Genomic DNA, 57,671 nt, shown 5'->3' with positions numbered 1-57,671 from the left:
ACCACCGCCGGCTCACCGTCCACGACGGCGCGCAGCTCGTCCGGCAGGGTCACCTGCTCGGGTTCCAGGTCGGCCAGCTGCCCATAGACGGCGTGCAGCTGGGCGGGGGTCACCTCGCGGTCCGGGTCGGCGAGGCGGGCCAGCAGCTCGGCGGCGCCTCCCGGCTCGTCCAGCAGCGCGACGACGGAGGTCCGTACCCCCAGCGCCCGCAGCACCTGCTCGTCCTCGAACCCGGCCGCGTCCACCGACTCGTACAGCCCGGCCAGCAGCGGATCGCCCCCGGCCGCGCGCAGCCCGGCGGGGCGGCGGCCGTCAAGCACCGGATGGCCGCGCAGCCACCACGCGGTGTACGAGCGCACGATCTCCGTCGTGCCGTCCGGCAGCAGCACCCGCACCGGCGCGGTCAGCGCGTCGCGCAGCGGCGGCTGGGCGAGCATGGCCAGCGCCCGCGGCCAGGCGTCGTCGTCCACCAGGTCCAGGTCCCGTACGGCCACGATCTCGGTGGCCACCGGCGGTACCGGCGTCTGTGGCAGCCGGTCCAGCACGTCCTCGCACCACACGTCGACGGCGTCCAGCACACCGACGTCGTCCGGTTCGGCGAAGTCGCCGTCGCGCGGCTCCAGTTCATCCGGGTCCAGCACCACATCGGTGGCCCTGACCAGCGTGAAGCCCGCCAGCACACCGACCGCGGCCAGCGGCTGCTCACCCCAGCGCTCGGCCAGCTCGGCGTCACACGCGGCGAGTTCGCCCTCCCGCATCACCTGCTCGAAGGCGCTGCCGGGGAGGACCAGTTCACCGGCCGGGGCGAGCTCTCCGTCCTCGTCCGGCAGCGCGAGCGCGGCCAGCCACGGCTCGTCGCCGGGCGCCAGCCGGGCCTGCTGGACCAGGCCGAGGACGGTGTCGGCCAGCGTGTCCGCGTCCAGCGCCGCGCCCAGGGCCTCGCCCTCCTCCGCGAACGGGTCGTACTCGTCCTCCGCCTCCAGCGAATGCGCGACGGCGGCCCGCACCTGCGGGGTGGTCAGCACGGCGCGGGGAGTGGCGGGGGTCGCGCCGAGCTTCTCCAGCAGCGGATGGGCGGCGTCCGGATGTGCAACTTTCAGGCCGAGGCGGGCGAGGGTGCGATGCGTCTCGCCGACCGTACCGCCGCGCTCGGGGGTCTCCGCCGCCCCACCGGTCTCGGTGGTCTCGGCGGTCCCGGCGGTCCCAGCCGTCTCGACTGTCCGCGCGATCTCCACGGCTTCCAGGTCGCCCAGATCGCCGTCGGCCTCGCCCGGCAGCGGCAGCAGCACCTGCCGGGGCCCGATCGTCGTCCGGCCGTCCGCCAGCGGCACCGGCAGCCCGCTCAGCCGGTCCGGGTCGATTCCGCCCAGCGAGTCGTACAGCCGCCGCCACCAGACCGGGGTGCGCTCCACGCCCGCGAGCCGGTCGATCAGCTCGCCCAGCGGCACCCGCGCCACGCCCAGCACCCGCAGCTCCGAGCGGCGTTCGAGACCCGCGGGCAGCAGCGTCGGGAACAGTTCGGCCAGTACCTCCACCGTCTCCGCGCCCGCGCCCTCGACGACCTCGGCGTCCCGGGGCCGCAGCGCGTACGGCTCGCCCTCGGCGCCGCCGCGCGCCAGCACATCGTCGTCCCAGTCGGCGAGAGCGGGCGGCGCCGACGGGGCGGCGGCCGGCTCCCCCGCCGCGGGGCCGCCCTGGGCGGCGTCCGGGCCGAGCGCGTCCGGCGAGCCCAGCCAGCCCTCCACGGCCTCCGCGCCCGCGCCCACCGCCGGTGCGGCTGCGCTGGGCAGGAACGGCACCCTCGGCAGCCGGTCCAGCACCCGCCGGCGCAGCTCCCCGTCCAGCTCGCCCCGGCCCAGCTGGCCCGGGACCAGGTCGATCGTGCCGACCGAGACCGGATGCCAGTCGCGCAGCAACGTCGTGTACGCCTCGGCCGCGCGATCCAGCAGGAAGTCCGTGAGCGGCCCGGGGGCGGTGTGGCGGCGGGTGGGCTCCAGCGGGAAGGAGGCGATCAGCAGGGCGGGCATGCCCAGCGGCTCATCGGTCGGCGTCGGGCAGTGGACGACCGGGGAGGTCGCGGGCCGCGTCGGCGCGCCCTCCGCGTCCACCGGAACCGCCCAGGTCACCGACCACACCGGGCGCAGCCGCTCCTCCACCGGGCGGTCGGCGAGCAGCTCCAGGTCCAGCCGCCCACCGGCGCTCTCGGTGCGCCAGCGCGTCGTACCGCGCGGGCCGCTGTCCTCGACGACGGTGTACGCGCCCTCCTCGCGGCGGCGCAGCGTCCGGGTGCCCTCGACCGTCTCCACCACGACCTCGGCCAGGCCGGGGAGGGTGAGCAGCAGCGCATCGTCGACCCCGGCCAGCAGCCGCTCCGCCACGTCCAGCGCGGCGCCGTCGCGCAGCGGCAGCACCACGACGGTGTCATAGCCGTCCGGGGCGATCCCCTCGGCGGGCAGCGGCAGCCGCAGCAGCGGTACGTGGCCGTCGCGGCGGCGCAGCTCCTCGGCGAGGCCGGGGGCGGCGGCGGTGGCGCGCTGGGTCAGCTCCCGCGCCTCGGCCAGCGACCAGCGCACCCCGCCGGTGCGGCCCACGACCGCGGGCTCGTCGCTCACCGCGAGCACCGCCGCGAAGCCGACGCCGAACCGCCCGACCGCGCTCTCCGGCTCGTCCCGCTTGGCCGACGCGCGCAGGGTGGACAGCGACTCGACCCCGGCCGCGTCCAGCGGTGCCCCCGTGTTGGCGGCGGCCAGCACGGCGGGCTCGCCGTCGGTGGCCGGGCGCAGGGTCAGCCGCAGCCGTCCGGGCACCCCCGCGCGGGCGGCGGCGTCCGCCGCGTTCTGGGCCAGCTCCACGACCAGCCGGTCGCGGTGGCCGCCCAGCGCCAGGTCCTCCTCGGCGTTGGCGTCCTCCCGGAACCGGGCGGGCGACGCGGCCCAGGCGTCCAGCACGCCGCGCCGCAGCCGCGCGGTCCCGAACGGGTCCACGTCCTCGGTCGCGCCTCGCACCATCGCCGTGCTGCTCACGTCTTGCCTCCGGAGTTCCTGGTCGGGGTCCGTCCCGCGCCGCGGCGCCACACCGCCGAGTCCCCCGCGGTGCGGATCACCCCACCGCGCTCGCCGTTCCCTCGCGTGTCGCCCTTGCTAGCCGCGAACGTACCGCTATCCGAGCCCGAACGACGCCTCGGGCCCCACACAACCGGATTCCCCACCTCCCCCGCGAGAACCGGCCTGACCCGCGCTGCGGGGTCCCCGCCACCTCGGGCCACCACCAAGCCTCACACCACCGCCATGGACGCCGCCGCGCCCCCGCCCCGGGGCGGCGCTGCCGCCCCGGCCCTTCCAGCCGCCAGCCGAAAGCGCACGGACCGACCCGCCAGCCCCTCCCCACCGGGAGGCCACCCGCAGGCCGCAGGGGCGGAACGGACGCCGCATGGGCGGAACAGATACGGCCGGGCTCGCCGTTGAGGCCCGACGGGGAAGCGGCAAGCGGACCGTAGGCACGCACCGGGGGAACGCGGACACGCCGCACCACCCGCCGGGCGCAGGCCCCCGCCCGAAGCGGCGGCAGCGGCCAACGGCCACCCCTGCGAGTCAGCAGCGGCGCCGGTTCACACAGCCGCAGGTCGAAGGCGTACCGCGCCAGGCGCGGCCCGGCCGCGTCGTGCGAGGCCGCCCGGCCCGCAGGACCCCAGCCCGCCCCACGGCGGGCAACAAGCCAACACCCCCACAGGCCAGCGCGGCACGGGGCCACGCAGCCCCACACCGAAGACGCAGCCCGGCCGCATCGCGAAACCATCGCCGGGACCGCAACGGGCAACAACCATCACCGGCCGGGTCAGCAACGACGGAGACTCGCGGCAGCCGCAAACCAAAGGCGCACCGGGCCCGGCGCAGCCAGGCCACACCACACAAGACCACCCACCGGGGCCCGCAGAACCCCAGCCCGCCCACGGCGGGCAACAGCCAACACCCCCACAGGCCAGCGCGGCACGGGGCCACACAGCCCCAGACCAAAGGCGCACCGGCCAGGCGCGCCCCGGCCGCGTCGCGAAGCCACCACCGCGGCGCGTGGGACCCCGAGGGGCGGGGACCAGCCGCCATCACCGGCCCGGCCCGCATCAGCCACAGCGGAGACTCGCGGCAGCCGCCAACCGAAAGCGCACCGCGTCGTGCGAGGCCGTCCGCCGAGGGGCGCGGGCCGCGGGCGCGGGGGCCCGCGCGGTGGATCGGCGACCGCGCGGGCTCGCGGCCGCCGCCTCCGTGACGGCGGCGCGTCCGGCGAGGGGCGCCGGGGCGGCGGCCCAGGGGGGCCGCCTCAGCTGTGGCCCAGTTCCTCCGGTGGGGTGTCCGGCTCGACGGAGCCGCCCGTGCGGTCCGGGTGGAGGGGGAGCGGCTCGACGACGGTTTCGTCGACGACGGGCGGGGCCGGGCGGGGAGGCTTGGGCATCACGGCCGCCTCCGAGTGGGCGCCGCAGCCGTACGAGAGGGAGACGACGCGGCCGTCCGCCGGGCTGAACTCATTCGCGCACACCCCGAACGCCTGCCCGAGCGAGCCGCCGAGGGACACCAGGAAGCCGCAGGACGCGCAGGTGCCGGGGGCCGCCTGGGCCATGGGGGTCTTGGGACCGTACGCCTCGTCCCAGCGGTCGGCCGCGACGTGGAGGCCGTAGCGGGACAGCACCCGGGCGCGGCGCATGCCCAGCTCCTCCGCGACGGCCGCGATCGAGCCGGTGCTGGGCGCGGCGGTCTGCGCTGCGGGGGCGCCGGCCGTGACGTCGGCATCCTCCACCGCCGCGAGTTGCTGCATCTCCTCCGAGACGACCGAGTTGGGCGGTGGGATGTCCTCGCCCGAGTAGCCCGGCTCCAGGCGCAGGTCCTCGGCCTCGGTGGGGAGCAGATCGCCCGGCCCCATGTCGCCGGGGCGCAGCCGCTCGCTCCAGGGCACCCACTCCGGCGCGAGCAGCGCGTCGGGGCCGGGGAGCAGCACCGTCTCGTCCAGGGTGACGGCCTTCGCGCGGGAGGCGCGGGTCACCGTGACCGCCCAGCGCCAGCCGCGATAGCCCGGTTCGGCGCTCTCGAAGAGATGCGTGACGACGCGGTCACCCTCGGCGACGGCGCCCAGATACTCGGCGATCTTCCCCGGATGGGCGGCTTCCATGGCCGCCTCGCGGGCGAGTTCGACCGCCTCGGCGCACAGGCGGTCGGGGGTACGGCTTCGCATCGCACTCACAGGATCGATTCTCTCTTCCACGCCGTCGCAGCCGTCTGACCTGGTGCGCCAGCCGTACGGCCGGAACGCGGGACCGCGGACGGAGCGGACCATGGGGCCGCGTCGACGTCCACCCCCATCCGGGCCTTGGGGCGCACCTTGTACGTCCCATTCTGCGGGATGGCTACTCGGCACACGGCCAGGAACGGCCCTCGGTGGCGCGGTTACGCACGCTACCTTGTCCGGCCGCGCCGCCCCTACCCCCGTCTCATGCCCGCCTCCGGCCCCGGCGCCGCGCGGCCCCCGTCCGCCCACCCCGGGGAAACCGCATCTCCGCTGGACAGCAGGGTGTTGCCGGTCCTCTTCGGCGACGCCGCCATCCGGAAAGCCGTCGAAGGTCTGACGCTCGGGCCGTGTTGGCTGCACCATGGTCAGGTGGCAGAAAAGCGATGGTACGGCGGCGGCCCGACCCAACGGTCGGGCCGCTGGGTCGTCCACGCGCTCCGTCTTCCCTTCGCGCTCCGCCTCCCCTTCACCGCGGCCGGGCGGGGTATCCGCCGGGCCACCCACGCCCATGGAGCCGGGGAGTCGGGGCTCGGCAAGCTGATCGAACTGCACGCGGTGAACTCCGCGGGCGACATGCTGATCACCGTCGCGCTCGCCTCCACGATCTTCTTCTCGGTCCCGACCGACGAGGCCCGCGGCCGGGTCGCGCTCTACCTGGTCATCACCATGGCGCCGTTCGCGCTGCTCGCCCCCGTCATCGGCCCGCTCCTGGACCGTCTGCCGCACGGCCGCCGCGCGGCGATGGCGGGCGCGATGCTGACCCGTACGGTGCTCGCGCTCACGATGGCGGGCGCGGTGGTGGGCGGTGGTCTGGAGCTGTATCCGGCGGCGCTGGGCGTGCTGGTGGCGTCCAAGGCGTACGGAGTCGTCCGTTCCGCCGTAGTGCCACGACTGCTCCCACCCCACTTCTCCCTGGTCAAGGCCAACTCACGGGTGACCCTGGCCGGGCTGCTGGCCACCGGTGTGGCGGCCCCGCTGGGGGCCGGGCTGCATCAGATCGGTCCGGGCTGGCCGCTGTACGGGGCGTCCGTGATCTTCCTGCTGGGCGGATTCCTGTCGTTCACCCTGCCGCACAAGGTGGACTCCGCGAAGGGTGAGGCCAAGGCGCAGTTGACCTCGGGACAGCACCATCTGCATCTGCCGGTGACGGTGCGCAAGCCCAAGGCCAGGGTCGGCGGGGCCAGGACCGCCCTGGGCAGGGCCGCCTTCTGGCGGAACCGGTCGGGCCGGCCCGGCCTCCGTACGGTCGGCCCCTCCGTCCTGCACGCCCTTCAGGCGTGTGCCGCGCTGAAGACCTTGTCCGGATTCCTCACCCTCTTCCTCGCCTTCCTCCTCCGCGACCAGCCGCTGGGCGGGCTCGGCCCGGAGATCTCGCTCGGCCTGGCCGCGGTCTGTGCGGGCGGCGGCAACGCGCTGGGCACCGCGATCGGCGCCTGGCTGCGGACGCGCGGCCCGGAGCTGATCATCGCGGTGGTGCTGAGCTCGGCCCTGGCCGTGATCGTCGTATCGGCGGCCTTCTACAGCGCGGTGACGGTGGCCGCCGTTGCCGCCACCGCCGGTATCTCCCAGGCGCTGGGCAAGCTGTCGCTCGACGCGCTGATCCAGCGTGACGTCCCGGAGGAGGTCCGCACCTCCGCGTTCTCCCGCTCCGAGACAACGCTCCAGATGGCATGGGTCGTCGGCGGCGCCATCGGCATCGCGCTGCCGCTCCACGGGGTGCTGGGGATGGCGGTCGCCGCGGCGGTGATCGCGCTGGGCGCGGCGCTGAGCGTCCGTGGGCTGCTGAGCGCCTCCCGGCAGGGGGCGCCGTATCCACGGGTCGCCTGACCGGCGCGGGAACACGAGCGGACCGCCCTGCACCCGAGCCTGTGACCCGCCCCGCGCGCGAGCCTGTCACCCGCCCTGCACGCGAGCCTGTCACCCGCCCCGTGCGCGAGCCTGTGACCTGACGCTTACCCCGGACCGTGGCCCGACCCGCGCGCGAGGCGATCGGGGCGGCCAGATAGCCTGCCCGCATGACCGCTGCGCTGTTTTCCAGGGGCAAGGGCCGCCGCGCCGTCACCGCCGCCTGTGCCGTGTCCCTCGGGCTCGTCGCCCTCTCCGCCTGCGACAAGCCGACCCCGCTGGCAACGGTGACGGTCGGTTCGGACACCGTGACGGCCGAGGCGAGCAACGGCTGCTACGGCGACGGCAAGGACCTGAGCTCACAGAAGTTCAAGGACTGTCTGTCGGCCAAGCCCGAGAAGACGATCAAGGTGACCCCCGGGGACAAGGTACGGATCGGGGTGGACCCCGAGATCGCCAAGTCCAGCTGGGGCCTGATCGCCAACAACCCGGTCATGGCCGAGGCGAGCAAGGAGACGTACCGCAGCTTCGACAGCGACACGCTCTTCGCCCGGCAGAACCCGCAGACGGGCCAGACCACGCTCGAGAAGAAGGTCACGATCACCATCGCCGAACTCGGCAAGAGCAGCCAGGGCGTCAAGGGCATCTGGCGGTTCACACTGGAACGGGATTCCTGACGAACGGCCCTCCGGGCGAAGCCCTGGGCGGAGCCCCGGGCGGAACTCCGGGCGGGACGTCCGACGAGGCGACGTCTGACGAAACCCTGTCGTATGGGGCACCGTCGTACGAGACCCCGTCGTACGGGGCCCGGGCCCGCCAGGAGAACCCAGGACACCGCGAGAACCGGACACACCGGGAAGGCCAGGAGGACCGGACACGCCGGGGCACCGGCCGAGCCGTGACAAGGGGGAGCCGCTGATGCGCGTACTGATCGTCACGGCCGTACCCGCCGAGCGGGACGCCGTCGTACGGGGCATCGCCGCCACGGCCCCCGAGGTGGCCGAACTCCCCGTCCCCGGCGGCGTGATCCACCGGCTGAGCCCGGTGCCGCCCACCGGGCGGCCACTCACCGTGGACGTCCTGGCCGCCGGAGTCGGCCCGGCGGCCGCGGCGGCCGGCACCGCCGCCGCGCTGACCGCGGCCGCGGTCGCCCGCACCCCCTACGACCTCGCCGTATCGGCCGGTATCGGCGGCGGCTTCACCGCCATGCCGCCCGCCACGGCAGCGCCCGCCACCACGCCGCCCACGACCGCAGCGCCTACCTCCCCGGCACCCACCACCCCGCGCCGCGGCTCCGCCGCCGCGCGCCTCGGCTCCGTCGTCGTCGCCGACGCGATCGTCGCCGCCGACCTGGGCGCCGAGACCCCCGACGGCTTCGCCGCCGTCACCGACCTGGGCTTCGGAACCGTCGAACATCTTCCGCCCGCCCCGCTCGTCGCCGCCGTCGCCGAGGCGACGGACGCCGTGCGCGGCACCGTGCTCACCGTGTCGACCGTGACCGGGAGCGCCGAACGGGCCGCCGCGCTGCTGCGCCGCCATCCGCACGCCGTCGCCGAGGCCATGGAGGGCTTCGGCGTGGCGGAGGCCGCCGCGGCGCAGGCCGTGCCCGCTCTGGAAGTACGAACGGTCTCCAACGCCGTCGGGCCGCGCGACCGCGCCGCCTGGCGGATCGGGGAGGCGATGGCGGCGCTCACGAGCGCCTTCGCGACCATCGCCCCCCTCCTCGGCACCTGGACCTTTGACCCGGAAGGAACCCGGCAGTGACTGAGCCCCTGACCGAGCCTCTGAAGATCGCCTACTCGCCGTGCCCCAACGACACCTTCGTCTTCCACGCCTGGGCCCACGGCAGCGTCCCCGGCGCGCCCGCGCTCGATGTCACCTTCGCCGACATCGACATCACCAACGGGATGGCGGAGCGCGGTGAGTTCGATGTGCTGAAGGTGTCCTACGCCGTACTGCCATGGGTGCTGGACGACTATGCGCTGCTGCCCTGCGGCGGGGCGCTCGGACGCGGCTGCGGTCCGCTGGTGCTCACTCGGCGGCCCGGCGAGGGGCCGGAACCCACCGGCAAGGACCTGGCGGGGAAGACGGTCGCGGTGCCGAGCGAGCGTTCGACCGCGTATCTGCTCTTCCGGCTGTGGGCCGCCGCCGAGGTGCCGGGCGGAATCGGCGAGATCAAGGTGCTGCCGTTCCACGAGATCATGCCCGCGGTGCGGGACGGCGAGGTCGACGCCGGGCTCGTCATCCACGAAGCCCGGTTCACCTATCAGAATTACGGGCTGCACTGCCTGGCTGACATGGGCGAGCACTGGGAGCGGACCACCGGTCTGCCGATCCCGCTCGGCGCGATCATCGCCAAGCGCTCACTGGGCGCCGAGCGGCTGCGGGAGCTCGCCGACGCCGCCCGGACATCGGTGCGAATGGCCTGGGACGACCCGGAGGCGTCGCGGGTGTATGTCCTTGAACACGCCCAGGAGATGGACCCGGCCGTCGCGGACCAGCACATCGGGCTGTATGTGAACGAGTTCACCGCCGACCTCGGCGAGAGCGGCTACGCCGCGGTGCGCGGGCTGCTGACCCGCGCGGCGGCCGAGGGACTGGTGCCGCCCCTCGGCCCCGGGGCGCTGGAGGCCGTCTGACATTCCGGCGTTCCGGCGAATTCCCGTTGGTGGATACCCGTTGCTGGATACCCGTCAGGTTCCCGCTGATGGATACCTGTCAGGCTCGGCCTGGCGGGTATCCATCCGGGAACGTCATACATGCCGGGAGGAATACGTGCCGCCGGGCCGTTCAGGTCATACGTCTGCGCCTCATACGTCAGTGCGTCAGGCGTCTACGCGTCATACGTCAGGCGTCATACGCCAGCGCTTCATACCGTCGGCGCGTCATACGTCCACGCGCCGGATCAGGTCATACGTCGAGCTGGTCGGCCACCGCGCGCAGCATGCCAGCGATCTTGTGGCCATGGGCCTTGTCGGGATAGCGGCCGCGCTCCAACTGCTGCGTCACGTTCTCCAGAAGGGTGGTCAGGTCCTGGACGATGGACGCCAGCTCGTCCGGCTTGCGCCGCTGAGCGGCCGCCACGGAAGGGGTCGGCTCGAGAATGGTGACGGACAGTGCCTGATCTCCGCGATTTCCGGCCACCACGCCGAATTCCACGCGCTGTCCCGGCTTTAGTGAGTCGACGCCTTCTGGGAGCACCGACGAGTGAACGAAGACGTCGCCGCCGTCATCGCGGGAGAGAAAGCCGAAGCCCTTCTCACTGTTGAACCACTTGACCTTGCCGGTAGGCACGTCTGTCTCGTCCTCGTCGCTCGTCGGAAAACACGGAAAAACAGCTCTCGATAGCACTACAGCGGGTCGTAAGACCCGCCACCACCAAGGCTAATGGTCCCGAGCCTGGTGACAAGACGTACCCGGGTGGTTCCTATGCGCGCTCTGGCACGGATCTACCCTGGTCCGGTGAGTAATGAAACCCCGCACAACGGTGGCGCCCCCAGCCGCCCCCGGGAGGCGCCCCTTCCCGGCGACCGGCTCATCCGGTTCGGCGTCATTGTCTTCGCCATTGGAGCGGTGGCCACCCTCGTCACCGTCGCACCGCTCTTTCTGGGCGCGGATCCGTTGCCGTCGGTGGCGTACTTCGTATGCATGCTGATGGGCGTCGGCTTCGCGCTCGCCGCCGTCGGGCTGCTGCGCTCCATCGCGGCACAGCGGCGGGAAGCCTCGGCGCCCGCCCAGGTGTCACCGCCGTCCGTACCGCCGTCCGGGTGAATCAGCCCGGGGTCTGAAACACCCCGAGGGGCTGAAACACCCTGGGCAGCCAGGAACCATCAGCCCGCCGTCGCCGTACGACCGCCCATGTCCGTACGGCCGTCCACGTCCGTACGACCGCCCATGTCCGTACGGCCGTCCATATGGCCCGTCAGCCAGGCCGGAAACGCCGTCAGATCGTCCAGGACGACATCGGCGCCGGCCGTAAGGAGCTCATCCGCCGCGCAGGGCCCGGTGGCGACCGCCACGGAGAGCGCACCGGCCGTACGGGCGCCCCGTACGTCACCCGTGTGGTCACCGACGTACACCGTCGCCCCGTACTCCCGCAGCGCCTCCGCCTTGGCCTCGGCCCACAGCCAGCCGATGACCGCGTCCGCCTCGATGCCCAGGTGGCTCAGGTGCAGCTTGGCGTTGGGCTCGTGCTTCGCGGTGACGACGATGGCCCGGCCCCCGGCCCGCCGCACGGCCTCGATCGCCTCACGGGCCCCGGTCATGGCCGGGGTGGGCCCGATCGCGTACTCCGGGTAGAGCTCGCGGTAGAGCTCGCCCATCTCCTCGATGCGCTCATCGGGGAACCAGTGCACCAACTCCTGCTCCAGCGGCGGCCCGAGCCGGGTGATGGCGAGGTCGACGTCGATATAGGCGCCGGTCCGGGCCGAGAGCGCCTCGTACGTCGCCTTGATGCCCGGTCGGGAGTCGATGAGGGTCATGTCGAGGTCGAAGCCGACGGTCACCGTGTGTGACCCGGCGTCCGCGGCGAGACCCGGTTCGGTGGTGGCGGCGGGGGACGGAGCGGATTGCGAAGACATGCCCGCCATTGTGCCTTGGTCCACCCCATACACTTAGCCTCGCCTAACTTCGTAGCCGACGAGCGAGCCGAACGAACGGAAGCGATGACCGCCGACCGGGCCAGCAGCCGCCCTCCCAGAGCCTCCCTGGTCCGCCGTCGTCTCGGCTGGACGGCCGTGGCCGTCGCCGCCCTGCTGCTCGCCGTCCTGCTGAGCCTCGCCGTGGGCAGCCGCCAGATCGCGCCGAGCGCGGTCCTGGACGCGCTGCTGCACGGCGGTTCGAGCGACGCCGCCGACATCGTGCGGTCCCTGCGGCTGCCGCGCACCCTCATCGGGCTGATGGTCGGCGCGGCGCTCGCCATGGCGGGCACCGTGATGCAGGGTGTCACCCGCAACCCGATCGCCGACCCGGGCATCCTCGGCATCAGCCAGGGGGCCTCGGTGGGTGTGGTGCTCGCGATCGCCTTCGCGGGGGTGCACACGCTCACCGGCTATGTCTGGTACGCCTTCGCGGGCGCCGGGCTGGCGTCGGTCGCCGTCTACGCCATCGCCACCAGCGGGCGGGGCGGCGCGACCCCGGTCAAACTCGCGCTCTCCGGCGCCGCGATCAACGCGCTGCTGGTGTCCGTGACAACGGGCGTGCTGACGACGAAGGCGGCGGCCCTGGATGAGTTCCGCTTCTGGCAGATCGGCTCGCTCGCCGGCCGGGACACCGCGCTCGTCGGCCAGATCTGGCCGTTCCTGCTGGTCGGTACGGTGCTGGTGATCGCGGTGGCACGCGGTCTCGACGCACTGGCACTCGGCGAGGACGTCGCGAAGGGGCTCGGCCAGAACGTGGCCGCCGTACGGATCGTCGCGGCCCTCGGCGCCACGATCCTCACCGGTGTCGGGGTCGCCGCCGCCGGTCCGCTCGCCTTCATCGGCCTCGCGGTCCCCCATATCGCCCGCGCGATCGTCGGCACCGACCACCGCTGGGTCCTGCCGATGGCCGCGCTGATCGGCCCGGTGATGCTGCTGGTCTCGGATGTGGTGGGCCGGATACTCTTCCCGCCGAGCGAGGTCCCGGCGGGTGTGATGACCGCGCTGATCGGGGTGCCCTTCCTGGTCACGCTGGTCCGCCGGAAGGCGGTGGCCGCATGACCAGCACCGAGAGCCGCACCGACGACGATGCCGAAGGCCGTGCCGTCCGTACGGGGCGTACGGGGCGTACGGGTGCCCGGCCGGGTGGCCGTACGGGCGTCCGCCCCGCCGGGTACGGCCTGATCCGCGTCAAGGGCGGCGGGCGCGGCGTGAGCGCCGGGCACGGTGGAGGCGGTGCGCGCGGTGGGTACGGCGCACGTGGCGGATCGTTCCTGCTGCATCGCCGCTCGGCCCTCGTCGCGATCGGGCTGACCCTGGCCACCGCCGCCGTCTGTGTGGCGTATCTGTGCGTCGGCGAGAGCTTCGTCGCGCCCGCCGACGCCGTGAAGGCCGTCCTGCACACCCAGTGGGGCCTCGGCCCGGCCACCCCGAACGACCTCGTCGTCGGCACGCTGCGGCTCCCCCGGATGACGCTCGGCCTGTTGGTCGGCGCCGCCTTCGGGATCGCGGGCGCGCTGATCCAGACGGTGGCCCGCAACCCCCTCGCGAGCCCCGACATCATCGGCGTCAGCCAGGGCGCGAGCGCGGTGACCGTGGGCGCGATGACCTACGGGATCGGCTCCTTCACGGTCCTGCCCTATCTCTCCGTCGCGGGCGGTCTCGCCGCCGCCGCGCTGGTGTACGTCTTCGCCTGGCGCGGCGGGCTGCACGCCGCCCGCTTCGTGCTCATCGGCATCGGCTTCGCCGTCGCGCTGCGCTCGATCACCCATCTCTTCCTGACCAAGGGCGACTATCTGGTGGCCCAGCAGGCGAAGGTGTGGATGACCGGTTCGCTCAACGGACGCGGCTGGGGCGAGGCCGCTCCGCTCGGCTGGGCGCTGCTGGTGCTGCTGCCCGGTGTGCTGTGGGCGGCACGGGCGCAGCGCACGGTGTCGCTGGACGACGACACGGCGACCGCGCTCGGCGTACGGCTCGGGCGGGTGCGGCTGGGTCTGGCGTCCCTCGGCATCGTGCTCGCGTCGATGGCGACGGGCGCGGCCGGCCCGGTGGACTTCGTGGCGCTGCTCGCCCCGCAGATCGCCCGCCGGATGACCCGGACCGCCCAGATCCCGCTGCTGTGCTCGGCCCTGACCGGAGCGTTCATCGTCGTCACCGCCGATCTGCTGGCCCGCAAGCTGTTCGCGCCGACCGAACTGCCGGTGGGTGTGCTGACGGCCGCGGTCGGCGCCCCGTATCTGATCCACCTGCTGCTGTCTTCCGGGGGACGCGGCCGTAAGGGAGGCACCGCCGCATGACCGCTTCGGCGTCCACGACGGGAACGAGCCAGGAGGCGGGTCCTCCCGCGGGCCCCGCCACCGCGAACCGGCTCACCGCACATCAGCTGACCCTCGCCTACGAGGACCGGACCGTCGTGGACGGGCTGGACCTGGAGATACCCGACGGCGAGGTCACGGTCATCGTCGGCCCCAACGCCTGCGGCAAATCCACCCTGCTGCGCGCCCTCGGGCGGCTGCTGCGGCCGCGCGGCGGCGCCGTGCTGCTCGACGGCACGGATCTCGCGCGTATCCCCACGAAGAAGATCGCCCGGTCGGTGGGGCTGCTGCCGCAGACCCCGGTCGCGCCCGAGGCGATCACTGTCGCCGATCTCGTCTCCCGCGGCCGCCAGCCGCACCAGCACTGGTGGCAGCAGTGGTCGGAGGAGGACGAACGGGCCGTCACGGACGCCATGGAGCGCACGGACGTGACGGCGCTCGCCGACCGCCCGGTGGACGAGTTGTCCGGCGGGCAGCGGCAGCGCGTCTGGATCGCGATGGCGCTCGCACAGGAGACCGATCTGCTGCTGCTGGACGAGCCGACGACGTATCTGGACATCTCCCACCAGGTGGAGGTGCTGGACCTGGTGCGCCAGCTCAACCATGAACGCGGCCGTACGGTCGTCGCCGTCCTGCACGACCTCAACCAGGCCGCCCGCTACGCCGACCACCTGATCGCGATGAAGACGGGCCGAATCGTCGCCCGCGGCCGCCCGGAGGACATCGTCACGGCGGAGTTGGTGCACGAGGTCTTCGGCCTGGAGTCGGTGGTCGTCCCGGACCCGGTCACAGGCAGCCCCCTCGTCGTCCCGGGCACGCCTTGGCGAGCCGAGAAGGGCTGAGCGGGGCGGGGCCTGCGGGGCGGTTGCCTGCGGCGCGTTGCCGAAGCGGGGCGTTGCCGAAGGCGGGGCGCGGCCGAAGCGGCGCGGGACCGAAGCAGGGCGTGGGCCGAAGCAGCGCGGGACCGAAGCGGCACGCGGCCGAAGCAGGGCGTGGCCGAAGGCGGGGCGCGGCCGAAGCGGCGCGTTGCCGAAACGGGCGCGGCCGAAGCGGCGCGTTGCCGAAACGGCGCGTGGGCCGAAACGGCGCGTTGCTAAGCCGCGCCGGGGCACGGGGGCTCAGCCACGCGGGGCACATGGCTGAACCACGCGGGGCACGCGGCTCCGCCGCGCGAGGCACGGGGCTCATGGGCGACGGGGCGCCCGTCGTCAGCCCTTGCGACGGGCGCGCCACAGCAGGAACAGCACGGAGGCGATGGCCGCGCCGCGGACGACGTAGGGCCAGGTCTCCGTCAGGACGTCCTGCCAGCCGTCCTTGGGGATCGGCTCGCCCCACTTGCCGTCGGACCGTCCCCACAGCCAGACCACGGCCCCGGCCGCGACCAGGCCCGGCACACCCAGCGCGGCCCACTTCGCCTCGGCCGGGGAACGGCGGTAGGTGCCGTAGTACGCGATCACCCAGCCGAAGGCGATCAGGATGAAGTTGCCTAGGCCGGCGCCCGCCACGAGGAGTCCGACCGCCACCAGCAGCACCGGGCCGAGCCCGGCCAGCCATTTGACGACGCCGCCCCCGGCCGCGGGCTCACCGCCCGCCTTACCGGGCCCGAGCAGCACACGGCGCAGCGCACCGCGCTTCTTGGCTCCGGCCTCGGCCTTCGCCTGGTCCTTCGCCTTCGCCTCCTCGGCGGCCTTGGCCTCGGTGGCGGCCTTCTCCGCCGCCGCCTTCTCCTCGGCCTCCCGCCGCTCCTGGCGCTGCTGCTCGGGCGACTTGCCCTTGCCGAGCAGTTCGGGGATCTCGATCCCGCCGGTGAACCCCTCCACCGCGCCGTACTGCGCGTCGGACCGTTCGGGCTGGGCGAACGGACCCGGCTCCACATGCCACCAGTCCATGTTGGACTCGCGCGGGCCCAGTTCGTCCTCGCCCGCGAGATGCGGTGGCGAGGCGGCGCCCGGCGGGGGCGTGGCGGGGGTGGCGGGCCTCGGCTTGATCAGGGAGGTGGCCCCGTCGCCCGGGGCGCCCCCGGACGGGCCGCTCCCGTTCCGCCCGCCGTTCCGGCCGGCGCCGGGCACTCCCGGGGCGTCCTCCTCGCGCGGGGAGGGCACCTTACCGGTGAGACCGCTGCTCTTGGCGAGCCCGGCCAGCTTGTCGCGGGCCGCCCGCGCCGCCCCGGCCGCTCCCCGCGGCGCCGCGCCACCGCCGACCCCGGCGGCCGTGCCACCGCTCTCGGCGCCGCCCGGCTCACCGCCCGTTCCCGAGCCCGGGTCGGGGCGCCCGCCCGCGGCGGCCACCACGTCGGCCGGTGAGCCCAGCTTGGACAGGATCCGCTTCACCCCGGCCGGGCTGTCCGCCCCTCCGGTGGCCCGGCGATGGTCGATATCGGCACGGAGTCCGGAGACCAGCCGCATACGTTCACCGGACGACAGACCTTGCTGCTGAGCCAGGTCACCGACACGGCTCAGATAGTCATAGACGAGCTTCTCGCTCTCGATCCCCACCAAGACCCCTGAGAATGCGCACCGTCGGCGTATCAGTCCGCTCCGACGTTACCGCGCGGAAGCGGAATCCCGCCGCATCCCCTGCGTCCCGCACCCCGCGGGTACTGTGGATCGAATGAGCAGCTCATGGAATCGGGAGGGCTGAAATGCCCGAAGAGACCAGCTCGCGCAACCGGGAGGCATGACTTGCCCGCAGACACCGGCCACGGGGACGGCGGCCCACAGGGCCGCGGCCCAGGCACCGTCGGCCCACGGAACGGCGGCCACAGCGACCGCGGCCGCGGGGTGCCGCGCACCCTCGCCGAGGAGCTGCGCACCCGGCCCGACGACGCCCTCGCCGCCCTGCTGAGCGCCCGCCCCGATCTGCTCTCCCCGGTGCCGAACGACCTCACCCAGCTCGCCACCCGGGCCGGCACCCGCGCCTCGGTGGTACGAGCCGTGGAGCGGCTCGACCGATTCGCCCAACAGACCGCCGAGGCCCTCGCGATCGCACCCGACCCATGCCCGTACGAAACCCTGCGCGATCTGCTGACGGGCGACGCCAGCACGGAAGACGCGCGGGGCGCGCGGGCCTCGGGGGGTTCGGGGGACGTGCGGGGTCCGGACGATGCCCGGGGGCCGGGGGGCGCCCGGGGGCCAGACGACGCCCAGGATCCCGGGGGCGCGCGGGGGTCGGCAGACGCTCACGGTCCGCAGGACGCCCGAGGCCGGGCGAATACCCGGGGCCGGGAGGGCGCCCGGGGGCCGCAGGACGCCCAGGGTCCAGGGGGCGCCCAGGGTCCAGGGGACACCCAGGACCCCAAGTACGGCCGGGGCACAGCCGAAGCCCCGGGCCCCGAGGACGCCCGGCGTCCCGGGGAGACCCAGGGCCCGGAAGGCACCCCGAGCACCGGGAACGCCCAAGGCCCGAGTGACGCCTCGGCCGCAGGGGCCCCCTCGGACGCAGGGGCCCCCTCGGTCGCCGGGCCCACGTCCGACACCGGAACCACGTCAGGCACCGGAACCACGCCAAACACCGGGGCCCCCTCGGCCGCCGGGCCCCCCTCGGCCGTCAGGCCCACGTCCGACACCGGAACCCCCTCGGCCACCGGGCCTACGCCAAACACCGGAACCCCCTCTCCCACCGGAACCACGCCAAGCACCGGGCCCGCGCCAGGCGCCAGAACCACCGCGGCCACCGGGCCCGCATCCGGCCCCACCCCCACCCCCACCCCGGCCGCCGAAACCGCCGCAGGCGTCGGCGCCGCATCGCGCATCGCCACCCCCCTCAGCCCCGACGAACGCGCCACGATCGCGGCAGAGCTGCCGCGTGCCGTGGCCACGTTGCGCGAGCAGGCCCTGGTCTGGGGTGGTGACGATCGGCTCCGGCTCGTCCGTACCGCCCGCGAACTGCTCGCCCCCTCCCCCACCTCTCCCTCCCCGACCGGTCTCGGCCCGACCATGCAGGAGGCCGCGTCCGGGATGTCGCCGGGCCGGTTGCAGGAGTTGCTGGCGGGGGACGGGCTGGCGCCCACGCACGATCCGGTCACGGCGGTGGCGGCTCTGGCCGAGCTGTTCCAGGACCGCGCCCGGATGGCGGCGCTGCTCGACGGTGCGCCGGCGGGCGCGCTGGCCGTGCTGGCCAAGCTGACCTGGGGGCCGCCGTACGGTGAGGCGTCCGTGGCCTCGCCCACGCCGCCCGTCGGCTGGCTGCTGGACCACGGGCTGCTGCTGCCGTCCGGGCCGCGCAATGTCGTACTGCCCCGCGAGGTCGCCCTGCATCTGCGCCACGGCCGCGCGCACCGCGCCCCCGAGCCGCTGGCCCCGCCGCTCTCGCCCATCACCGAACACAATCCACAGGCTGTGGACAACACCGCCGCGGGCCAGACCTTCACCGCTCTGGCCACCGTCGAGGAGTTGCTCGGGCAGTGGGAGAGCGCCGGGCCGCCCGTGTTGCGCGCGGGCGGGCTGAGCGTCCGCGACCTCAAGCGGACCGCCGTGGCACTCGACGTGTCCGAACCGGTGGCCGCCTTCTGGATCGAGCTGGCGTACGCGGCCGGGCTGCTGGCCTCCGACGGCGAGACCGACGAGCGCTACGCCCCCACCCCCGCCTACGACGACTGGCTACGGCTGCCCGCCGAGGAGCGCTGGGCACGGCTCGCCGCCGCCTGGCTGCCCGCGACCCGTACGGCGGGGCTGGTCGGCGGCCGGGACGGCAGGGGCCGCACCCTCGCGGCGCTCGGCCCCGACCTGGATCGCTCCCCGGCCCCCGAGGTCCGCCGCCGGATCCTCGGACTCCTGGCCACCCTGCCGCCCGGTGCCGCTGCCGCCCCTGAGGTTCTGCTGGCCCGGCTGCGGTGGGAGCGACCGACCGGCCACCGCGGTGCCGCCGCCGCGGCCGCCCCCGGGGCCGCATCGTCCACAGGAAGCACAGGAAGCACCGGAAGCACAGGACCCACCGGAACCGCCGGAACCGCCGGAACCACACCCGGCATCACCTCGCCTACCGGAACCACCGGGTCCGCCCCCGGCGCCACCTCACCCACCAGCGAAGACCTGCGCTCGCGGCTGGCCCGCTGGACCATCGCGGAGGCCGAGATGCTCGGGATCACCGGCCGGGCCGCGCTCTCCTCCCACGGCCGCGCCCTCCTGGAACGCCACCCGGACGAACCGCCCACCTCCGGGAGCGACACCGCGTCCGCGCACGCCGCGCGGCTGCTCGCGCCGCTGCTCCCCGAGCCCCTCGACCAAGTCCTGCTCCAGGCCGACCTGACCGCCGTCGCGCCCGGCCCCCTGGAACGGCCGCTCGCCGAGACACTGGGCGTCCTCGCCGATGTCGAGTCCAAGGGCGGCGCGACCGTCTACCGCTTCACGCCCGAGTCCGTACGCCGTGCGTTGGACGCCGGGCGGACCGCCGACGATGTGCACACCTTCCTCGCCGCGCACTCCCGCACCCCGGTACCGCAGCCGCTCAGCTACCTCGTCGACGACGTGGCCCGTAAGCACGGCCGGTTGCGCATCGGCGCCGCCTCCGCGTATCTGCGCTGCGACGACGACACGCTGCTCGCCGAGATCCTCGCCGACCGCCGCTCGGCGGGGCTGCGGCTGCGCCGCCTGGCCCCCACCGTGCTGGCCGCGCAGGCGCCGCCGGACACGCTGCTGGAGGGGTTGCGGGCGATGGGGTACGCCCCGGCCGCCGAGTCCGCCGAGGGCGATGTGCTGATCAGCCGCCCCGAGGCCCAGCGCACCCCGCCCCGTACGCCGCCCGTCCCGGTCCCCGAGGGCCCACCGCTGCCCGACGCCACCCTGCTGGGCGCGGCGGTACGCGCCATCCGTGCCGGGGACCTGGCCGCGACCGCGCCCCACAAAACGGTGGCCGCGTCCGGAGCCGGGTCGGGGCCGGAGGCCGGGCCGCATGGTTCCGGGACCGGTTCCGGGGCGGATTCCGGAGTGGGTTCAGGGGCGGATTCCGGGGTGGGTTCAGGGGCGGGTTCGCGGTCTGGCGCCAGGTCCAGGGGCGGTTCCGGGGGCGGTTCCGGGGCCGGTGGCGACCGGCTGCCCCGCACCACCTCCGCCGACACCCTCGCCACCATGCAGGCGGCGGCCCTGACCGGCTCCAACGTCTGGATCGGCTACGTCAACGCGAACGGCGCGGCCACCCAGCGCGTGATCGCCCCGGTCCGGGTCGAGGGCGGCTTCGTCACCGCGTACGACCACACCTCGGACGAGATCCGTACGTACCCCCTGCACCGCATCACGGGCGCCGCCGAACTGGCCGAGGACGCGACATAGGCCACGGCCACAGCCACCTCCACCTTCGCCTCCACTGCCGCAGCCACGGACTGGCAGGTCACACGGTGGGCGGTGGCTGGGTCCCGCGCCGGGTCCACCGGTGCCACCAGTGGCGGCGACGGGGATACAGGGCATGGCCGAGCCGACGGCCGACCACGACATAGCCGAGCAGCGCACCCGTCGTGTTGAGGATCACGTCGTCGATGTCGAAGGCCCGGCCCTCGACGATCAGCCCCTGAACGGTCTCGACGGCCACCATCACCAAAGCCGTCACCACCGCCACCCGCACCGCGCCCCGCGTCCTGGGCACCAGCATCGGCAGCAGCACCCCGAAGGGCGCGCCGAGCAGCACATTGCCGCCGATCTGTTTCACCGTGTCCCGGAAGGCGGGCTGGTCGATGTAGGTGCGCAGGGACCGCCCCGGATGCAGATTGGTGTGCACGAGGTCGACCGAATCGGGCGAGGGCACCAGCGTGGCCTTGGCGAGCGCCGCCGCGAAGCCGACCATGCAGACGAACGCCACGAGCAGCACCAGCCCCCGCGCGACGCGCGCGCCGAACGACTTGCGTTGGAGCAGCGCCTTCTCCGGGACGCCCTGAGGCTCCAGGGCCTGGGACTCGGCGGTTCGGGCTTTGGTGGACTGGGCTTTCGCGGGCTGGGCGGCTTTCGTGGTCCGTGCCTTCGTGGACTGGACCTTGGTGGACTGGGCCTTCGTGGACTGAGCCTTCGTCGTCCGGGCCTTCGCGGACCCAGGCTTCGCGGACCCAGGCTTCGCGGTCTGCCGCTTCGGGGCCTGCTGCCTCGCGGCCTGCTGCTTCGCGGTCCCAGAGGCCCCCTTCGTCGGCCCCCCGCCCGTCCGCGCCCCCTTCTCCTTGCCGCTCCCCTTCGTCTGGTTCCCGGTCGGCCGGGAACCCTCCCCGGTCCGCTTCGCCGCCGTCCGCTTCTCTGCCGACTTCCTCTCCGCCGACTTCCCCTCCGTCGACTTCCTCTCCGCAGACTTCCTCTCCGCCGCCCGCTTCACCGTCGTCCTCTTGTCCGCCGTCCGCCGGATCTCCCATCCAGCGATGCTGATCACAGGGACTCCCTCCCGCCCAGGTAGCTCGGGCCCAGTTGTCGTGCCCCCGTCGATCCAATCCGTCTTCGCCGCTTGCCCGTAGCCGCCCGGAGTATCCCTGTGGCTCTCCGCCACGCCTTCTCGATGGGGGACACTGGTTCTTTGGCCGGCAGCACGAAAGGACCCAGGCGCGTGAATGGACCCCTCATCGTCCAAAGCGACAAGACGCTCCTGCTCGAGGTGGACCACGAGCAGGCGGACGCCTGCCGCCGCGCCATCGCGCCCTTCGCCGAGCTGGAGCGGGCGCCCGAGCACATCCACACCTACCGGGTGACCCCGCTGGGGCTGTGGAACGCCCGCGCCGCCGGGCACGACGCCGAGCAGGTCGTGGACGCCCTCGTCGCGTACTCCCGCTACCCCGTCCCGCACGCCCTCCTCGTGGACGTCGCGGAGACCATGGCCCGCTACGGGCGGCTGCGGCTGCTCAAGCACCCCACCCACGGTCTGGTCCTGGAGACCAGCGACCGCCCGGTCCTCGAGGAGATCCTGCGGTCCAAGAAGGTCCAGCCGCTGGTCGGCGCCCGGATCGACCCGGAGACCGTCGTCGTCCACCCCTCCGAGCGCGGCCAGATCAAGCAGACGCTGCTGAAGCTGGGCTGGCCCGCCGAGGACCTGGCCGGCTATGTGGACGGCGAGGCGCACCCCATCGAGCTGCGCGAGGACGGCTGGGCGCTGCGGCCGTATCAGAAGCAGGCCGTGGAGGGCTTCTGGCACGGCGGCTCTGGTGTTGTCGTACTGCCCTGCGGTGCGGGAAAGACGCTGGTGGGGGCGGGTGCGATGGCCACCGCCAAGTCGACCACGCTGATCCTGGTCACCAACACCGTCTCCGCCCGGCAGTGGAAGCACGAGCTGGTGCGCCGTACCTCGCTCAGCGAGGAGGAGATCGGTGAGTACAGCGGTACGCGGAAGGAGATCCGCCCGATCACCATCGCCACGTACCAGGTGCTCACCACCAAGCGGAAGGGTATCTATCCGCATCTGGAGCTGTTCGACTCCCGCGACTGGGGCCTGATCGTCTACGACGAGGTGCATCTGCTGCCCGCGCCCGTCTTCAAGTTCACCGCCGATCTCCAGGCCCGGCGGCGGCTCGGGCTCACGGCGACGCTCGTCCGGGAGGACGGCCGCGAGTCCGATGTCTTCTCGCTCATCGGACCCAAGCGCTTCGACGCGCCCTGGAAGGAGATCGAGGCACAGGGCTATATCGCGCCCGCCGACTGTGTCGAGGTCCGGGTCAATCTGACCGATTCCGAGCGGCTGACGTACGCGACCGCCGAGACCGACGAGAAGTACCGCTACTGCGCCACGACCGATTCCAAGCGGATCGTCACCGAGGCGCTGGTCGCCCGGCACAAGGGGCAGCAGACGCTGGTCATCGGCCAGTACATCGACCAGCTGGACGAGTTGGGCGAGCACCTGGACGCGCCCGTCATCAAGGGCGAGACCACCAACGCCCAGCGGGAGAAGCTCTTCGACGCCTTCCGGGAGGGCGAGCTGTCGGTGCTCGTCGTCTCCAAGGTCGCCAACTTCTCCATCGACCTCCCCGAGGCCACGGTCGCCATCCAGGTCTCCGGCACCTTCGGCTCCCGCCAGGAGGAGGCCCAGCGGCTCGGCCGCGTACTGCGCCCGAAGGCGGACGGCCACCCGGCGATCTTCTACTCGGTGGTCGCGCGCGACACCATCGACCAGGACTTCGCGGCGCACCGCCAGCGGTTCCTGGCCGAGCAGGGGTACGCGTACCGGATCGTGGACGCGAGCGCGCTGCTGGCGGACGAGGACGTCTGAGGTCTGACGTCTGAGGTCTGAGGTCCGGCGCAGGCTCCGGCACCGTCACCCGTCATCACTCGCCCGTCCCCACTCACCCGTCCCCCATGACTTCTGCCGTGCGGGACGGGTGATCGCCGACTGCCCTGCCGACTCACCTGGCCAAGGCACGGCCGGGGGCCAAGGCGTGACCGGTGGGCCAAGGCGTGACCTGGGGCCGGGGGCCTGCCCACGAGCCGACCCATGAGCCCGCCCGCCCCACTCCCCCGGGCCGGTCATAATTCATTCGCCTCCCCGACATGCCCTGGCTACAATCGCCGGTCTTGCCGCCTCCCGCGTCCCGAACGGGGAGAGCCGCTGCCCGGACGGAAACCGGGCGGCATCTCGTACCGCGCGTCATCCGTACCGCGCACCCACTTCGTGCACTCGCTTTTGTGTACTCGCTCGCCGGAGGCTACGCCGTGCCCTCGCACGCCCCTGACCACCCAGGCCCCCTGTCAGACCCCCTGACAGGCCCGCTCGCGGACCCCCTCGCGAATCCTCTCGCGGACCCACTCGCGGACCCACTCGCGCGGGAGCGCGCCCATCTGACGGCGTCCCGCGCCGCGCTGCGCGCCATGCGCGCCGACGTCGAGGCCCTCGACCTCCGGGACGTCTCCGCGAACTGGGTCAACGCCGAAGCGCTGCACCACCAGGTCAGCGAGCGCATCAAGGCCCTCGCGGACCTCGCCGACACCCCGCTCTTCTTCGGCCGTCTGGACTATCTGCACACACCGGGCGCGGAGTCGGCGGAGGGCGCGGCGGGGGAGCGCTTCTACATCGGCCGCCGCCATGTGCACGACGGGGACGGCGACCCCATGGTCATCGACTGGCGCGCCCCCGTCTCCCAGCCCTTCTACCAGGCGTCCAAGAAGGCGCCGATGGACATCGGGCTGCGCCGCCGCTTCGGCTACACGGGCGGCGAGCTGACGGCGTACGAGGACGAAAGGCTCTCCGACCCCGAGGAGGCGGAGCAGACCAGCAAGCTGCTCCAGTCCGAGATCGAGCGCCCGCGCGTCGGCCCGATGCGGGACATCGTCGCGACGATCCAGCCGGAGCAGGACGAGATCGTCCGCCAGGGGATCGGCGGCACCATCTGCGTCCAGGGGGCGCCCGGCACCGGTAAGACGGCCGTGGGGCTGCACCGGGTGGCGTATCTGCTGTACGCGCACCGCGAGCGGCTGGCCCGCTCCGGCACCCTGGTCATCGGCCCGAACCGGTCCTTCCTCCACTACATCGAGCAGGTCCTGCCCGCCCTCGGCGAACTGCAAGTGGCCCAGGCGACCGTCGAGGACCTGGTGACCCGCCCGTCCCTGGGCGCCGAGTCGCGGGGCACCGACTCCGCCGACGCGGCCCGTATCAAGGGCGACGCGCGGCTGGCCGAGGTGTTGCGCCGCGCCCTGCGCTCGCATGTCACCGCCCCCGCCGAACCCTGTGTGGTGGTGCGCGGCTCCCGCCGCTGGCGGGTGCCCGCATACGAACTGGAGGAGATCGTCGAGGAGTTGCTCACCCGCGACATCCGCTACGGCGCGGCCCGCGAGGCGCTTCCGCAGCGCATCGCGCACGCCGTGCTCATCCGGATGGAGCAGGCGGGCGAGGCCCCCGACGACCGCGTCCAGGACGCGGTGGCCCGTAACCCCGCCGTGAAGGCCGCCGTCAAGGCGATCTGGCCGCCCGTCGACCCGGCCAAGCTGGTGCTGCGGCTGCTCTCCGACGCCGACTTCCTGGCCGCCCACGCCGACGGCATCCTCGACGCCGACGAGCAGAAGACCATCCTGTGGGCGAAGCCCGGGCGCGGGGTGAAGTCCGCGAAGTGGTCCCCGGCGGACCTGGTGCTGATCGACGAGGCCGCCGACCTCATCGAGCGCACCCCGTCCCTCGGCCATGTGGTCCTGGACGAGGCTCAGGACCTCTCCCCCATGCAGTACCGCGCGGTCGGCCGCCGTTGCAGCACCGGCTCGGCCACCGTGCTCGGCGACATCGCCCAGGGCACCACCCCCTGGGCGACCGCCAGCTGGGAGGAGGCCCTGACCCATCTGGGCAAGGACGGGGCGGCGGTCGAGGAGCTGACCCAGGGCTTCCGGGTGCCGCGCGAGGTGATCGCGTACGCCTCGCGGCTGCTGCCCGCCATCGCCCCCGGCCTCTCGGAGGCCACCTCGATCCGCGAGGCGGCGGGCGACTTCTCCGTACGGGCCGTGGAACCGGACGAGCTGGACGCGGCCGTGCTCGCCGCCTGCCGTGAGGCCCTGGGGCATGAGGGCTCGATCGGGCTGATCGCGGCCGACGCCCGCGTCCCGGCCCTGGCCGAGGCCCTCGACGCGGCGGGCCTGACCCACCTCTCTCCCGGCGAGGAGACCAGCGCCGAGGCCCGCCTCACCCTCGTCCCGGCGACCCTGGCCAAGGGTCTGGAGTACGACTACGTGGTACTGGACGAACCGGCCGCCGTGGTCGACGGCGAACCCGACGAACGCACCGGGCTGCGCCGCCTGTACGTCGCCCTGACCCGCGCGGTCTCGGGCCTGACGGTCATCCACGGCGCACCCCTGCCGGAGCGACTGGCCGCCTGACGGGTCCGGGTCCGGGGCGGGGTGCGCGGGTGCGGGGGTGCGGGGGTGCGGGGTGCGGTTTCCGCGCGTGGGAGGGCCGGGGGCCGGGGCCTCCGGGGCGGGGCCCTGGACCGTATATTTACGGCGCCGACGGCCGAAGATCGTTGCGTTGGTCGGAGATTGGCGCCACAAATACACGTAAGCGTCCAGGACCCCACCCCTCCGACCCCGTCCCCCTCCCACCGTCGCCGGCTGCCCCGCTCAGCCGAATCATCCGCAGCGGTGGTCCATCACTGCGGCGGTTGGCCCCTCTTCAGCCCACCGGGACGGGCGCGTCCAGGGCCGTGCGCCATTGGCCGACCACGGCCGCGTCGACCGGGCCCGACCACCCCGAGGGGCGGGCCGCGCCGCCGATGTGGAAGGCGTCGATCCTGGCGGCGCGCAGGGCGGGCAGGTGGTCGAGGCGGAGCCCGCCGCCGACCATGACGCGCGGCTCGTAGCCCGGCGTACCGGCCCGCGCCGCTTCCTCGACCAAGGTCGGCAGACCGTCGTCGACGCCGCGCGCCGCCCCGGCGGTGAGATATGTGTCGAGGCCGGGGACGTCGGCGAGCCGCTTGCGCAGCCCGTCACGGTCCGCGGCGCGGTCGATGGCCCGGTGGAAGGTCCAGCGGCTCTCGTCCACGCCGCCGCCCGCGCCCACGACCTCGGCCAGCGCGGTCACGGCGGCCAGGTCGACCCCACCGTCGTCGGTCAGGAAGCCCAGGACGAACTCGTCCGCCCCCTCCGAGTGCAGCACGGCGGCGGCCTCGCACAGCGCGTCGAACGCGGCGGTGTCCCCGGCCGCGAAGCCGTCGGACGCGCGGAGCATCACCCGCACCGGCAGGTCGACGGCCGAACGGACGGCGGCGAAGGTCTCACGGGACGGGGTGAGCCCGTCGGCGGCCATGTCGGTGACCAGTTCGAGGCGGTCCGCCCCTCCGGCCTGTGCGGCGATCGCGTCCGCCGGGTTCAGGGCGATTACCTCGAGAATTGGTCTAGACATGCCCCACAGCTTGCCACACCGCACAAGAGGTCAAACCCGTACCCCACAATTGGCCCATGCCCGCACCCGCACCCGCCCGCCATCCGGCCCATGACGCGCTGCTCACCCGCTGGGCGGACCTCCTCACCACCGCCCGGGAAGCGACGACGGAAGCGAAGACTCCGTCTCCCGTTCCGTACGGCGAGGACCTCCTGACCCGCTGGGCCGAACCCCAGCGCCGCTACCACACGACCGACCACCTGCTCGCGGTCCTGGACCGGGTGGACGAGTTGCTGCCCCATGTCCAGGCCCCCGACCCCGCCGCCATCCGCCTCGCCGCCTGGTTCCACGACGCCGTCTACCTCCCCGACCGCTCGACCAACGAGGAACGCAGCGCCCGCCTCGCCGAACGCGCCCTCACCGAGGCCGCCGTCCCGGCCCCCCGCACGGCCGAAACCGTCCGCCTCGTCCTCCTCACCCGCGACCACGACCCCGCCGAGGGCGACACCAACGGCGAAGTCCTCTGCGACGCCGACCTCGCCGTCCTGGCGGGCTCCCCCGAGGACTACGGCGCCTACGCGGCGGCGGTACGGGAGGAGTACGCCTTCGTCCCCGACGACACCTTCCGCGAGGGCCGCGCCGACGTCCTCCGCCACCTGCTGGGCCTGCCCCACCTCTTCCGCACCCCGGCGGCCCACGACCGCTGGGAGGCCCCCGCCCGCCACAACATGACCACGGAGCTGGAACTGCTCGGTGCGTAATATGCGCCGTTCGTGGCTCTAGAGTTGACGCACCATCCGCGCACGCCAGGGGGGCAGCATGGACGACAACGCAGTACACCTCGATGACCAGGCACTCCCCTTCTGGGTCGAGGTGACCGAGGACGGCGACGACGACTCGATGGGCATCCTCGGCGGCGGCAACCCCGAGCTGCGCATGGTCCCGCTCGGCCCACTGCGCAAGAACCTCGCCGCGACCGTCGACGCCCTCCAGCAGGTCTTCGCCGACGTCGCCGCCCGCGGCGGCACCCTCCCACTCGCGGAGGCCCAGCTGTCCTTCCAGGTCACCGCGAGTGGCGGCGTCCAGCTCATAGGCACCGGCCAGGTCCAGGGCACCCGAGGGCTCACCCTCACGTTCAAGCGCCCTTGAGACCGGGTCGCAGAGGGCAGGGGTGGACGGCTCCTTGTCTGTGGCGAGCAGGGCGCCGACGAACGGAACCAAGCCGATCAGTGACGGTAGTCATGGGGTCGGTTGGTGTACCTGTGGCCGGTGGGAGCGGTCCAGGTGGTGGTGCCGGTTCGGGAGTCGCGCTTCACCGCCCAGCCGGGGTGGTGGGTCTTCATCCGATGGTGGCGTCTGCACAACGCCCCGAGGTTCTCCGGGACCGTCTGGCCGCCCGCCGCCGGGTCGTGGTGGTTGAACGGCTCGACATGGTCCAGGTCGCAGCGGCGAGCGGGCATGCGGCAAGCAGGGAAGGTGCAGTAGGCGTCGCGCGCGATGACATGACGCTCCGTTTCGGCGGTGGGTTTGTACGTGGTGGGGTCGGTCTTGATCAGCATCCCCGTCTTCGGTTCGATGATCAGGCGATGCCAGACCGTGCCCTTGGCGAAGGCGATCCTCCGGGCCTGCCCTGCGGTGATCGGGCCGTAGCCCTTGAGCTGGGCCGGGTCGTCGCTGTCGCCGATCAGGACGTCCAAGGGGACGGTGACCTGGACCACCGCCGCCGAGCGGCCACCTGCGGTCGTCCCACTCGTGATCGGGCCACTCGTGATCGGGCCACTTGTGATCGGCCCGCCCGGGCCCGACCTGTCCGGGCCCAGCCTGTCCGGGGCCGACCCGCTCGGGGTTGGCCCGCTCGAAGCCGGTTCGCCTGAAGGCCGCGCACCTGGAGTCGCCGCACCCGGGTCGGTGCGGTTGAGCACCAGGTCGACCAGGGCGTCCACCCGCTTCTGCTCCAAGGTGCGGCCCTCGTCGGGCAGGGTGCCGGCGTGGGCGTCCACGGCGGCGTTCATGGCGGCGGCCTGTTCGGCCGGGAGGGTGGCGCCCCAAAGCGCCATGCCGTCGTCCTTCGGGTAGTGGACCATCTGCCGCTCGCGCTTACGGGCCTGGTGGCGCTGCTCGGCGCCGTGCGGATCGGCTCGTAGGATTTCGCGGGACAGAGCGCGGCGGGTCTGGCCGGTGGCCAAACCTGGCATCTTCTCCACCAAGACGGCCTCGACCTGCCCCGCCACCTCCGGGTCCAGGACCGCGCATGCCTCGGTGACGGCTACTGCCTGCATGTAGCAGATCTCTCCGCGCTCCAGCATCCCCAGCGTGGTGGGGTAGTGCCGGTCGAGCTCGCGGGCGACCTCCAGGCGTTTTGCGGCCGTCGTGCCGGACAACTTCAGCGCACAGGCGACTTCCTCGCAGGTGAAGTTCCAGACGGCCTCCGCGTCGCGCTCCCGTACGGCCGCCGGTAGCTCCGCGTCGGCGTCCGCTTCCAACGCGGCCAGGATCTGGGCCTGGTGCGCCTGGATCCATCCCGTGTGACGCTCCAGAGCTTTCAGTGCATCGATCCGACCGGTGCGGGACAGCTTCTCCGCGTCCAGGACCGGCAGTACGGCCGCGGTCTCCGGCCCCGGTGCTGCTGTTGCCAGATAGGCGGCCCATTCGTCCGGTGTGCCCGGGCCGTTCAGTTCGCTGGTCGTCTCCTCCGTCATGTCGACCACCCCCCAGTGATCTCCTCGACCCGCCTCCCCCAGCGGGTTCACAGCTCCATCCTTCCTCACTCAGCGTGACGAAACCAGGTCACAACCATCAGTCCACACCATCGAGTGAACGTTCGAGAAGCGCACATCCCGATGTTCCGCGCAGGAATGCCGACGTCGTTCCACGATGTTGAGCCTGGCATGCCCTCCTCCCCAACGGTTTCCGCTCGCCCCCGCATGCCCCTGGCGGTCTACGTCCTCGGGCTGTCCGTGTTCGCGCTCGGTACGTCCGAGTTCATGCTGTCGGGGCTGCTGCAACCCGTCGCGCGGGACATGGGGGTGTCGATTCCCACGGCCGGGCTGCTGATATCGGCCTTCGCGATCGGGATGGTGGTCGGGGCGCCGGTGCTGGCGGCGGCCACGTTGCGGTTGCCGCGGCGGACGACGCTGATGGCGCTGCTGGCGGTGTTCGGGCTCGGGCAGGTCGCGGGGGCGGTGGCGCCGTCGTACGGGGTGCTGTTCGCGTCCCGGGTGGTGAGCGCGCTGGCGTGTGCCGGGTTCTGGGCCGTGGGCGCCGCGGTGGCCGTATCGCTGGTGCCGGTGAACGCGCGGGCGAAGGCGATGGCGGTGATGGTCGGCGGGCTGAGCATCGCGAACATCGCCGGAGTCCCGGCCGGGGCGCTCCTCGGGCAGCACGCCGGCTGGCGGGCCGCCTTCTGGGCGGTGGCCGGGCTGTCGGTGCTCGGGCTGATCGGAGTCGCCACCCTCGTACCGCGTACGAAGGTGCCCACCGGGGACGACCAGCCGCGGCTGCGGGCCGAGCTGCGCATCTACCGCGACCGGCAGGTGTGGCTGGCGCTGGCCGCCACCGCGCTGAGCGGCGGCGCGGTCTTCTGCCTGTTCTCCTACCTCGGGCCGCTGCTGACGGATGTGGCGGGGCTGGACGAGGGCTGGGTGCCGACCGTGCTCGCGCTGTTCGGGGTCGGCGCGCTGCTGGGTACGGTGATCGGCGGGCGGATCGCGGACGCGCATCTGTTCGGCACGATGTTCTGGGGCATCGTCGCCTCGACGGCCGTGCTGAGCGCGCTGGCTCTCACCGCGCACAGCGCGGTCGCGGCCGTGACCTTGGCGTTGATGCTCGGCTTCACCGCCTTCCTCACCGCGCCCGCGCTCAACGCCCGGATGTTCAACCTGGCCAACTCCGCCCCCACACTCGCGGGCGCGACGAACACCTCGGCCTTCAACATCGGCAACACGGTGGGCCCGTGGCTCGGCGGCCTCGTCATCGACGCGGGCTGGGGCTACCCGGCCGTCGCCTGGACGGGCGCCGCGCTCGCCGGTACGGGCGCGGTGACGACGGTCGCCGCGATGCGGCTGCACCACGCGGCGGGCGCCTCACGCGTCATCGCGTCCTCGGCACCTGCCGCCTCGTACGACCCGGGCTCCCGGCCGTCGCAGCGTTCGGAGACGCGGTAGCGGGGGCGGGGGGAGCGGGGGGCGTGTGCGTCTGGGTTCGGGCGCGCGGGTGGGTGTACCGGGCTTGGGTGCGCGGAGGTCGCGTGCCGGGTTGAGCCGCGCCGGGCTCGGGGCGGGGTTCGGCCTGCGGAGTTCGCGTGCACGGGGTCCGGCCGCGCCGGGCTCGAGTGAATCGGCTCGGATGCTGGGCTCGGGCGCGCAGGGGTGAGGGGCAGGGCTCGGCGCGGGGTGCCGGTGCAGGGCTCGGCTGCGCGGGATTCGCGTGGGCGGAGTTGGCTGCGCCGGGCACGGGTGCTGGGTTCGCGTGCGCGGGGTTCGGATGCACGGAGTACGGGGTTCAGCCGCGCCGGAATCGGGGGCTGGGCTCGGGCGTGCCGATTCCGATGTGCCGGGCTCGGACGCGCGCGACCCGGGCGCGCGGGACCGGTGGCTTCTCTGGTGCGGCGCGGCCGAGCCGCCGGGGGGGCGTTGGGCTTCGGCGCCTTCTTCGGTGGGGCCGCTTCGACGCGACGGTGGGCGCCTCCCGCCCCGTCCCGGGCGGACCCGGTGTCACCGTTCCGCTTCGCCTGGGGATGACACCCCCGCGGATGACACCCGTGCGGATGACACCGGAGCCGATGGCATTGGCCGGGATCCGGCACCGGCAGTCTCGGAGCCGCTGGCGCCGGGCGCGTCCGATGCCGGGGCGGGGGCAGCCGAGGCGGGGTCCGGTCGGTCGTCGGGCGGGGCCGTGCGCACCGACCGCAGCACGCAGGCCAGCAGGTGCGCGCGTCCGGCGACGACGGGGCCGAGGACGGCGAGAACCAGGACGTAACCGGCGATGAACGGCGCCAGTCTCGCATCGAGTCCGGCGCTGGTGGCCATGGCGGCCAGGACCAGGGCGAACTCCCCGCGCGCCAGCAGCGTGGTGGCGATGTCCGCGGCGGGCTCGGGGCCGTAGCGGTAGAGGCGCGCCACCAGCAGTCCGGCGATCACATTCATGACGATGGTCAGCGCCGCGGCGGCGGCCACCGGGGCGGCGACGGACGCGATGTCGCCGGGGTCGATGGCCAGCCCGAAGGCGAAGAAGAAGATGGCCGCGAAGGCGTCGCGCAGCGGGTGCACCAGTTCGCGTATCCGCGGACCGGAACGGGTTCCCGCCAGGATCAGCCCGGCCATGAAGGCGCCGATAGCATCCGCGACGCCGAGGACTTCGGAGACCCCGGCCACCAGGACCGCGGTGCCGAGGAAGGTGATGACCAGCAGTTCGTTGTCGCGGACCGAGATCAGACGCCCGATCAGCCGGGTGCCGTAGCGGGCCGCGACCGCCAGCGCCAGCAGGAACCCGAATGCCTTGCCCGCCTGGAGAACCGTCTCCTGGATGCCCTGGGCACCACTGATGACGGGCTGGAGCGCGGCGAGGTAGAGCGCGAGGAAGATGTCCTCCACCACGATCACGCCCAGGATCAGACGCGTCTCCGGGCGGGCGATACGGCCCAGGTCGATCAGGATCTTGGTGACGATCGCGGAGGACGAGATGCCCAGGACGCCCGCGAGCACCAGCGCCTCCCGGGCACCCCAGCCGAGGGCGAACCCGAACCCGAGGCCCGCGCCGACATTCAGCAGCAGGTAGATCCCGCCCGCGGCCAGCAGTCGCCGGCCGCCGCTCCGGAGATCGTCGAGGTGGAACTCCAGGCCCAGGTAGAACAGCAGCAGCACCAGCCCGAGGGCCGAGAGCATCTCGAAGTCGCGCGCGTCCTCGACCAGGACCAGGCCGGGGGTGTGGGGGCCCAGCAGGATCCCGGCGAGCATGAACAGCGGGATGGTCGGCAGCCCGATCCGGCTGCCGAGGCGGGCAAGGACAGCGGCGGCCAGAAAGGCGCCGCCCAGAGCGAGCAGAGTGTCGGCATGTCCCACGGGTCACCACCTTCGTGAGCTACATCAGGTTCGTGGGCTTCATCAGGTTCGTCAGCTTCGTTAGATTCTTCGGCTTCGTCAGATTCATCGGCGGGAACGGGCCGGGATGCCGCGGCGGTCGGGGCAGTCGCGGTGTACGGGGCGGTCGCGGCGGTCGCGGTGTACGAGGCGGATGCGTCCTCCTTCTCCTTCGTCCAAGGGCCGTTGCCCCTCGTCCGAGGGCAAGTCACCCCTCGTCAAAGGGCAATTCGCCGTCCGGCGCGGGCTCGGTCACCCACCGACGCGGGCCTGGTCACCCATCCGCGCGGGCTCGGTCGCACTCCAGCGCGGGCTCGGGCACGCTACGACCCGGACTCGTCCGTGCCTCTGCTCGGGCTCATCCGTGCCTCGGCGCGGGCCCGTTCGTGCCATGCCGGGAATGTGGCAGCCGCCACCAGGGCCGATCGGATCGGCGTCCAGGCGGGGATACGAACTGGTGTGCCGCAATACCCGCCACGACCAGGCCCGCCGCGAGGAGCAGACCCTGCGGCAGCAGCATCCCGGCCACCTGCATCGCCAGTGAGACGGCGAGCAGCACCCACGCCGGTCCACGCCGGTACTCCCGGGGACGGCGGGGCCGTCCCTCTCCCAGGCCACGGGCGAAGCGCGGGTCACTCCGCGCCATCCGCTCCTCGAGCTCGTGCAGCTGGATGTCTCCGGGCGCTGCCATCGCTGCTCCTCCCACGGACGGGCCTGCACGGCGTCACTACCACGGTCACACGTCGGCCACGCGCCCCACCATCGGGGCCGACCCCCATCTCCGCCGGTGGACGACCCCCATGCCGACGCCCGTCCCCTCGCCCGCGCCCATCTCCGTGCCGCTCCTGGTCTCCACCCCGACGCCCGTCCCGGCCCTCATCCCGACACCCGTCCCGGCCCCGCCCCTTCCTCCGGCCGGGACAACGGCCACGGGTGATAGAGAAGAGGCAACTGGCGCGCCACCAACAGCCACCGGCCCACCGCACCGCACCAACCCGCCAACCCACCCACCCCACCCCGCCAAAAGGACCAAAAGGAGCAGACGGCACACGATGTCCTTGTTCTGGCGGATCTTCCTGCTCAACGCCGTGGTGCTGATCATTGCCACCGCGCTGCTGCTCGGGCCGGTCACGGTCTCCACCCCGGTGCTGCTCACCGAGGCCGCCGTGCTCACCGGAGGGCTGGGCGTGATGCTGATCGCCAATGGGCTGCTGCTGCGTATCGGCCTCGTCCCACTCCAGCGGCTCACCCGCGCCATGACCACCATCGATCTGCTGCGCCCGGCACAGCGCCCCGCCGTGGGCGGGCGCGGCGAGGTCGCCGAGCTGATCACGACGTTCAACGCCATGCTCGACCGGCTGGAGGCCGAGCGCGCCACCAGCGCCGCCCGCGCCCTGTCCGCCCAGGAGTCGGAGCGTCATCGGATCGCCCAGGAACTCCATGACGAGGTCGGCCAGAGCCTTACGGCCGTCCTGCTCGAACTCAACCGGGCCGCGGGCCACGCGCCGCCCGATCTGCGCGAGGATCTGCACCAGGTCCAGGAGACCACCCGGACCAGCCTGGACGAGATCCGCCGCATCGCGCGGCGGCTGCGCCCCGGCGTTCTCGAGGAGCTGGGGCTGACCAGCGCCCTCAAGGCCCTCACCAACGAGTTCACCGGTGCCACCCTGGTCGTACACCACCGCATCGCCGCCGATCTGCCGCCGCTGGAGGCGGAGACCGAACTCGTCCTCTACCGCGTCGCCCAGGAGAGCCTGACCAATGTCGCGCGCCACGCCGCCGCCCACCGCGCGGAGCTCGCCCTCAACCGCGGCCCCGCGGGCGTCGAACTGCGCGTCCGCGACGACGGCCGGGGCCTGGGCGACGCCGCCGAGGGGGCGGGCATCCGCGGCATGCGCGAACGGGCCCTGCTCATCGGCGCCGAACTCGACCTCGGGTCCGCTCCGGGAGGCGGCACCGACGTACGCCTGACCGTCCCCGTCCCCCACCGGAGCCAGTGACCATGCCCGAGGCGACCGAAACCCGCATCCTCCTCGCCGACGACCACGCCCTGGTCCGCCGCGGAGTCCGCCTCATCCTCGAAGGCGAACCCGACCTCACCGTCGTCGCCGAGGCCGGAGACGGCGCCGAGGCCATCGAGGCCGCCCGCGCCCACCGGCCGGACCTGGCGATCCTCGACATCGCCATGCCCCGTATGACCGGCCTCCAGGCCGCCCGGGAACTGGCCCGCAGCCAGCCGGAGACGCGGATCCTCATCCTGACCATGTACGACAACGAGCAGTACTTCTTCGAGGCGCTGGCGGCCGGTGCCTCCGGGTACGTCCTGAAGTCCGTCGCCGACCGCGATCTCGTCGAAGCCTGCCGCGCCACCATGCGCGGCGAACCGTTCCTCTACCCCGGCGCCGTCAACGCGCTCATCCGCAACTACCTGGGCCGCCTCCAGGAGGGCGAGAGCATCCCCGGGCGGCCCATCACCAGCCGCGAGGAGGAGATCCTCAAGCTGGTCGCCGAGGGGCACAGCTCACAGCAGATCGCCGACCTGCTCGTCATCAGCGTCAAGACCGTCGAGCGCCACCGCGCCAACCTGCTACAGAAACTCGGCCTGAAGGACCGGCTGGAGCTGACCCGTTACGCCATCCGCGTCGGCCTGATCGAACCGTAGAAGCCCGGCCCGATCGAACCAGCCCGGCCCGATCGAACCGTAGGAGCTAGGAGCCGGATCGCCCCAGGCGGCCCGCGGCCCGCTTGGGGCGGCGGAGGCCCGCGGCCTTGAGGCGGCGGAGGAGTTCCTTGCTGCCGACCTCCTCCGCGCCCGCCCGTACCGCCTTCGCGTACAGCTCGCTCGGCAGGTCGTAGTGGTCGCGGTCGAAGCCCCGGCGCGGGGCGCCGATGCGGGCGGCGAAGGCGTGGAGTTCGGCGAAGGAGACATCGCTGACGAGGTGGGACCACAGGCGACCGTGGCCCGGCCATGAGGGCGGGTCGATCAGTACGGCCATCAGAGGGTGGTGCCCAGCGATCCCACGCGGGCCACCGCGACCGCCGTCTTGCCGCAGACCCAGTGCGGGTCGGAGCCCAACTCGGGCTCCACATCGAGAGCGTGGAGGTCGCCGCCCTGGGTGCAGACCGGGCACAGCGGCCATCGGCCGTACCGTTCCAGCAGGGCGTCCTGGACGTCCTGGGCGACCAGACCGGCGACATACGCGACGCCTTCCGGCCACTGCTCGACCCACCACCGCCGATGCGCGATCGCGTCTTCGACCAGCGAGACGATGTCGGCCCGGGCGACCTCCCCCGCGGCGAGGTCGGCCAGGACGAGGGCGCGGGCCGCGTGCAGTGCCTGTTCGAGCTTCATGGGTCCCATTGTCACCTTTGCTTCCTTCCGCCGCCTGTTCGTTTCGTCCCCGGGCTCACTCCCGCCCGGTTCATTTCGCCTCGGTGCCTGTTCACCGGCGGGGTGGTCCCTATTCACCGGTGGTTCCTGTGCATCGGCAGTCCCTGTTCATCGACAGTCCCTGTTCACCGGCGGGTCGCGCGGCCGTCGGGAGGGTTGACGGAGTCCGTGGCCGGAAATAGTTTTCGCGGATGAGTAGCCATCTGAAGGAAACTTTCATGCCTCCACCGCAGCCCGACGCCACCCCGCCGATTCCGCCCACCCCGCCTGCCCCGGCCGCCCTCGCCGCGAAGGTCCGCACCTTAGGCCCCTCCATGACCCGCTCCATGCAGCGCGTCGCCGAGGCCGTGGCGGGTGATCCGGCCGGTTGCGCGGCCCTCACCGTCACCGGGCTCGCCGAGCGGACCGGCACCAGCGAGGCCACCGTCGTGCGCACCTCCCGGCTGCTCGGCTACCCCGGATACCGCGATCTGCGCCTCGCGCTCGCCGCGCTCGCCGCGCAGCAGGCCGCCGGCCGGGCCCCCGCCGTCACCGCGGACATCGCGGTCGACGATCCAATCGCCGACGTGGTCACCAAGCTGGCGCGCGAGGAGCAGCAGTGCCTGGCGGACACCGCCGCCGGTCTGGACACCAGCCAGGTCGAGGCGGCCGTCTCGGCGCTGGCCGCGGCCCGCCGGATCGATGTGTACGGGGTCGGGGCGTCCAGCCTGGTCGGCCAGGACCTGGTCCAGAAGCTGCTGCGTATCGGGCTGATAGCCCATGCCCACGCCGACCCGCACCTCGCGGTCACCAACGCGGTCCAGCTGCACTCCGGCGACGTGGCCATCGCGATCACCCACTCCGGGCGTACGACGGACGTCATCGAGCCGCTGCGAGTGGCCTTCGAGCGCGGGGCGACCACCGTCGCGATCACCGGACGGCCGAACGGCGAGGTCGCGCAGTACGCGGACCTGGTGCTCACCACCTCCACCGCCCGCGAGAGCGAGCTGCGCCCGGCGGCCATGTCCAGCCGCACCAGCCAGCTGCTGGTGGTGGACTGCCTGTTCATCGGGGTCGCCCAGCGGACGTACGAATCGGCGGCGCCCGCCCTCTCCGCGTCGTACGAGGCCCTGGCGCACCGCCACGATCCGCGCCCCGGGCACCGCTGAGCCCGGCCGGCCCCACCCCGATTCCGTCCCGATCCCAGCCCGGCCGGTCCCAACCCCGATTCCGTCCCGATCCCAGCCCGGCCCCACCCCGGCCGGTCCCAACCCGATCCCACCCCGGCGGTCCCCACGCCGATCCCGCCCCAGTCCCGCCCCGGCGGTCCCGCCCCGGTCCCATCCGGATCCCATCCCGGTCCCGCCCCGGTCACTGTTTTTCGGTCACTGTTCGCCCGGTGGCTGCTCTTTCAGCCACCGTCACCCCCACCTTCACGCTGACGTACCGGAAAGAGCCGCACCATGACTTCCACCGACTCCGCAGCCGACCCCTCGGCCGACCCTTCAGCCAACCCCGCCCACTCCACGGCCGACCAGGACTCCGCACGGCTCCGCGCCCAGCTCGACACCTTGACCACCGAGGCGTTCCGCCCCGAACTCGCCGAGATCGACCGGCTCGAAACCTTCGAGATCGCCCGGATCATGAACGCGGAGGACGCCGCCGTCCCCGCCGCCGTCGCGGGCGAGCTCCCCCGTATCGCGGCCGCCATCGACGCCATCGCCGCGCGGATGTCCCGGGGCGGCCGACTGCTCTACGCGGGCGCGGGCACCGCGGGACGGCTCGGGGTGCTCGACGCGAGCGAATGCCCGCCCACCTTCAACACCCGGCCCGAGCAGGTCGTCGGGGTGATCGCGGGCGGTCCGGACGCCGTGGTGACCTCGGTCGAGGGCGCGGAGGACAGCGAGGAACTGGCCGCCCGAGACCTCGAACGGCTCCGGATCGGCCCCGATGACACGGTGATCGGCGTCTCGGCCTCCGGCCGCACCCCGTACGCCGTGGGCGCGGTCCGATACGCCCGGCGGTGCGGCGCGCTCACCGTCGGGCTGTCCTGCAACGCCGACTCGGCGCTCGCCGCCGCGGCCGACCACGGCATCGAGATCGTCGTGGGGCCGGAGCTGCTCACCGGCTCGACCCGGCTGAAGGCGGGCACGGCCCAGAAGCTGGTGCTCAACATGATCTCGACCATCACCATGATCCGGCTGGGCAAGACCTTCGGAAATCTGATGGTCGATGTGCGCGCCTCCAACGACAAGCTGCGCGCCCGTTCCCGAAGAATCGTCTTCCTGGCGACCGGCGCCTCCGAGCAGCGGATCGAGAGCGCGCTGGCGGCCACGGACGGCGAGGTGAAGAACGCGATCCTCACCATCCTGGGCGGGGTGGACGCCCCGACCGCCGAGAAGCTGCTCGCCGAGGCGCACGGCCATCTGCGCACCGCCCTCGATGCCGCCACGGGGCCCACGGGACCCACGGACTCCACGGGACCCACGGGCTACACGGGGTAAGCCCCGGAGGGCCGGGAGCCCGGCACCCCGAAAACGCCGTCGGGGCGGCACCCCTGGGAGAGGGTGCCGCCCCGACGTATCGGACGGTACGACCGACCGGCGAACGAACGCGCCGAGTCGATCAGAAGTCCATGTCACCGCCCGGCATACCACCCGGAGCGCCCGCCGGGGCGGCCTTCTCCGGCTTGTCGGCGATGACGGCCTCGGTGGTGAGGAACAGCGCGGCGATCGACGCGGCGTTCTGGAGCGCGGAGCGCGTGACCTTGGCCGGGTCGATGATGCCCTCGGCGATGAGGTCGACGTACTCACCGGTCGCGGCGTTGAGGCCGTGACCCGGGGTCAGGTTGCGCACCTTCTCGACCACGACGCCGCCCTCGAGACCGGCGTTGACCGCGATCTGCTTCAGCGGGGCCTCCAGGGCCAGGCGCACGGCCTGGGCACCGGTGGCCTCGTCACCGTCGAGCTCCAGCTTCTCGAAGACCGAGACGGTCTGGAGCAGGGCCACGCCACCACCGGCGACGATGCCCTCCTCGACGGCGGCCTTGGCGTTGCGCACCGCGTCCTCGATGCGGTGCTTGCGCTCCTTGAGCTCGACCTCGGTCGCGGCACCGGCCTTGATGACGGCCACGCCGCCGGCCAGCTTCGCCAGGCGCTCCTGGAGCTTCTCGCGGTCGTAGTCCGAGTCCGAGGACTCGATCTCGGCGCGGATCTGGTTGACGCGGCCCTGCACCTGCTCGGTGTCGCCGGCGCCGTCCACGATGGTGGTCTCGTCCTTGGTGACGGTGACCTTACGGGCGCGGCCGAGCAGGTCGAGACCGGCGTTCTCCAGCTTGAGGCCGACCTCCTCGGAGATGACGGTGCCACCGGTGAGGATGGCGATGTCGCCGAGCATGGCCTTACGGCGGTCACCGAAGCCCGGGGCCTTGACGGCGACGGACTTGAAGGTGCCACGGATCTTGTTGACGACCAGGGTCGCCAGGGCCTCGCCCTCGACGTCCTCGGCGATGATCAGCAGCGGCTTGCCCGACTGCATGACCTTCTCGAGCAGCGGGAGGAGGTCCTTCACGCTGCTGATCTTGGAGTTGACGATCAGGATGTACGGGTCGTCGAGCGACGCCTCCATACGCTCCATGTCCGTCGCGAAGTACGGGGAGATGTAGCCCTTGTCGAAGCGCATGCCCTCGGTGAGCTCGAGCTCGAGCCCGAAGGTCTGCGACTCCTCGACGGTGATGACGCCTTCCTTGCCGACCTTGTCCATCGCCTCGGCGATGAGCTCGCCGATCTGGGTGTCGGCGGCGGAGATGGAGGCGGTGGAGGCGATCTGCTCCTTGGTCTCCACGTCCTTGGCCTGCTCGAGCAGCTGGGCGGAGACGGCCTCGACGGCCTTCTCGATGCCGCGCTTGAGGGCCATCGGGTTGGCGCCCGCGGCGACGTTGCGGAGGCCCTCCTTGACCAGCGCCTGGGCGAGGACGGTCGCGGTCGTCGTGCCGTCACCGGCGACGTCGTCCGTCTTCTTCGCGACCTCCTTGACCAGCTCGGCACCGATCTTCTCGTACGCGTCCTCGAGCTCGATCTCCTTGGCGATGGATACACCATCGTTGGTGATCGTGGGGGCGCCCCACTTCTTCTCGAGGACGACGTTACGGCCCTTGGGGCCGAGGGTGACCTTGACGGCGTCGGCGAGCTGGTTCATCCCGCGCTCGAGGCCGCGCCGTGCCTCCTCGTCGAACGCGATGATCTTGGCCATGTGAAGTGGTCCTCCCAAGACTTAGGGGGTACCTCCCAGGCCGTTAGGCCGTGGGGGCGGATTGCTCCGGACCGCGCTGGCGCCCGCGACGGACGGCCTGCCTGCCCCGCGGTTCCTTGCTCCGCACGGCCTGGCGGGCCTCACCGACCCGGTCCTTCTGTCACTCTCAACGTCAGAGTGCTAACGCCAATGATTAGCACTCGGGCCTATCGAGTGCAAGCGCCCGAGGGGCGTCCGTGAGGGGTGGTGGTCGGGTGACGGGAGGGCGCAAGCGCCCGAAGGGGGACCGGGAGGGCGTGGGTGCCCGAAGCGGGCGGGCCGGGCGACGGGCATGCCGAAGGGTCCGTACCCTGTTACGGGAGACGGACCCTTCGGTTTGTTCGATTCAGCTGCGTCGCGTCGGCGCGTCAGCCTACGGCCACGCGGACCATGTCGGCCTGCGGGCCCTTCTGGCCCTGCGAGATCTCGAACTCGACCCGCTGGCCTTCCTCGAGGGTGCGGTACCCGTCCATCTGGATCGCGCTGTAGTGGACGAACACGTCCGCACCACCGTCGACCGCGATGAAGCCGTACCCCTTCTCCGCGTTGAACCACTTGACGGTGCCCTGAGCCATTCCTAACTCCCCTATTGCTGGCCCTTGCGCAGGACCGCACTCCGCGGACCCGGGTCAGACCTCACCCCCCGGATGTGGGGGGTGTGCGCCGGAACGCGTCGACCGCCGCTGAATGTATCCGTCCCAACGCCCTCTGCAACAGGTCAATCGGACGAGAATTCTGGGCACGGTCGAACGGTTAAAAGTGAGAAATTATGTGAAGTTCGGGCAAGCCGGGCTGGACATAAAGAGCCAACCCGACAATTCGCGCGCACACTTTACGCACAACTTGACGAGTTCTCATATGCGGCTCCGGACCCGGCGCCCTCGGGGAATCCGGGCAACTGTATCGCGATTCCACACACGGAATCGCCCCGTCCGGTTGTCCCGGGACGGGGCGATGCCAAAGGTGAGAAGGGGTGAACGGGCGAACGAGGCGTCAGCAGCCGCCCGCCACCGCCGGGATGATCGAGATTCCCGCGCCGTCCGGGGTCGCCGTGGCCAGGCCGTCGGCGAAGCGGACGTCGTCGTCGTTGACGTAGACGTTGACGAAGCGACGGAGCTTGCCGGTGTCGTCCAGCACGCGGGCCGCGATCCCCTGGTGGTTCTTCTCCAGGTCCGCCAGGACCTCGGCGAGGGTCGCACCCTCGGCGGGAACCTCGGCCTGACCGCCGGTGTAGGTGCGCAGGATGGTCGGGATTCGGACGTTGACGCTCATACGAGGCCAGCCTCTCGGAACGAGTCAAGGGTGGGGCGGATGATGGCGGAGGGACCCGTGGTGGGGGCCACGGCGTCGAGGGTCTTGAGGCCGTCGCCGGTGTTGAGCACGACGGTCGTCAGGGACGGGTCGAGCAGGCCGTCCTCGATCAGCTTCCTGGTCACGCCGACGGTCACCCCGCCCGCGGTCTCCGCGAAGATCCCCTCGGTGCGGGCCAGCAGCTTGATGGCGTCGACGATCTGCTCGTCGTTCACGTCCTCCACCGCGCCGCCCGTACGGCGGGCGATGTCCAGGACGTACGGGCCGTCCGCGGGGTTGCCGATGGCCAGCGACTTGGCGATGGTCTGCGGCTTCTGCGGCCGGACGACGTCATGGCCGGCCTTGAAGGCGGCGGAGACCGGGGAGCAGCCCTCGGCCTGGGCGCCGAAGATCTTGTAGGGCTTGTCCTCGACCAGACCGATCGCGATCAGCTCCTTCAGCCCCTTGTCGATCTTGGTGAGCTGGGAGCCGGAGGCGATCGGGATGACGATCTGGTCGGGCAGCCGCCAGCCGAGCTGCTCGCAGATCTCGTACGCCAGGGTCTTGGAGCCCTCGCCGTAGTACGGGCGCAGGTTGACGTTGACGAAGCCCCAGCCCTCGCCCACCGGGTCGCCGATCAGCTCGCTACAGAAGCGGTTGACGTCGTCGTAGGTGCCCTCGATGCCGACCAGCTCACCGCCGTAGACCGCGGCCATGACGACCTTGCCGGCCTCCAGGTCGTGCGGGATGAAGACACAGGAGCGGAAGCCCGCGCGGGCGGCCGCGGCGCCGACCGCGCCGGCGAGGTTGCCGGTGGAGGAGCAGGAGAGGGTGGTGAAGCCGAAGGTGCGGGCGGCCTGGACGGCGATGGCGACGACCCGGTCCTTGAACGAGTGGGTGGGGTTCCCCGAGTCGTCCTTGATGTGCAGCTCACCGGTGACACCGAGCTCACGAGCGAGGTTGTCGGCCTTGACCAGCTTGGTGAGGCCGGGGTTCAGACTGGGCAGGTCCGCCACGTCCGCGGGGACGGGCAGCAGCGGGGCGTAGCGCCAGATGCTGTTCGGACCGGCCTCGATCCGCCGGCGCAGCCCCTCCGGATCGCCGGCCGGCAGCTCGTACGCGACCTCGAGCGGCCCGAAACAGACCTCGCACGCGAAAATCGGGCCCAGCTCGAACCGCTCACCGCACTCCCGGCAGGACAATGCCACGGCGGGGCCGAAAGCACCGGAGGCGGCAGAGCTGGAGGAGGAGGCGGAAGTGGTTGAGCTTTCTACTGATTGCACAGCCATGGATGGCGAGGCCCTTTCTCCTCATCTTCCTCGGGACGCATTTCGCCACGAGACGGAATTGGCACCTTCCCGAGCTGGGAGCCTCGCGGTGGAATGCGAGATCAGCTGGAGGGTTGCCGGGGCTTCAACGGGCCGTTCCCTCTGCCCCTCTGGATGAGCGGTATGGCGCCGGGCGGACCCGGAGCGTTTGTCAACACGGGCATCGTCGGTGAACACCGGGGTCGACCCCGACATACGACGGTCACGTGCGTTGTTCAAGACTGTAACCGAAGGCCCGGATGGTTGAGATAGCCGTCCGAAGCGCGAGATGGGTCACAGCGACCACAGCAGAGCGACCACAGCAGGGAGACACACAGGTGCTGGATGAGGTGGAGCGCTGGCTGGAGCGCCGCTCCTGGTCGGCCGACGACCGTCCGCTGGATCGCCTGCTGGCCGCGAAGCGGACCTCGGCGACGACGGTGAGCGTGGTCCTGCCCGCCCTGAACGAGGAGGCCACGGTCGGCGAGATCGCCGGCACGATCCGCCGTGAGCTGATGGGCGAGGCGGTGCCGCTGGTGGACGAGCTGGTGGTGCTGGACTCCGGTTCGACGGACCGCACCGCCGAGGTCGCCGCGGCGGCGGGCGCCACCGTCGTCCCCCGCGACTCGCTGCTGCCCCGGCTGCCCGCGGTGGCCGGCAAGGGCGAGGTGCTGTGGCGGTCCCTGCTGGCCACCAGCGGCGACATCGTCTGCTTCATCGACGCCGACCTGCGGGAATTCAACGCGCGCTTCGTCTCCGGGATCGTCGGTCCGCTGCTGACCGACCCCACGCTCCAGCTGGTGAAGGGCATGTACGACCGCCCGCTCGGCGAGCTGGCGGGCCAGGGCGGCCGGGTCACCGAGCTGGTCGCGCGCCCGCTGCTGAACCTCCACTGGCCCCAGCTGGCCGGGTTCGTCCAGCCGCTGGGCGGTGAGTACGCGGCGCGCCGCTCGCTGCTGGAGCGGCTGCCCTTCCCGGTCGGCTACGGGGTCGAGCTGGGGCTGCTGGTCGACGCGCTGCACACGGTGGGGCTCGACGCGCTCGGCCAGGTGGACATCGGGGTGCGCAAACACCGCCACCAGGACGGGCTGGCGCTCGGCCGGATGGCGGCCGCGATCTACCGCACCGCGCAGCTGCGGCTGGCCCGGGGCCACTTGGTGCGGCCGCGGCTGACCCAGTTCGACCGGGGCGAGAGCGGCTTCGAGCCGCGCACCACGGCCGTGGACACCGAGGAGCGGCCGCCGATGATCGAGATCCCGGAGTACGCGGCCCGGCGCGCGGCGTGATGGCCCCCGGGCGGCACGCGAAGGCGCCTGCGGGGATCGCGGGAGAGCGCCCATCCGCTTGCGCGGCGGCGTCCGCATGGCCAGAACCGCCAGAACCGGAATAGCACCTACGGGGCAAGAAACCGTACGTACGTTTGCGCGGGGTCGCACATGGCTAGGCTCGCGACATGGGAGCTCCGCGCACCGCCCCGATCCTGGTCGCGTCCAACCGCGGCCCGGTCTCGTACGGCCTGGGCGAGGGCGGCTCGCTCACCGCCAAGCGCGGCGGCGGCGGGCTGGTCTCCGGCCTCAGCGCGATCGGCTCCGACTCGGGAGCGGTGTGGGTGTGCGCGGCGCTCGGCGAGGGCGACCGCGAGGCGGCCCGGCGCGCCGGGACCAGCCATCTGAACCCCGGTGACACCGGCGGCCAGCAGGTGCGGATGCTCGACATCGCGCCGGATGTCTTCGCCGCCGCGTACAACGGCATCGCCAATTCGGTGCTGTGGTTCATCCACCATCTGCTCTACCAGACCCCGGTCGAGCCGGTCTTCGACGCGGAGTTCGCCGAGCAGTGGGCGGCCTATGAGAGCTACAACGCGGCCTTCGCGGACGCGCTCGCCCAGGAGGCGGTGGCCGAGGCCGTCGTCCTGGTGCAGGACTACCACCTGGCGCTGGTGCCCGCGATGCTCCGCGAGCGCCGCCCCGATCTGCGGATCGGCCACTTCTCGCACACCCCCTGGGCGCCGCCTGACTACTACCGGCTGCTGCCGGACCAGGTCGCGGCGGATGTGCTGCGCGGCATCCTCGGCGGCGACCGCGCCGCGTTCCTCACCGAGCGCTGGGCCACCGCCTTCGCCGACTGCTGTGCGGCCGTGCTGGGCGCGGAGATCGTCCGGGACGGAGATGGCGACGGCGGCGAGGAGGGCGGCAGCACGGCGACGGCCGTGCGCTTCGAGGGGCGGGAGACCCGGCTGGGCGTCCATGGCCTGGGCGCGGACGCGGACTTCCTGCGGGAGCGGTCGCGGCAGGCCGATGTGGACGAGCGGCTGACCAGTCTGCGGGCGCAGATCGGACCGGGCCGGAAGTCGATCGTCCGGGTGGACCGCACCGAGCTGTCCAAGAACATCGTGCGCGGGCTGCTGGCCTACCGACGGCTGCTGGAGACCCGTCCCGAATGGCGGGAGCGCGTGGTCCATGTGGCCTTCGCCTACCCCTCGCGCCAGGACCTCGCGGTCTACCGCGACTACACCGAGCGGGTGCGGCGGATCGCCGAGGAGATCAACGCCGAGTACGGCACGGAGGGCTGGACCCCGGTCGCCCTCCATGTGAAGGACGACTTCGCACGCTCGCTCGCGGCCTACCGGCTGGCGGACGTGGCGCTGGTCAACCCCATCCGGGACGGGATGAACCTGGTGGCCAAGGAGGTCCCGGTGGTCTCCGAGCGGGGCTGCGCGCTGGTGCTGTCACGGGAGGCGGGGGCGTATGCGGAGCTCGGCGAGGACGCGCTGGTGGTGAATCCGTACGACGTGGAGGCCACGGCCCAGGCGCTGCACGAGGCGCTGCGCATGAGCGACGGCGAGCGCGCGGACCGTACGAAGCGCCTCGCCGCCGCCGCGACCGCGCTGCCGCCGCAGGCTTGGTTCCTGGCCCAGCTGGAGGCGCTGTAGCCGGGCGTTGTGGGCGGGTGCCGTAGCCGAGCGTTGTGGGCGGGCTCTGTGGGCGGGTGCCGTAGCCGAGCGCTGTGAGCGGGTGCCGTGGACGGGCGCTGTGGGCGGGCGCTTTGGGCGGGCGCTGTGGACGGGTGCCGTGGAGGGGCGCGCTGTAGACGGGCGGGTAGACGGCGCTGTGGACGGGCGCACTTCGTCCAGCCGGGCGCGTCGGCCTTACGGTGCGTATGGCGCCTACGGCGCTTACGGCGCGTCGCCGCCGACCGCGTCGGCCAGGGCCGACAGCAGCTCCACCACACCCGCCGGGCCGTCCACGACCAGATCGGCCCGCTTGGCGAGTTCGGTCACCTCCGTGCTGCCGCTGCACACCAGCACCCCCGGCACACCCTCCGCACGCAGCCGCTCCACCGCCGCGAACGCGGCCAGGTCGCCCAGGTCGTCGCCCGCGTAGAGCACGGCTTCCGCGCCCGTCCGCCGTACGTACTCCATCAGCGCGACGCCCTTGTCCATACCCGGCGGCCGCAGCTCCAGCACCAGCCGGCCCGGCTCGACGATCAGCCCATGGCGCTCGGCCAGGGCGTGCAGCGGCGCGCGCAGCCGCTCGAACGTGGCCTGGGGGTCCTCGGCGCGGCGGGTGTGGACGGCGACGGCGCGGCCCTTGTCCTCGATCCAGGTGCCCTGCGAGGCGCCGTGCTCCTCAAGGACGGCGGGGAGTTCGGCCTGGACGGCGGCGACTCCGGGGTGCGGTTCGGGCGCCTGGAGGGCACCGCTCGCCGCGTCCCAGCGCTCGGCGCCGTAGAGGCCGAGGACCACGAGCCCGTCCAGCCCCTCGGCCCCGGCGAAGCCACCGTACCGGACGGCGACCTCGGCCGGACGGCCGGTGATCACCGCGGCGGAGCGCACCTTCGGGGCCAGCCGGGAGAGCGCGGGGACGGCGCCGGGGTGGGCGCGGGCCTGGTCGGGATCGGGGACGATCTCGGCGAGGGTGCCGTCGAAGTCGAATCCGACGACGGCGCGGCCGGGCCGTTCGAGGAGAGCGGCGAGGCCCTCACGGCCGGCGGAGGTGGTGGGTACGGGGAGGGGATGACTGCCCATAGCACTGCCCATGGCGGTGACCCTACCGGGCCCGGTGGGACCGCGGGCCGCTCCCGGGCATCCCGCCGGTGAACGGCCCCGGCCGTCCCGGCGCCCCCTCCCCCCGGCGGACGTCAGCGCCGTTCGCGGCGCTCGTCCCTGATCCGGCGCAGCCGGTTGACGGTCACCGGGTCGTGCTCCAGGGCCCTGGGGTCGTCCAGCAGCGCGTTCAGCAACTGGTAGTAGCGGGTCGGGGAGATGCCCAGCCGCTCCCGTATCGCCCGCTCCTTGGCGCCGGGGCCCGGCCAGCCGCGCCGTTCCACGGCGAGCACGTCCCGATCGCGTTCGGACAGCCCGGCGCCCGTGCCCGACTCTCGGTCCTGCGCCTGGTCCGGCGTCTGGCCCGGCGTCTGGTCCTCCGCCTGGCCCCGCGCCCGGTCCTCCGCCTGGCCCTGCACCCGGTCCTCCGCCTGACCCCGCGCCCGGCCCTCCGCCCGGTCCCGCGCCCGGCCCTCCGCCCGGTCCTCCGCCTGACCCTGCGCCCGGTCCTCGACCCGCTCGGCGGGGTCGTCGGAAGGGCCGGGGCCGGACGTGTCCACTGTCATGCCCCCGCATTCTCCATGGCGTCGGCCTCGCGCTGGATCTGGCCCAGGACGCTCGTCGGGTCGCCGCCCTTGGCCACGGTCGAGCCGATCTTCTCCTTGATCAGCTTGCTGACCTCGGCCCAGGAGGTCTTGTCGGCCGGGTAGAACTCGGCGCTCTCCAGCTCGTCCAGGAACCGCCACAGCCGCTTGTACTCACTGTCGCCGAGCATCGTCCGCTCGACGGCGGTGGTCACCGGCAGCAGGTCGTACTCGCTGACGAAGTCCAGGACGTTCTTCTCGGTGTAGACGAAGTCGAGGAACTTCCCGATCTCCTTACGGTGGCCGTTGTGCTTGAAGGCCATCAGCCAGTCGGCGACGCCCATCGTCGAACTTGACCTGCCCTTGCGGCCGGGCAGCGGCGCGGTGCCGTAGCTGATGCCGTGGCCGGACGCCTGCTGCATCAGGGTCGGATGGCCGTTGAGCATGCCGACCTCGCCGCGGGTGAAGGCGTCGAAGGTGTCCTGCCGGTTGGTGCGGGCCGGGGAGCCGGGGCCGGTGAGGCCCGCGCCGACCAGTTCGTCCCGCAGCCATTCGAAGGTCTCGATGTTCTCGGTGGAGTCGATGGTGTAGCTGCCGTTGGGGTCGGCGTAGCCGCCACCGCCGCTGAGCATCCACATCATGGTCTCGGCCTGGCACTCCTCGGGGCCGAGCGGCAGCCCGTACGGGATCTTCACCCCGTCGGCCTTGAGCTGGACGGCCGCCTCCTTGAGCTCGTTCCAGCTGGTGGGGGCGGAGGATATGCCGGCCCGGTCGAAGAGCTTCTTGTTGTAGAAGAGCAGCCGGGCGCTGGCCACGAACGGCACCCCGTACTGCACCCGCCGCACCTCACCCGCATGGGCGATCGAGCTGATGAAACCGGCCTGGGTGGGGATGGCGAGCAGCTCGTCGGCGCGGTAGAGCTTGCCCTGTGCGGCGTAGTCGGCGTACGCGCCGATCTGCGCGATGTCCGGGGCCTGACCGCTCTTGACCATCTCGGCCACGCGCCGGTCCACATCGGTCCAGCCGTAGACGGTGACGTCGACCTTGATCCCGCTGTTCTTGGTCTCGAACGCCCGGGTCAGCCTGTCCCAGTACTTCTGGGAGCTGTTGCCAGTGCTGTCGCCGTAGTCGGCCGCGACCACCTTCAGCGTGACATCACCGTCCGAACCGGAGCCGCCGCCACAGGCCGTGAGCCCTGGCGCCGTCGTCACCGCCGCGACACCCGCCGTTGTCAGACTCAGGAACCGCCGCCGCTGCACCGCTGTTTCCCCACCCTTGGCTTGATTCTTCCTCCAGGGTCCTCCCCCGAGGTCGAGCGAGTCTGCCTTGCAAACCTCCACAAGGTCTACACCATGGGCATATCGCTTCGATATCGGAGTTCCCCTTGCCCAGGTGAGCGGGGTGCTACACGCGTCAGTGGGATGCGTCACCGGCGCACAACCGGAGGGTCCGGTTCATACCAACTCCCTTACCGGCACCGGCGTGATCTCACGACGAGAAGCGGCGAGTGGACTAGACCTCTCATGGTGGATCGCGGGAGACTGTTCCATGTGAAACACGTCATCGCCCTGGATGTGGGCGGCACCGGTATGAAAGCCGCCCTGATCGGGGCGGACACCACACTCCTCCATGAGGCCAGGAGGCCCACCGAGCGGGAGCGCGGACCCGAGGCGGTCGTGGCCGCGATCCTCGACTTCGCCGCCGAGCTGCGCGAGATCGGCGAGCGGCGGTTCGGCGGACCCCCGCTGGCCGCGGGGGTCGGTGTGCCCGGAGTCCTCGACGAGGACCGCGGGGTGGCCGTCTTCGCCGCCAACCTCGGCTGGAGCGATGTCCCGCTGCGGGCGCTGCTCACCGAGCGGCTGGGCGGGATCCCGGTCGCGCTCGGGCACGACGTCCGGATGGGCGGGCTGGCCGAGGGGCGCATAGGAGCGGGCGAGGGCGCCCGGCGCTTCCTGTTCGTCTCCGTCGGCACCGGGATCGCGGGCGCCATCGGCATCGACGGCCGTATCGACCCCGGAGCACACGGTTCCTCCGGCGAGATCGGCCATATCGTCGTCCGGCCGGGCGGCACCGCCTGCGGCTGCGGTCAGTCCGGCTGCCTGGAGACGCTCGCCTCGGCGGCGGCGGTGGGCCGCGCCTGGGCCGATGCGAGCGGCGATCCGGCGGCGGACGCCGCCGACTGCGCCAAGGCCGTCCGGTCCGGCGATCCGAGAGCCTCGGCCGTGTGGGGGGAGATGGTGGGCGCCCTCGCCGACGGCCTGGTCACCGGGCTCACCCTGCTGGACCCCGGTGTGCTCATCGTCGGCGGTGGGCTGGCCGAGGCCGGGGAGACGCTGTTCGCACCGCTGCGCACCGCGGTCGAGGAGCGGCTCACCTTCCAGCAGCTTCCCCGTATCGTCCCGGCGGCCCTCGGGGACACCGCCGGCTGCCTGGGCGCGGGTCTGCTCGCCTGGGATCGACTCTCCACGGAGGTAACCGCCTGATGGTCCAGCGAACGCATCTCACGGGCGCCCGGGTGGTCCTGCCGGAAGGCGTGGTCGACCACGGGCGGGTGACGGTCGAGGGCACGCGCATCACCGCGGTGGGGCCCGCGCCGGATGCCGCGCCGGGTCAGGCGGATCCGGCGCGTGGCCAGGCGGATCCGGCACACGGCCAGGCGGATCCGGCGCACGGCCAGGCGGATCCGGTGCACGGCCAGGCGGATTCCGCGGCCGCCCACGGCGAGCGGGCGCTCGACCTGCCGGGCGGCTGGATCGTCCCCGGCTTCGTGGACCTGCATGTGCACGGCGGCGGCGGTGCCTCGTTCTCGGCGGGCACCCCCGAGGAGTCGATGACCGCCATCCGTACGCACCGGGCACACGGCACCACCACGATGCTCGCCTCCACCGTCACCGGCGATCTGGACGACCTCGCCCGGCAGGCCGCCACCCTCTCGGAGCTGGTGGAGCAGGGCGAGTTGGCGGGCATCCACTTCGAGGGCCCGTTCATCTCCCCCCACCGCTGCGGCGCCCACCAGCCCTCGCTGCTGCGCGCGCCCGATCCGGCGGATGTCCGCAAGCTGGTGGACGCGGCGCGCGGCACCGCGCGGATGATGACCCTCGCCCCCGAACTGCCGGGCGGGCTGGAGTCCGTACGGCTGCTGGCCGACAGCGGGGTCCTCGCGGCCGTCGGCCACACCGACTCGACGTACGAGGCGACGATCGAGGCCATCCGGGCGGGCGCGACCGTGGCCACCCACCTGTTCAACGCGATGCCCTCGCTGCTGCACCGCACCCCCGGCCCGGTCGCCGCGCTGCTGGAGGACGAGCGGGTCACCGTGGAGCTGATCAACGACGGCACTCATCTGCACCCCGCCATGCTGGAGCTGGCGTTCCACCGCGCGGGCGCGGACCGGGTCGCCTTCATCACCGACGCGATGGGCGCGGCGGGCATGAGCGACGGCCGCTATCCGCTCGGCCCCATGGAGGTCGAGGTCAAGGAGGGCGTGGCGCGGATCAGCGGCGGGCCGACGGCCGGTTCCATCGCGGGGTCCACCCTCACCCTGGACCGGGCCTTCCGGCGAGCCGTCACGATCGACGGGCTCGGCGTCGTGGAGACCGTAAGGGCGATGTCCGCCACCCCCGCCCGGCTGCTGGGCATCGCCGACCGGGTGGGCTCGGTCGAGGTGGGCAAGGACGCCGATCTCGTCGTGCTCGACGACGATTTCCGGCTGCGGGGCGTGATGCGCCGGGGCGCTTGGGTGGTCCATCCCGAACTGGGCTGAAGCGCCCTGATTTCAGCCAGCGATGACCGTGTCCTGAACCACACGGAGGTCTGGGCCGAAGCCACTCGTTTTGGCATGATCGCTCGGGCACGGGTCGGGCGCACACGGAACGGGCACATACGGAACGGGCGCGTCTCGGCGCACAGTCGCATTCAGCACAGGAGTCTCCGTCCGGCGGGGGGACGGGAGAGGGGATGCCAGGGTGATCCTTACGGTCACGCTCAACACCGCCCTCGACATCACCTACCGGGTGCCGGAACTGCGCCCGCACACCACACACCGCGTCACCGAGGCCACCGAGCGGCCCGGCGGCAAGGGCGTCAACGTGGCCCGGGTGCTGGCCGCGCTGGGCCATGACACCGTCGTCACCGGCTTCGCCGGCGGGGTCACCGGCGTGGTGCTGCGGCAACTGCTCGCGGAGATCGCCGCCCCCGGCGACGGCCCCGAGGCGCCCCGCGGCACGATCACCGACGCGCTGGTCCCGATCACCGGCACCACCCGGCGCACCATCGGCGTCGTGGACGCCGCCACCGGCGACACCACCCAGCTCAACGAGCCCGGCCCGCTCGTCACCACCCCCGAGTGGTCCACCTTCATGGACGTCTACGGCCGGCTGCTGCGCGAGGCGTCGGCGGTCGCGCTGTGCGGCAGCCTGCCGCCCGGGGTCCCCGTCGGTACGTACGCCCAGCTCATCCGGGAGGCGCATACGGCGGGCGTGCCCACCCTGCTGGACACCAGCGGCGAACCGCTGCGCCGAGGCATCGCCGCCCGCCCCGATCTCGTCAAGCCCAACGCCGAGGAGCTCGCCGGGCTCACCGGCTCCACCGACCCGCTGCGCGCCGCGCGCGACGCCCGGCGCCGCGGGGCGCGCGCGGTGGCCGCCTCACTCGGCCCGGACGGCATGCTCGCGGTCACCGCCCACGGCGCCTGGCGCGCCACCCCGCCGCGCCGGCTGGCGGGCAATCCGACGGGCGCCGGGGACGCGGCGGTCGCGGGGCTGCTGTCCGGGCTGGTCGAGGAGGCCCCGTGGCCGGACCGGCTGGCCCGCTCGGTGGCGCTGTCGGCAGCGGCCGTGCGAGCCCCGGTGGCGGGCGAGTTCGACCGGTCGGTCTACGACGAGACGCTGGCGCGGGTCGAGGTGACGGAGCACCCGGCGGCGGCGTAGAGCCGGGGCGGTGGCCGCCGCCGAGCGCTCGGAACCCCTGCCCTAGCCCTTGTTGTCGAGCCACATCTGGTCGATGTTGGCGTCGCACTTGTCGCCGGCCTCACACGACACGGTGATCGTGTTGGTGCCCTTGTTGAGCTGGACGATCGACCAGGTCTCCGTCCAGCCCTTCTCGTAGTCGCCCTTCGGCGCGCCCGCGAAGTTCTTCATGTTGAGCGGCCGCGCCTCCTTCTTGCCGTTGACCGTCAGCGACATGCTCTGGTCCGCACCGGGCACGCCGTAGGTGACGTACAGCCGGTACGTCTTGGGCTTGTCGACGTCCAGGCTCCAGGTCGCGGACGCGCCCGGGGTGTTGAGCCCCGCGACGTAGCTGCCGCCCTCGGCCTTGGCGCCCTGGATGGTGGTCGCGGCCGCCGCGCCACCGGTCAGCCGCATCTTCGCGGCGTCCTCGGTGGGCAGCTTCTCGTCCCCGCCCTTGGCGGGCCCGGAGGGCTCGCCGGGCCGGACGCTGGAGCCGGCCGTGGGCTGGCCGGTCGGGTCGGCCTGGTCGTCCTTCTTGTCGTCACCATTGGTGATCATGGCGACGCCGATGCCCACGATGACCACCGCGACCACGGCGATCGCGCCGATGAGCAGCCCCTTGTTATTGGGGCCGCGGCCACCTCCCCCATGGCCGCCGCGCGGGGCGGCCCCGGGCTGGCGGGGGGCGCCGCCGGGCAGGGTCTCGGGGGCGGCGTAGTGGGCGTTCTGCCGACCGTAGCCGCCCTGCTGGCCGTAGCCCTGTGGCTGCTGATTCGGCACCTGCTGGCCGTAGTTGCGCTCGCCCACCGCACGCACCTGGTTGTAGGAGGTGCGGGGGACCCCCGGTTGGGCCGGACCGGGGTAGCCGTAGCCGCCTGTGCGGGGGGCGGCACCCGGCTGGCCCGACTGACCGCCCTCGGTCCCCTGATCGCCCTCCGAGCGGTACAGGTAGGCGAACGGGTCGTCGTTCTCCGGTGTGCCCGAGCCGTTGTTGCCGGCCGTCATCCCTCGTCACTCCCCTATGCATATGGCCATCGGCGCAGGATCAGAACGCGCCACGACAGCTCATATCAGGGTCGAGAGGGCCTCAACAGGGCGTGTGCTGTCCGGATGGCCAATATTCACGATCGGTTCACTGTCGGCGGCAGGGCCGCATCGGCGCAGCCTACCGCGACCGGCCGCCCCCCTACCTCACCCGGCCCGGCGGCGCTCCTTGGAGCGTGACCGCTTCTCGATGTACATCCGCTGGTCAGCGGAGTGCAGCACCTCTTCGGCAGACATTCCACAGCCGGCCCAACCGATACCGAAGCTGGCGCCCACCCGGACGGCCCGGCCGTCCACCCGGATGGGCGGGGTGATCGCGTTGCGCAGCCGGACCGCGAGGTCCTGGGCGTCGGCCCGGCCGAGGCCGTCGGCGAGGACGACGAACTCGTCGCCGCCGAGGCGGGCCACCGTGTCCCCCTCCCGCACACCGTTGGTCAGCCGGCGGGCGACCTCGATGAGCACGGCGTCGCCCGCATGGTGCCCGAACCGGTCGTTGATGGACTTGAAGCCGTCGAGGTCGCAGAAGAGCACCGCGAGCCCCTTGTGGCCGTCGTCGACGCTGGAGTCCTCGTTGGGCGGGATGGTGTGCACATGGCCGTCGAACGGGGCGCTCTCGACCGGGGGCGGGGTGCCGAAGAACTCGAACTCGTCGAAGCCGTGCAGATGTCCCGCCGCGTCCACATAGACCCCGCCCGCTCCACCGTCGCCGGACGAGTCGGCCTCGTCCTCGTACCCCCCGCCCGGCCGGGGCGGGGTGGCGCACAGCCGGGCGGCCAGCCGGGCGCGCAGCTCTGCGCTGTTGGGCAGGCCGGTCAGGGAGTCATGGCTGGCGCGGTGGGCGAGCTGTAGCTCATGGCGCTTGCGCTCCTCGATGTCCTCGACATGGGTGAGCAGGAAGCGCGGGCCGTCGGCGGCGTCGGCCACCACCGAGTTGCGCAGCGAGACCCAGACGTACGAACCGTCGCGGCGGGCCAGGCGCAGCTCGGCGCGGCCGCCCTCGGCGGAGGTGCGCAGCAGGGTGCCGATGTCCTCGGGGTGGACGAGGTCGGAGAAGGAGAAGCGGCGCATCGCGGAGGCCGGGCGGCCCAGCAGCCGGCACAGGGCGTCGTTGGTGCGCAGCAGCCGGCCGTGCTGATCGCCGCCCATCTCGGCGATGGCCATACCGCTGGGCGCGTACTCGAACGCCTGCCGGAAGGACTCCTCGCTGGCGCGCAGCGCCTGCTGCTCGCGCTCCAGGCGCAGCAGGGCGCGCTGCATATTGCCGCGCAGCCGGGCGTTGCCGATCGCCACGGCGGCGTGGAAGGCGTACATCTGGAGGGCCTCGCGGCCCCAGGCGCCGGGGCGGCGGCCGTTGCGCGGCTTGTCGACCGAGAGGACGCCGATGAGCTCGCCGCCGGAGGCGCCCCCCGCGTAGAGCGGGGCGAACAGGCGGTCCATGGGGTGCCATTCATCGGGGAAGCGCGGTGCGGGGCCGGGGGTGTGCCACTGCGGGACATCGTCGTCGTCGAGGACCCAGCCCTCGCTGTACGGGATGAAGCGCAGATCGCCCCAGCGGTCGCCCATGGACAGCCGGCGCTCCCAGGAGCAGCGGGGGCCGACCCGCCCGGCCATCAGCGCCTCGGCCCCGGCACTGCCGCCGACGGCGGCGACGACGAGGTCTCCGTCCTGGCGGACGAGGTTGACGGCCGACAGCTCGAAGCCGAGCCCGGTGATGACACCGTCGGCGACGGCCTGAAGGGTGTCCGCGAAGCTGCGGGCGGTGTTCAGATCGGCGACCACCTGGTGCAGCTGCCGCAGTGTCGCAAGGCGGATGTACGGCTCCGACTCGGTCTCCATCGATCGCACTCCCCCGAGACCTCGACAGCAAACTCCTGGCGTCTTGTCGTCCGATTGCCACGGTCACTGAATCACAGCGAGCTGCCCACTCGGTACACAGGGTCAACAATTACTGCCTGCTGTGACTCATGTCACAGACTGTATTCATTTCTTTAACTGAGCGTATGGGAGCGCTCCAATCTTTTGTGAACGCAAATCCCGGAATGGTGGCGCCCGCCCATGCAAGGCGGCCCCCCGGACGGCCGGAGCGCCCCGCGGGCCGGGGCCCGGTCTACGGCCGGCGACCTAGGCCCGGAGTGGTCCCGACGCCCGATGCGGGGACCGGCCGGGGGCGGTTAGCGTCGAAGGGTGTTCCCGACGACTTCTTCCAGCCCAGCCGAGCCCGGCGTCCCCCATGCTGGTGGGGTGAGTGAGGACGAGTTCCGCGTCGCGCTGTCACGGTTCACCGCGGGCGTGGTGTTGGTCACCGCGCACGACCCGGAGGAGGGGCCGCGCGGCGAGGACGTCGGCATGACGGCCACCGCGTTCATGTCAGTGTCACTTGACCCGCCGCTGGTGATGGTGAGCGTTCGCAACGAGTCCCGGATGGATGAGCTACTGGAGCGACAGCCCCACTGGGCGGTATCGGTCCTGTCGGAAGGTCAGCGGCACATCGCGGGACGATTCGCGATGAAGGGGCGCATCAGCGACAGATTGCTGTTCGAGGACATGGCCGTGGTGCGCGGCGAGCACACGGACGCCCCGCTCGCGGTGGGCGCGCTGGCCACGCTGGAGTGCCGCACCGAACAGCGGGTGACGGCCGGGGACCACACGCTGGTGGTGGCCCGGGTGCTGGGCGCCGCGACACCGGCCACGGAGGGCGGGCCGCTGACGTACTTCAGGGGGCGCTACCGGACGCTGGGGTGAGCGCGCCGAGGATCAGGAGGGGCCACCGAGGATCAGGAGGGGCCGGGCAGGTGGCCGAGGATCAGGAGGGGCCAGGCACGTGGCCGAGGATCGTGGGGGGCCAGGCAGGTGCGGGCCCCGGCGCTACGTCCATCCCCGCCCCGTACGCCCCCGCTTGACGTCGCTCCGCTGCTTCTTCTCGCGCAGCCGCCGCTCGTTGATGCCCCGGGGGATCCGGGTGGGGCGGCGCGGTTTGGGCGGCGGAGCGGTCGCCTCCGCGAGGAGTGACGCGAGCCTTACGGCGGCCGCCTCGCGGTTGCGCCACTGCGAACGGTGCTCGGACGCCCGTACGGCCACCACCCCGTCCACCAGCCGGCCCGCCAGCCGCTCCAGCGCGCGCTCCTTCCATACGGGCGGCAGCGCCTCGGTGGCGGCGAGGTCGAAGCGCAGCTCGACCCGGCTGTCGCTGGTGTTGACGTGCTGTCCTCCGGGTCCGGAGGACCGCGAGAAACGCCACATCAACTCGGCCTCCGGCAAGGAGACCGAACCTCGGATGACATAGGGCGCGGGCATGTCCCCATGGTCACCCGCCGACCCCGGCGGCGTCATCCGGTTATCTCGTCATACTCGGACATCAGGGTTTGGCAAAGAAAGTAAAGGGACCTGGAACCTGTCGGCCCGTTCATGGCGTTGTGGAGGGTGACGACGGCTTCGCCCGTCGCCTCGAATCATCGAGACCACGAAAGGGACTCCCCATGGCTGTAAGCCTGTCCAAGGGCGGCAACGTCTCGCTCACCAAGGAGGCACCGGGCCTGACCGCCGTCACGGTCGGCCTCGGCTGGGACGTCCGCACCACCACGGGCACCGACTTCGACCTGGACGCGAGCGCCATCGCCGTCAACACGACCGGCAAGGTCTACTCCGACCAGCACTTCATCTTCTTCAACAACAAGTCCACGCCGGACCAGACCATCGTCCACACCGGTGACAACGTCACCGGCCAGGGCGAGGGCGACGACGAGCAGATCAATGTCAACCTGGCCGGTCTGCCGGCCGACATCGAGAAGATCGTCTTCCCGGTCTCGATCTACGACGCCGAGTCCCGCAGCCAGAACTTCGGCCAGGTGCGGAACGCGTTCATCCGCATCGTCAACCAGGCAGGCGGCACCGAGATCG

47 protein-coding genes and 1 riboswitch (2 of these 48 only partly in view) are annotated in these 57,671 nt (G+C 72.6%); of the genes, 25 read left to right on the top strand and 22 right to left on the bottom strand.

Going from position 1 to position 57,671, the window contains the following annotated elements; genetic code table 11:
* Both AB0E24_RS08635 and AB0E24_RS08630 read right to left on the bottom strand, forming a co-directional pair.
* On the bottom strand, positions 1-3,008 hold the 5' portion of the coding sequence (locus AB0E24_RS08635) for a sacsin N-terminal ATP-binding-like domain-containing protein (RefSeq protein ID WP_359375800.1). Its footprint begins 445 nt before the window's first position; only the first 3,008 of its 3,453 coding nucleotides appear in the window; it begins with the start codon at positions 3,006-3,008; the stop codon falls past the left edge of the window.
* A gap of 1,306 nt (positions 3,009-4,314) precedes the next feature.
* Positions 4,315-5,220 (bottom strand): DUF3027 domain-containing protein, encoded by a 906-nt coding sequence (locus AB0E24_RS08630; protein ID WP_099014104.1) that lies wholly within the window; start codon positions 5,218-5,220, stop codon positions 4,315-4,317.
* A gap of 168 nt (positions 5,221-5,388) precedes the next feature.
* On the opposite strand from AB0E24_RS08630, the gene AB0E24_RS08625 reads away from it, so the two are divergent.
* From AB0E24_RS08625 to AB0E24_RS08610, 4 genes are all read left to right on the top strand, one after another.
* Positions 5,389-7,101, top strand: a complete 1,713-nt coding sequence (locus AB0E24_RS08625; RefSeq protein ID WP_432445432.1) for an MFS transporter — start codon at positions 5,389-5,391, stop codon at positions 7,099-7,101.
* A gap of 188 nt (positions 7,102-7,289) precedes the next feature.
* Positions 7,290-7,796, top strand: a complete 507-nt coding sequence (locus tag AB0E24_RS08620) for a hypothetical protein (RefSeq protein WP_069870582.1) — start codon at positions 7,290-7,292, stop codon at positions 7,794-7,796.
* Positions 7,797-8,037: 241 nt separating this feature from the next.
* Positions 8,038-8,883, top strand: coding sequence for a futalosine hydrolase (gene mqnB / locus AB0E24_RS08615; RefSeq protein ID WP_359375584.1), 846 nt, complete (start codon positions 8,038-8,040; stop codon positions 8,881-8,883).
* A gap of 8 nt (positions 8,884-8,891) precedes the next feature.
* Positions 8,892-9,758 carry a 1,4-dihydroxy-6-naphtoate synthase gene (locus AB0E24_RS08610; RefSeq protein WP_359375798.1) on the top strand — a complete coding sequence of 289 codons (867 nt, stop codon included), beginning with the start codon at positions 8,892-8,894 and terminating at the stop codon, positions 9,756-9,758.
* A gap of 271 nt (positions 9,759-10,029) precedes the next feature.
* Here the strand turns inward: AB0E24_RS08610 and AB0E24_RS08605 are convergent, their stop codons facing one another.
* On the bottom strand, positions 10,030-10,413 hold the full coding sequence (locus AB0E24_RS08605; RefSeq protein WP_069870586.1) for a cold-shock protein: 384 nt from the start codon (positions 10,411-10,413) through the stop codon (positions 10,030-10,032).
* 168 nt (positions 10,414-10,581) lie between these two features.
* On the opposite strand from AB0E24_RS08605, the gene AB0E24_RS08600 reads away from it, so the two are divergent.
* On the top strand, positions 10,582-10,890 hold the full coding sequence (locus tag AB0E24_RS08600) for a hypothetical protein (RefSeq protein ID WP_079258039.1): 309 nt from the start codon (positions 10,582-10,584) through the stop codon (positions 10,888-10,890).
* 59 nt (positions 10,891-10,949) lie between these two features.
* Here the strand turns inward: AB0E24_RS08600 and AB0E24_RS08595 are convergent, their stop codons facing one another.
* Positions 10,950-11,708, bottom strand: a complete 759-nt coding sequence (locus AB0E24_RS08595; RefSeq protein WP_237288291.1) for an HAD family hydrolase — start codon at positions 11,706-11,708, stop codon at positions 10,950-10,952.
* 75 nt (positions 11,709-11,783) lie between these two features.
* Here AB0E24_RS08595 and AB0E24_RS08590 point away from each other — a divergent pair, with 75 nt between their 5' ends.
* From AB0E24_RS08590 to AB0E24_RS08580, 3 genes are read left to right on the top strand one after another with little or no spacing between them, the layout of a single operon-like run.
* The gene (locus AB0E24_RS08590; RefSeq protein ID WP_079258040.1) at positions 11,784-12,818 is read left to right on the top strand and encodes a FecCD family ABC transporter permease; all 1,035 of its coding nucleotides are present in this window, start codon (positions 11,784-11,786) and stop codon (positions 12,816-12,818) included.
* Complete coding sequence (locus AB0E24_RS08585) at positions 12,815-14,053, top strand: FecCD family ABC transporter permease (RefSeq protein ID WP_359375580.1); 1,239 nt, start codon at positions 12,815-12,817, stop codon at positions 14,051-14,053. The genes AB0E24_RS08590 and AB0E24_RS08585 overlap by 4 nt, the downstream gene beginning before the upstream one ends.
* Positions 14,050-14,913, top strand: a complete 864-nt coding sequence (locus AB0E24_RS08580) for an ABC transporter ATP-binding protein (RefSeq protein ID WP_359375578.1) — start codon at positions 14,050-14,052, stop codon at positions 14,911-14,913. Before AB0E24_RS08585 ends, AB0E24_RS08580 begins: the two co-directional genes overlap by 4 nt.
* Before the next feature lie 366 nt (positions 14,914-15,279).
* Here the strand turns inward: AB0E24_RS08580 and AB0E24_RS08575 are convergent, their stop codons facing one another.
* Positions 15,280-16,566 carry a hypothetical protein gene (locus AB0E24_RS08575; RefSeq protein ID WP_359375576.1) on the bottom strand — a complete coding sequence of 429 codons (1,287 nt, stop codon included), beginning with the start codon at positions 16,564-16,566 and terminating at the stop codon, positions 15,280-15,282.
* Between the two features lie 285 nt (positions 16,567-16,851).
* Here AB0E24_RS08575 and AB0E24_RS08570 point away from each other — a divergent pair, with 285 nt between their 5' ends.
* Positions 16,852-20,337, top strand: a complete 3,486-nt coding sequence (locus tag AB0E24_RS08570) for a helicase C-terminal domain-containing protein (RefSeq protein WP_359375796.1) — start codon at positions 16,852-16,854, stop codon at positions 20,335-20,337.
* A 58-nt stretch (positions 20,338-20,395) separates the two neighbouring features.
* Here AB0E24_RS08570 and AB0E24_RS45970 read toward each other — a convergent pair whose 3' ends face one another.
* A complete protein-coding gene (locus tag AB0E24_RS45970; protein ID WP_435865251.1) occupies positions 20,396-21,412 on the bottom strand; it encodes a VanZ family protein in 1,017 nt (338 codons plus the stop codon).
* A 171-nt stretch (positions 21,413-21,583) separates the two neighbouring features.
* On the opposite strand from AB0E24_RS45970, the gene AB0E24_RS08560 reads away from it, so the two are divergent.
* On the top strand, positions 21,584-23,233 hold the full coding sequence (locus AB0E24_RS08560) for a DNA repair helicase XPB (protein ID WP_069870596.1): 1,650 nt from the start codon (positions 21,584-21,586) through the stop codon (positions 23,231-23,233).
* Between the two features lie 440 nt (positions 23,234-23,673).
* A complete protein-coding gene (locus AB0E24_RS08555; protein WP_420544214.1) occupies positions 23,674-25,818 on the top strand; it encodes a HelD family protein in 2,145 nt (714 codons plus the stop codon).
* Positions 25,819-26,110: 292 nt separating this feature from the next.
* Here the strand turns inward: AB0E24_RS08555 and AB0E24_RS08550 are convergent, their stop codons facing one another.
* A complete protein-coding gene (locus tag AB0E24_RS08550; protein WP_079258043.1) occupies positions 26,111-26,839 on the bottom strand; it encodes a copper homeostasis protein CutC in 729 nt (242 codons plus the stop codon).
* A gap of 56 nt (positions 26,840-26,895) precedes the next feature.
* On the opposite strand from AB0E24_RS08550, the gene AB0E24_RS08545 reads away from it, so the two are divergent.
* Both AB0E24_RS08545 and AB0E24_RS08540 read left to right on the top strand, forming a co-directional pair.
* Positions 26,896-27,579 carry an HD domain-containing protein gene (locus AB0E24_RS08545; protein ID WP_359375572.1) on the top strand — a complete coding sequence of 228 codons (684 nt, stop codon included), beginning with the start codon at positions 26,896-26,898 and terminating at the stop codon, positions 27,577-27,579.
* Between the two features lie 58 nt (positions 27,580-27,637).
* Positions 27,638-27,967, top strand: a complete 330-nt coding sequence (locus AB0E24_RS08540) for a Pepco domain-containing protein (RefSeq protein ID WP_359375570.1) — start codon at positions 27,638-27,640, stop codon at positions 27,965-27,967.
* 77 nt (positions 27,968-28,044) lie between these two features.
* On the opposite strand, the gene AB0E24_RS08535 is transcribed toward AB0E24_RS08540, so the two are convergent.
* Positions 28,045-29,517, bottom strand: coding sequence for an HNH endonuclease signature motif containing protein (locus AB0E24_RS08535; RefSeq protein WP_359375568.1), 1,473 nt, complete (start codon positions 29,515-29,517; stop codon positions 28,045-28,047).
* Between the two features lie 225 nt (positions 29,518-29,742).
* On the opposite strand from AB0E24_RS08535, the gene AB0E24_RS08530 reads away from it, so the two are divergent.
* On the top strand, positions 29,743-30,981 hold the full coding sequence (locus tag AB0E24_RS08530) for a Cmx/CmrA family chloramphenicol efflux MFS transporter (protein ID WP_359375566.1): 1,239 nt from the start codon (positions 29,743-29,745) through the stop codon (positions 30,979-30,981).
* Positions 30,982-31,530: 549 nt separating this feature from the next.
* On the opposite strand, the gene AB0E24_RS08525 is transcribed toward AB0E24_RS08530, so the two are convergent.
* Complete coding sequence (locus AB0E24_RS08525) at positions 31,531-32,877, bottom strand: cation:proton antiporter (RefSeq protein ID WP_359375564.1); 1,347 nt, start codon at positions 32,875-32,877, stop codon at positions 31,531-31,533.
* Between the two features lie 376 nt (positions 32,878-33,253).
* On the bottom strand, positions 33,254-33,586 hold the full coding sequence (locus tag AB0E24_RS08520; protein WP_174884806.1) for a DUF3040 domain-containing protein: 333 nt from the start codon (positions 33,584-33,586) through the stop codon (positions 33,254-33,256).
* Positions 33,587-33,947: 361 nt separating this feature from the next.
* On the opposite strand from AB0E24_RS08520, the gene AB0E24_RS08515 reads away from it, so the two are divergent.
* Both AB0E24_RS08515 and AB0E24_RS08510 read left to right on the top strand, forming a co-directional pair.
* A complete protein-coding gene (locus AB0E24_RS08515; protein ID WP_351372609.1) occupies positions 33,948-34,895 on the top strand; it encodes a HAMP domain-containing sensor histidine kinase in 948 nt (315 codons plus the stop codon).
* A gap of 2 nt (positions 34,896-34,897) precedes the next feature.
* A complete protein-coding gene (locus tag AB0E24_RS08510) occupies positions 34,898-35,557 on the top strand; it encodes a response regulator (RefSeq protein ID WP_079258050.1) in 660 nt (219 codons plus the stop codon).
* A 46-nt stretch (positions 35,558-35,603) separates the two neighbouring features.
* On the opposite strand, the gene AB0E24_RS08505 is transcribed toward AB0E24_RS08510, so the two are convergent.
* On the bottom strand, positions 35,604-35,891 hold the full coding sequence (locus AB0E24_RS08505; RefSeq protein WP_079258051.1) for a DUF4031 domain-containing protein: 288 nt from the start codon (positions 35,889-35,891) through the stop codon (positions 35,604-35,606).
* Positions 35,891-36,247: a DUF8819 family protein gene (locus AB0E24_RS08500; RefSeq protein ID WP_093701802.1), complete on the bottom strand. Its 357-nt coding sequence runs from the start codon at positions 36,245-36,247 to the stop codon at positions 35,891-35,893. The genes AB0E24_RS08505 and AB0E24_RS08500 overlap by 1 nt, the downstream gene beginning before the upstream one ends.
* Before the next feature lie 230 nt (positions 36,248-36,477).
* On the opposite strand from AB0E24_RS08500, the gene AB0E24_RS08495 reads away from it, so the two are divergent.
* Together AB0E24_RS08495 and murQ are read left to right on the top strand one after the other, a co-directional pair.
* Positions 36,478-37,434, top strand: coding sequence for a MurR/RpiR family transcriptional regulator (locus AB0E24_RS08495; protein ID WP_079258053.1), 957 nt, complete (start codon positions 36,478-36,480; stop codon positions 37,432-37,434).
* Between the two features lie 294 nt (positions 37,435-37,728).
* Positions 37,729-38,769, top strand: coding sequence for an N-acetylmuramic acid 6-phosphate etherase (gene murQ, locus AB0E24_RS08490; protein WP_359375558.1), 1,041 nt, complete (start codon positions 37,729-37,731; stop codon positions 38,767-38,769).
* 121 nt (positions 38,770-38,890) lie between these two features.
* On the opposite strand, the gene groL is transcribed toward murQ, so the two are convergent.
* The 4 genes from groL to thrC form a co-directional block, all read right to left on the bottom strand.
* Positions 38,891-40,516 (bottom strand): chaperonin GroEL, encoded by a 1,626-nt coding sequence (gene groL, locus AB0E24_RS08485; RefSeq protein WP_069870626.1) that lies wholly within the window; start codon positions 40,514-40,516, stop codon positions 38,891-38,893.
* A 407-nt stretch (positions 40,517-40,923) separates the two neighbouring features.
* A complete protein-coding gene (locus AB0E24_RS08480; protein WP_009716982.1) occupies positions 40,924-41,130 on the bottom strand; it encodes a cold-shock protein in 207 nt (68 codons plus the stop codon).
* Positions 41,131-41,548: 418 nt separating this feature from the next.
* Positions 41,549-41,827, bottom strand: coding sequence for a MoaD/ThiS family protein (locus AB0E24_RS08475; RefSeq protein ID WP_069870628.1), 279 nt, complete (start codon positions 41,825-41,827; stop codon positions 41,549-41,551).
* Positions 41,824-43,134, bottom strand: coding sequence for a threonine synthase (gene thrC, locus AB0E24_RS08470; RefSeq protein WP_174884810.1), 1,311 nt, complete (start codon positions 43,132-43,134; stop codon positions 41,824-41,826). Before thrC ends, AB0E24_RS08475 begins: the two co-directional genes overlap by 4 nt.
* An 18-nt stretch (positions 43,135-43,152) precedes the next feature.
* Positions 43,153-43,294, bottom strand: a riboswitch (SAM riboswitch).
* Positions 43,295-43,490: 196 nt separating this feature from the next.
* Between thrC and AB0E24_RS08465 the strand changes: the two genes are divergently transcribed.
* Together AB0E24_RS08465 and AB0E24_RS08460 are read left to right on the top strand one after the other, a co-directional pair.
* Positions 43,491-44,438: a glucosyl-3-phosphoglycerate synthase gene (locus AB0E24_RS08465; RefSeq protein ID WP_359375553.1), complete on the top strand. Its 948-nt coding sequence runs from the start codon at positions 43,491-43,493 to the stop codon at positions 44,436-44,438.
* Between the two features lie 167 nt (positions 44,439-44,605).
* On the top strand, positions 44,606-46,084 hold the full coding sequence (locus tag AB0E24_RS08460) for an alpha,alpha-trehalose-phosphate synthase (UDP-forming) (RefSeq protein WP_359375551.1): 1,479 nt from the start codon (positions 44,606-44,608) through the stop codon (positions 46,082-46,084).
* Between the two features lie 243 nt (positions 46,085-46,327).
* Here the strand turns inward: AB0E24_RS08460 and otsB are convergent, their stop codons facing one another.
* The 3 genes from otsB to AB0E24_RS08445 all read right to left on the bottom strand — a co-directional run bounded on the left by otsB (position 46,328) and on the right by AB0E24_RS08445 (position 49,040).
* Positions 46,328-47,179: a trehalose-phosphatase gene (gene otsB, locus AB0E24_RS08455; protein ID WP_359375791.1), complete on the bottom strand. Its 852-nt coding sequence runs from the start codon at positions 47,177-47,179 to the stop codon at positions 46,328-46,330.
* Between the two features lie 113 nt (positions 47,180-47,292).
* Positions 47,293-47,511: a DUF3263 domain-containing protein gene (locus tag AB0E24_RS08450; RefSeq protein ID WP_069870753.1), complete on the bottom strand. Its 219-nt coding sequence runs from the start codon at positions 47,509-47,511 to the stop codon at positions 47,293-47,295.
* Positions 47,512-47,759: 248 nt separating this feature from the next.
* On the bottom strand, positions 47,760-49,040 hold the full coding sequence (locus AB0E24_RS08445; RefSeq protein WP_100806918.1) for an extracellular solute-binding protein: 1,281 nt from the start codon (positions 49,038-49,040) through the stop codon (positions 47,760-47,762).
* Positions 49,041-49,331: 291 nt separating this feature from the next.
* On the opposite strand from AB0E24_RS08445, the gene AB0E24_RS08440 reads away from it, so the two are divergent.
* The 3 genes from AB0E24_RS08440 to AB0E24_RS08430 all read left to right on the top strand — a co-directional run bounded on the left by AB0E24_RS08440 (position 49,332) and on the right by AB0E24_RS08430 (position 52,709).
* Entirely contained in the window at positions 49,332-50,264 is a 933-nt protein-coding gene (locus AB0E24_RS08440; protein WP_093706908.1) for an ROK family protein, read from the top strand.
* Entirely contained in the window at positions 50,264-51,544 is a 1,281-nt protein-coding gene (nagA, locus tag AB0E24_RS08435; protein WP_359375547.1) for an N-acetylglucosamine-6-phosphate deacetylase, read from the top strand. The genes AB0E24_RS08440 and nagA overlap by 1 nt, the downstream gene beginning before the upstream one ends.
* A 202-nt stretch (positions 51,545-51,746) precedes the next feature.
* Positions 51,747-52,709 carry a 1-phosphofructokinase family hexose kinase gene (locus tag AB0E24_RS08430; protein WP_079258059.1) on the top strand — a complete coding sequence of 321 codons (963 nt, stop codon included), beginning with the start codon at positions 51,747-51,749 and terminating at the stop codon, positions 52,707-52,709.
* 42 nt (positions 52,710-52,751) lie between these two features.
* Here the strand turns inward: AB0E24_RS08430 and AB0E24_RS08425 are convergent, their stop codons facing one another.
* Together AB0E24_RS08425 and cdgB are read right to left on the bottom strand one after the other, a co-directional pair.
* Complete coding sequence (locus AB0E24_RS08425) at positions 52,752-53,735, bottom strand: carbohydrate-binding protein (RefSeq protein WP_069870645.1); 984 nt, start codon at positions 53,733-53,735, stop codon at positions 52,752-52,754.
* A 186-nt stretch (positions 53,736-53,921) separates the two neighbouring features.
* Positions 53,922-55,610, bottom strand: a complete 1,689-nt coding sequence (gene cdgB / locus AB0E24_RS08420; protein ID WP_069870647.1) for a diguanylate cyclase CdgB — start codon at positions 55,608-55,610, stop codon at positions 53,922-53,924.
* 405 nt (positions 55,611-56,015) lie between these two features.
* Between cdgB and AB0E24_RS08415 the strand changes: the two genes are divergently transcribed.
* Positions 56,016-56,516: a flavin reductase family protein gene (locus tag AB0E24_RS08415; RefSeq protein WP_069870649.1), complete on the top strand. Its 501-nt coding sequence runs from the start codon at positions 56,016-56,018 to the stop codon at positions 56,514-56,516.
* A 123-nt stretch (positions 56,517-56,639) separates the two neighbouring features.
* Here the strand turns inward: AB0E24_RS08415 and arfB are convergent, their stop codons facing one another.
* Positions 56,640-57,068: an alternative ribosome rescue aminoacyl-tRNA hydrolase ArfB gene (arfB, locus tag AB0E24_RS08410; protein WP_069870651.1), complete on the bottom strand. Its 429-nt coding sequence runs from the start codon at positions 57,066-57,068 to the stop codon at positions 56,640-56,642.
* 182 nt (positions 57,069-57,250) lie between these two features.
* Between arfB and AB0E24_RS08405 the strand changes: the two genes are divergently transcribed.
* A protein-coding gene (locus AB0E24_RS08405) for a TerD family protein (protein ID WP_069870653.1) crosses the window boundary here: on the top strand, positions 57,251-57,671 show its 5' portion. The gene runs 155 nt beyond the window's last position; only the first 421 of its 576 coding nucleotides appear in the window; it begins with the start codon at positions 57,251-57,253; its stop codon lies beyond the right edge, outside the window.

The organism is Streptomyces malaysiensis subsp. malaysiensis, assembly GCF_040653035.1.
GTDB classification, from domain to species: Bacteria; Actinomycetota; Actinomycetes; order Streptomycetales; family Streptomycetaceae; genus Streptomyces; species Streptomyces malaysiensis.
Note: the sequence above shows the minus strand (reverse complement) of the source record. Positions and strands in the feature narration are given on the sequence as shown.

Coding starts and splice junctions, on each gene's coding strand:
- AB0E24_RS08630 (WP_099014104.1), bottom strand. CDS start 5,220: ATGCGAAGCCGTACCCCCGACCGCCTGTGCGCCGAGGCGGTCGAACTC.
- AB0E24_RS08625 (WP_432445432.1), top strand. CDS start 5,389: ATGGCTACTCGGCACACGGCCAGGAACGGCCCTCGGTGGCGCGGTTAC.
- AB0E24_RS08620 (WP_069870582.1), top strand. CDS start 7,290: ATGACCGCTGCGCTGTTTTCCAGGGGCAAGGGCCGCCGCGCCGTCACC.
- mqnB (WP_359375584.1), top strand. CDS start 8,038: ATGCGCGTACTGATCGTCACGGCCGTACCCGCCGAGCGGGACGCCGTC.
- AB0E24_RS08595 (WP_237288291.1), bottom strand. CDS start 11,708: ATGGCGGGCATGTCTTCGCAATCCGCTCCGTCCCCCGCCGCCACCACC.
- AB0E24_RS08590 (WP_079258040.1), top strand. CDS start 11,784: ATGACCGCCGACCGGGCCAGCAGCCGCCCTCCCAGAGCCTCCCTGGTC.
- AB0E24_RS08585 (WP_359375580.1), top strand. CDS start 12,815: ATGACCAGCACCGAGAGCCGCACCGACGACGATGCCGAAGGCCGTGCC.
- AB0E24_RS08580 (WP_359375578.1), top strand. CDS start 14,050: ATGACCGCTTCGGCGTCCACGACGGGAACGAGCCAGGAGGCGGGTCCT.
- AB0E24_RS08550 (WP_079258043.1), bottom strand. CDS start 26,839: ATGTCTAGACCAATTCTCGAGGTAATCGCCCTGAACCCGGCGGACGCG.
- AB0E24_RS08545 (WP_359375572.1), top strand. CDS start 26,896: ATGCCCGCACCCGCACCCGCCCGCCATCCGGCCCATGACGCGCTGCTC.
- AB0E24_RS08540 (WP_359375570.1), top strand. CDS start 27,638: ATGGACGACAACGCAGTACACCTCGATGACCAGGCACTCCCCTTCTGG.
- AB0E24_RS08535 (WP_359375568.1), bottom strand. CDS start 29,517: ATGACGGAGGAGACGACCAGCGAACTGAACGGCCCGGGCACACCGGAC.
- AB0E24_RS08530 (WP_359375566.1), top strand. CDS start 29,743: ATGCCCCTGGCGGTCTACGTCCTCGGGCTGTCCGTGTTCGCGCTCGGT.
- AB0E24_RS08520 (WP_174884806.1), bottom strand. CDS start 33,586: ATGGCAGCGCCCGGAGACATCCAGCTGCACGAGCTCGAGGAGCGGATG.
- AB0E24_RS08515 (WP_351372609.1), top strand. CDS start 33,948: ATGTCCTTGTTCTGGCGGATCTTCCTGCTCAACGCCGTGGTGCTGATC.
- AB0E24_RS08510 (WP_079258050.1), top strand. CDS start 34,898: ATGCCCGAGGCGACCGAAACCCGCATCCTCCTCGCCGACGACCACGCC.
- AB0E24_RS08505 (WP_079258051.1), bottom strand. CDS start 35,891: ATGGCCGTACTGATCGACCCGCCCTCATGGCCGGGCCACGGTCGCCTG.
- AB0E24_RS08500 (WP_093701802.1), bottom strand. CDS start 36,247: ATGAAGCTCGAACAGGCACTGCACGCGGCCCGCGCCCTCGTCCTGGCC.
- AB0E24_RS08495 (WP_079258053.1), top strand. CDS start 36,478: ATGAGTAGCCATCTGAAGGAAACTTTCATGCCTCCACCGCAGCCCGAC.
- murQ (WP_359375558.1), top strand. CDS start 37,729: ATGACTTCCACCGACTCCGCAGCCGACCCCTCGGCCGACCCTTCAGCC.
- groL (WP_069870626.1), bottom strand. CDS start 40,516: ATGGCCAAGATCATCGCGTTCGACGAGGAGGCACGGCGCGGCCTCGAG.
- AB0E24_RS08480 (WP_009716982.1), bottom strand. CDS start 41,130: ATGGCTCAGGGCACCGTCAAGTGGTTCAACGCGGAGAAGGGGTACGGC.
- AB0E24_RS08475 (WP_069870628.1), bottom strand. CDS start 41,827: ATGAGCGTCAACGTCCGAATCCCGACCATCCTGCGCACCTACACCGGC.
- thrC (WP_174884810.1), bottom strand. CDS start 43,134: ATGGCTGTGCAATCAGTAGAAAGCTCAACCACTTCCGCCTCCTCCTCC.
- AB0E24_RS08460 (WP_359375551.1), top strand. CDS start 44,606: ATGGGAGCTCCGCGCACCGCCCCGATCCTGGTCGCGTCCAACCGCGGC.
- otsB (WP_359375791.1), bottom strand. CDS start 47,179: ATGGGCAGTCATCCCCTCCCCGTACCCACCACCTCCGCCGGCCGTGAG.
- nagA (WP_359375547.1), top strand. CDS start 50,264: ATGGTCCAGCGAACGCATCTCACGGGCGCCCGGGTGGTCCTGCCGGAA.
- AB0E24_RS08425 (WP_069870645.1), bottom strand. CDS start 53,735: ATGACGGCCGGCAACAACGGCTCGGGCACACCGGAGAACGACGACCCG.
- cdgB (WP_069870647.1), bottom strand. CDS start 55,610: ATGGAGACCGAGTCGGAGCCGTACATCCGCCTTGCGACACTGCGGCAG.
- arfB (WP_069870651.1), bottom strand. CDS start 57,068: ATGCCCGCGCCCTATGTCATCCGAGGTTCGGTCTCCTTGCCGGAGGCC.